Origin of the sequence: Propionimicrobium lymphophilum DSM 4903 (assembly GCF_000423485.1) — a bacterium.
GTDB lineage: Bacteria > Actinomycetota > Actinomycetes > Propionibacteriales > Propionibacteriaceae > Propionimicrobium > Propionimicrobium lymphophilum.
On record NZ_AUIB01000004.1, the window covers coordinates 21,492 to 79,162 of the forward strand.

At 59.0% G+C, this 57,671-nt stretch carries 50 protein-coding genes, 1 pseudogene and 2 riboswitches (1 of these 53 only partly in view); of the genes and pseudogenes, 18 read left to right on the forward strand and 33 right to left on the reverse strand.

Annotation, left to right across the window (positions count from 1 at the left end; all coding sequences use genetic code 11):
* Positions 1-416: 416 nt before the first annotated feature.
* Complete coding sequence (gene serC / locus G556_RS0102730; protein ID WP_028821668.1) at positions 417-1,517, reverse strand: phosphoserine transaminase; 1,101 nt, start codon at positions 1,515-1,517, stop codon at positions 417-419.
* 4 nt (positions 1,518-1,521) lie between these two features.
* The gene (locus G556_RS0102735) at positions 1,522-1,743 is read right to left on the reverse strand and encodes a hypothetical protein (protein WP_028821669.1); all 222 of its coding nucleotides are present in this window, start codon (positions 1,741-1,743) and stop codon (positions 1,522-1,524) included.
* 198 nt (positions 1,744-1,941) lie between these two features.
* On the opposite strand from G556_RS0102735, the gene G556_RS0102740 reads away from it, so the two are divergent.
* A complete protein-coding gene (locus G556_RS0102740; RefSeq protein WP_036915762.1) occupies positions 1,942-3,369 on the forward strand; it encodes an amino acid permease in 1,428 nt (475 codons plus the stop codon).
* A 71-nt stretch (positions 3,370-3,440) separates the two neighbouring features.
* On the opposite strand, the gene cysE is transcribed toward G556_RS0102740, so the two are convergent.
* Positions 3,441-4,223 carry a serine O-acetyltransferase gene (cysE, locus tag G556_RS0102745; protein WP_028821671.1) on the reverse strand — a complete coding sequence of 261 codons (783 nt, stop codon included), beginning with the start codon at positions 4,221-4,223 and terminating at the stop codon, positions 3,441-3,443.
* Between the two features lie 92 nt (positions 4,224-4,315).
* Here cysE and G556_RS10960 point away from each other — a divergent pair, with 92 nt between their 5' ends.
* Positions 4,316-5,266, forward strand: coding sequence for a nucleoside hydrolase (locus G556_RS10960; protein WP_051176594.1), 951 nt, complete (start codon positions 4,316-4,318; stop codon positions 5,264-5,266).
* Here the strand turns inward: G556_RS10960 and G556_RS0102760 are convergent.
* The 11 genes and pseudogenes from G556_RS0102760 to G556_RS0102815 all read right to left on the reverse strand — a co-directional run bounded on the left by G556_RS0102760 (position 5,249) and on the right by G556_RS0102815 (position 17,173).
* Positions 5,249-5,974: an ABC transporter ATP-binding protein gene (locus tag G556_RS0102760; protein ID WP_028821673.1), complete on the reverse strand. Its 726-nt coding sequence runs from the start codon at positions 5,972-5,974 to the stop codon at positions 5,249-5,251. The two genes, G556_RS10960 and G556_RS0102760, sit on opposite strands and share 18 nt — an antisense overlap.
* Positions 5,956-6,885, reverse strand: coding sequence for an ABC transporter ATP-binding protein (locus G556_RS10010; RefSeq protein ID WP_051176595.1), 930 nt, complete (start codon positions 6,883-6,885; stop codon positions 5,956-5,958). The genes G556_RS0102760 and G556_RS10010 overlap by 19 nt, the downstream gene beginning before the upstream one ends.
* The gene (locus tag G556_RS0102770) at positions 6,882-7,709 is read right to left on the reverse strand and encodes an ABC transporter permease (protein WP_028821674.1); all 828 of its coding nucleotides are present in this window, start codon (positions 7,707-7,709) and stop codon (positions 6,882-6,884) included. Before G556_RS0102770 ends, G556_RS10010 begins: the two co-directional genes overlap by 4 nt.
* Positions 7,706-8,650, reverse strand: a complete 945-nt coding sequence (locus G556_RS0102775) for an ABC transporter permease (protein WP_051176597.1) — start codon at positions 8,648-8,650, stop codon at positions 7,706-7,708. Before G556_RS0102775 ends, G556_RS0102770 begins: the two co-directional genes overlap by 4 nt.
* Complete coding sequence (locus tag G556_RS0102780) at positions 8,650-10,194, reverse strand: ABC transporter substrate-binding protein (protein WP_028821676.1); 1,545 nt, start codon at positions 10,192-10,194, stop codon at positions 8,650-8,652. Before G556_RS0102780 ends, G556_RS0102775 begins: the two co-directional genes overlap by 1 nt.
* Positions 10,195-10,273: 79 nt before the next feature.
* Positions 10,274-10,399, reverse strand: a riboswitch (cobalamin riboswitch).
* 269 nt (positions 10,400-10,668) lie between these two features.
* Positions 10,669-10,911: pseudogene (locus G556_RS10015) on the reverse strand (serine acetyltransferase domain-containing protein); the annotation flags it as partial.
* Between the two features lie 236 nt (positions 10,912-11,147).
* Positions 11,148-12,728: a coiled-coil domain-containing protein gene (locus G556_RS0102790; protein ID WP_028821678.1), complete on the reverse strand. Its 1,581-nt coding sequence runs from the start codon at positions 12,726-12,728 to the stop codon at positions 11,148-11,150.
* A gap of 85 nt (positions 12,729-12,813) precedes the next feature.
* Positions 12,814-13,266 (reverse strand): hypothetical protein, encoded by a 453-nt coding sequence (locus tag G556_RS11500; protein ID WP_162139743.1) that lies wholly within the window; start codon positions 13,264-13,266, stop codon positions 12,814-12,816.
* A gap of 33 nt (positions 13,267-13,299) precedes the next feature.
* The gene (locus G556_RS0102805; protein WP_028821680.1) at positions 13,300-14,304 is read right to left on the reverse strand and encodes an ABC transporter ATP-binding protein; all 1,005 of its coding nucleotides are present in this window, start codon (positions 14,302-14,304) and stop codon (positions 13,300-13,302) included.
* 6 nt (positions 14,305-14,310) lie between these two features.
* The gene (locus G556_RS0102810; RefSeq protein WP_028821681.1) at positions 14,311-15,993 is read right to left on the reverse strand and encodes an ABC transporter permease; all 1,683 of its coding nucleotides are present in this window, start codon (positions 15,991-15,993) and stop codon (positions 14,311-14,313) included.
* 43 nt (positions 15,994-16,036) lie between these two features.
* Entirely contained in the window at positions 16,037-17,173 is a 1,137-nt protein-coding gene (locus G556_RS0102815) for a thiamine ABC transporter substrate-binding protein (RefSeq protein ID WP_155941723.1), read from the reverse strand.
* Positions 17,142-17,244: riboswitch (TPP riboswitch) on the reverse strand. It overlaps the preceding gene by 32 nt.
* A 108-nt stretch (positions 17,245-17,352) precedes the next feature.
* On the opposite strand from G556_RS0102815, the gene G556_RS0102820 reads away from it, so the two are divergent.
* From G556_RS0102820 to G556_RS0102830, 3 genes are all read left to right on the forward strand, one after another.
* Positions 17,353-19,029 (forward strand): DNA repair helicase XPB, encoded by a 1,677-nt coding sequence (locus G556_RS0102820; RefSeq protein WP_028821683.1) that lies wholly within the window; start codon positions 17,353-17,355, stop codon positions 19,027-19,029.
* A gap of 143 nt (positions 19,030-19,172) precedes the next feature.
* A complete protein-coding gene (locus G556_RS0102825) occupies positions 19,173-21,359 on the forward strand; it encodes a cytidylate kinase family protein (RefSeq protein ID WP_028821684.1) in 2,187 nt (728 codons plus the stop codon).
* A gap of 78 nt (positions 21,360-21,437) precedes the next feature.
* Positions 21,438-21,971, forward strand: a complete 534-nt coding sequence (locus G556_RS0102830; RefSeq protein WP_028821685.1) for an NUDIX hydrolase — start codon at positions 21,438-21,440, stop codon at positions 21,969-21,971.
* Between the two features lie 666 nt (positions 21,972-22,637).
* Here G556_RS0102830 and G556_RS0102835 read toward each other — a convergent pair.
* Positions 22,638-24,353, reverse strand: a complete 1,716-nt coding sequence (locus G556_RS0102835; RefSeq protein WP_162139744.1) for a DUF2207 domain-containing protein — start codon at positions 24,351-24,353, stop codon at positions 22,638-22,640.
* Positions 24,354-24,444: 91 nt separating this feature from the next.
* Between G556_RS0102835 and G556_RS0102840 the strand changes: the two genes are divergently transcribed.
* On the forward strand, positions 24,445-25,494 hold the full coding sequence (locus G556_RS0102840) for a neutral zinc metallopeptidase (protein ID WP_155941724.1): 1,050 nt from the start codon (positions 24,445-24,447) through the stop codon (positions 25,492-25,494).
* A gap of 553 nt (positions 25,495-26,047) precedes the next feature.
* Here G556_RS0102840 and ispF read toward each other — a convergent pair.
* Genes ispF through G556_RS0102860 form a run of 4 tightly spaced genes read right to left on the reverse strand, consistent with a single transcriptional unit; the run spans position 26,048 to position 29,099 of the window.
* Positions 26,048-26,518: a 2-C-methyl-D-erythritol 2,4-cyclodiphosphate synthase gene (gene ispF / locus G556_RS0102845; RefSeq protein WP_028821688.1), complete on the reverse strand. Its 471-nt coding sequence runs from the start codon at positions 26,516-26,518 to the stop codon at positions 26,048-26,050.
* Between the two features lie 6 nt (positions 26,519-26,524).
* Complete coding sequence (gene ispD, locus G556_RS0102850) at positions 26,525-27,229, reverse strand: 2-C-methyl-D-erythritol 4-phosphate cytidylyltransferase (protein WP_028821689.1); 705 nt, start codon at positions 27,227-27,229, stop codon at positions 26,525-26,527.
* Positions 27,229-27,906, reverse strand: a complete 678-nt coding sequence (locus G556_RS0102855; protein ID WP_016454974.1) for a response regulator — start codon at positions 27,904-27,906, stop codon at positions 27,229-27,231. The genes ispD and G556_RS0102855 overlap by 1 nt, the downstream gene beginning before the upstream one ends.
* Before the next feature lie 32 nt (positions 27,907-27,938).
* Positions 27,939-29,099, reverse strand: coding sequence for a sensor histidine kinase (locus G556_RS0102860; RefSeq protein ID WP_028821690.1), 1,161 nt, complete (start codon positions 29,097-29,099; stop codon positions 27,939-27,941).
* An 83-nt stretch (positions 29,100-29,182) separates the two neighbouring features.
* On the opposite strand from G556_RS0102860, the gene phoU reads away from it, so the two are divergent.
* Both phoU and G556_RS0102870 read left to right on the forward strand, forming a co-directional pair.
* On the forward strand, positions 29,183-29,848 hold the full coding sequence (gene phoU / locus G556_RS0102865) for a phosphate signaling complex protein PhoU (RefSeq protein ID WP_016454976.1): 666 nt from the start codon (positions 29,183-29,185) through the stop codon (positions 29,846-29,848).
* 16 nt (positions 29,849-29,864) lie between these two features.
* Entirely contained in the window at positions 29,865-30,116 is a 252-nt protein-coding gene (locus G556_RS0102870; RefSeq protein ID WP_028821691.1) for a hypothetical protein, read from the forward strand.
* A 499-nt stretch (positions 30,117-30,615) separates the two neighbouring features.
* Here G556_RS0102870 and G556_RS0102875 read toward each other — a convergent pair whose 3' ends face one another.
* The 6 genes from G556_RS0102875 to G556_RS10965 form a co-directional block, all read right to left on the reverse strand.
* Complete coding sequence (locus tag G556_RS0102875; protein WP_028821692.1) at positions 30,616-31,362, reverse strand: phosphoglyceromutase; 747 nt, start codon at positions 31,360-31,362, stop codon at positions 30,616-30,618.
* A gap of 82 nt (positions 31,363-31,444) precedes the next feature.
* The gene (locus G556_RS0102880) at positions 31,445-31,972 is read right to left on the reverse strand and encodes a DciA family protein (protein WP_028821693.1); all 528 of its coding nucleotides are present in this window, start codon (positions 31,970-31,972) and stop codon (positions 31,445-31,447) included.
* Positions 31,969-33,216: a DNA replication/repair protein RecF gene (recF, locus tag G556_RS0102885; protein ID WP_028821694.1), complete on the reverse strand. Its 1,248-nt coding sequence runs from the start codon at positions 33,214-33,216 to the stop codon at positions 31,969-31,971. The genes G556_RS0102880 and recF overlap by 4 nt, the downstream gene beginning before the upstream one ends.
* Before the next feature lie 34 nt (positions 33,217-33,250).
* Positions 33,251-34,678 (reverse strand): sensor histidine kinase, encoded by a 1,428-nt coding sequence (locus G556_RS0102890; protein ID WP_051176599.1) that lies wholly within the window; start codon positions 34,676-34,678, stop codon positions 33,251-33,253.
* The gene (locus tag G556_RS0102895) at positions 34,675-35,361 is read right to left on the reverse strand and encodes a response regulator transcription factor (RefSeq protein WP_016454981.1); all 687 of its coding nucleotides are present in this window, start codon (positions 35,359-35,361) and stop codon (positions 34,675-34,677) included. The genes G556_RS0102890 and G556_RS0102895 overlap by 4 nt, the downstream gene beginning before the upstream one ends.
* Positions 35,362-35,364: 3 nt before the next feature.
* A complete protein-coding gene (locus G556_RS10965; protein WP_155941725.1) occupies positions 35,365-36,120 on the reverse strand; it encodes a type 1 glutamine amidotransferase family protein in 756 nt (251 codons plus the stop codon).
* Positions 36,121-36,195: 75 nt separating this feature from the next.
* Here G556_RS10965 and argF point away from each other — a divergent pair, with 75 nt between their 5' ends.
* Complete coding sequence (gene argF / locus G556_RS0102905; protein WP_028821696.1) at positions 36,196-37,185, forward strand: ornithine carbamoyltransferase; 990 nt, start codon at positions 36,196-36,198, stop codon at positions 37,183-37,185.
* Here the strand turns inward: argF and pheA are convergent.
* Entirely contained in the window at positions 37,182-38,090 is a 909-nt protein-coding gene (pheA, locus tag G556_RS0102910) for a prephenate dehydratase (protein WP_028821697.1), read from the reverse strand. The two genes, argF and pheA, sit on opposite strands and share 4 nt — an antisense overlap.
* A gap of 41 nt (positions 38,091-38,131) precedes the next feature.
* Complete coding sequence (locus G556_RS0102915) at positions 38,132-39,424, reverse strand: citrate synthase (protein ID WP_016454985.1); 1,293 nt, start codon at positions 39,422-39,424, stop codon at positions 38,132-38,134.
* A 197-nt stretch (positions 39,425-39,621) separates the two neighbouring features.
* Here G556_RS0102915 and G556_RS0102920 point away from each other — a divergent pair, with 197 nt between their 5' ends.
* Positions 39,622-40,314, forward strand: coding sequence for a hypothetical protein (locus G556_RS0102920; protein WP_016454986.1), 693 nt, complete (start codon positions 39,622-39,624; stop codon positions 40,312-40,314).
* 57 nt (positions 40,315-40,371) lie between these two features.
* Here the strand turns inward: G556_RS0102920 and dnaN are convergent, their stop codons facing one another.
* Complete coding sequence (gene dnaN / locus G556_RS0102925; protein ID WP_016454987.1) at positions 40,372-41,535, reverse strand: DNA polymerase III subunit beta; 1,164 nt, start codon at positions 41,533-41,535, stop codon at positions 40,372-40,374.
* Between the two features lie 562 nt (positions 41,536-42,097).
* Here dnaN and alr point away from each other — a divergent pair.
* Entirely contained in the window at positions 42,098-43,219 is a 1,122-nt protein-coding gene (alr, locus tag G556_RS0102930) for an alanine racemase (protein ID WP_028821698.1), read from the forward strand.
* Positions 43,220-43,646: 427 nt separating this feature from the next.
* Here alr and bluB read toward each other — a convergent pair whose 3' ends face one another.
* Entirely contained in the window at positions 43,647-45,428 is a 1,782-nt protein-coding gene (bluB, locus tag G556_RS0102935) for a 5,6-dimethylbenzimidazole synthase (protein ID WP_028821699.1), read from the reverse strand.
* A gap of 127 nt (positions 45,429-45,555) precedes the next feature.
* Positions 45,556-45,900, reverse strand: coding sequence for a hypothetical protein (locus G556_RS0102940; RefSeq protein WP_162139745.1), 345 nt, complete (start codon positions 45,898-45,900; stop codon positions 45,556-45,558).
* A 190-nt stretch (positions 45,901-46,090) separates the two neighbouring features.
* Here G556_RS0102940 and G556_RS0102945 point away from each other — a divergent pair, with 190 nt between their 5' ends.
* The 3 genes from G556_RS0102945 to G556_RS0102955 all read left to right on the forward strand — a co-directional run bounded on the left by G556_RS0102945 (position 46,091) and on the right by G556_RS0102955 (position 49,554).
* Positions 46,091-46,708, forward strand: coding sequence for a hypothetical protein (locus G556_RS0102945; protein ID WP_162139746.1), 618 nt, complete (start codon positions 46,091-46,093; stop codon positions 46,706-46,708).
* Positions 46,708-47,763, forward strand: a complete 1,056-nt coding sequence (locus G556_RS0102950) for an alpha/beta hydrolase family protein (protein ID WP_028821702.1) — start codon at positions 46,708-46,710, stop codon at positions 47,761-47,763. The genes G556_RS0102945 and G556_RS0102950 overlap by 1 nt, the downstream gene beginning before the upstream one ends.
* Positions 47,764-47,847: 84 nt before the next feature.
* Complete coding sequence (locus G556_RS0102955) at positions 47,848-49,554, forward strand: glutamine--tRNA ligase/YqeY domain fusion protein (protein WP_028821703.1); 1,707 nt, start codon at positions 47,848-47,850, stop codon at positions 49,552-49,554.
* Positions 49,555-49,887: 333 nt separating this feature from the next.
* Here G556_RS0102955 and G556_RS0102960 read toward each other — a convergent pair whose 3' ends face one another.
* Entirely contained in the window at positions 49,888-50,589 is a 702-nt protein-coding gene (locus tag G556_RS0102960) for an NUDIX hydrolase (protein ID WP_028821704.1), read from the reverse strand.
* Between the two features lie 69 nt (positions 50,590-50,658).
* Here G556_RS0102960 and nadA point away from each other — a divergent pair, with 69 nt between their 5' ends.
* From nadA to G556_RS10970, 4 genes are all read left to right on the forward strand, one after another.
* The gene (gene nadA / locus G556_RS0102965; RefSeq protein WP_016454994.1) at positions 50,659-51,660 is read left to right on the forward strand and encodes a quinolinate synthase NadA; all 1,002 of its coding nucleotides are present in this window, start codon (positions 50,659-50,661) and stop codon (positions 51,658-51,660) included.
* Complete coding sequence (gene nadB / locus G556_RS0102970; protein WP_028821705.1) at positions 51,660-53,255, forward strand: L-aspartate oxidase; 1,596 nt, start codon at positions 51,660-51,662, stop codon at positions 53,253-53,255. The genes nadA and nadB overlap by 1 nt, the downstream gene beginning before the upstream one ends.
* Positions 53,252-54,106: a carboxylating nicotinate-nucleotide diphosphorylase gene (gene nadC, locus G556_RS0102975; RefSeq protein WP_028821706.1), complete on the forward strand. Its 855-nt coding sequence runs from the start codon at positions 53,252-53,254 to the stop codon at positions 54,104-54,106. The genes nadB and nadC overlap by 4 nt, the downstream gene beginning before the upstream one ends.
* Positions 54,107-54,212: 106 nt before the next feature.
* Positions 54,213-54,821, forward strand: a complete 609-nt coding sequence (locus G556_RS10970) for a TM2 domain-containing protein (RefSeq protein ID WP_051176602.1) — start codon at positions 54,213-54,215, stop codon at positions 54,819-54,821.
* Here G556_RS10970 and G556_RS0102985 read toward each other — a convergent pair.
* Together G556_RS0102985 and rplI are read right to left on the reverse strand one after the other, a co-directional pair.
* Positions 54,818-57,292, reverse strand: coding sequence for a PEP/pyruvate-binding domain-containing protein (locus tag G556_RS0102985; protein ID WP_028821707.1), 2,475 nt, complete (start codon positions 57,290-57,292; stop codon positions 54,818-54,820). The two genes, G556_RS10970 and G556_RS0102985, sit on opposite strands and share 4 nt — an antisense overlap.
* A gap of 38 nt (positions 57,293-57,330) precedes the next feature.
* Positions 57,331-57,671 carry the 3' portion of a 50S ribosomal protein L9 gene (gene rplI, locus G556_RS0102990; RefSeq protein ID WP_016454999.1) on the reverse strand. 106 nt of this gene lie beyond the right edge of the window, so only the last 341 of its 447 coding nucleotides appear in the window; its start codon lies off the right edge, out of view; its stop codon occupies positions 57,331-57,333.

Below are 57,671 nucleotides of genomic sequence, written 5' to 3' on the forward strand. Positions count from 1 at the left end.
CGCCACGCCTTGATGTTTCTTCAAAGACCCGAACTCCCACAACCTCATGCCTTTAGGTGGTCATCCGAATTATTGCGTCAAAAAAGGCTCGTCTACGAGCCAAATCTGCCGCAATAATGTCGCGACCACTTAATAAGCAAGGCTGGTGGAGCTGGGTTGGCGAGCATTGGAGGCGTGGCGAAAGCCATACGCATGCGAAGCATACGTCGCGAAGACACGGCGACTCGCTCGACAACCCAACCTAGACCAGAAACCGACGATCGCCGTCCCAACCAGCCAAAAAACGTCACCAGAAAACAGCAAGAAAGAAAAGGTCCGTAGACGAGCCTTTTCTTCCGCGTCAATCAGACAAAAATAGCGGGAACCAAAAAGTTCGTAGTCGAGCCTTTTGGTTCCCGTTATTCGTCAAGCTGGAGTTACATCCGCTCTAACACCCAGTCGAGGCAGTTGATTAGAGCTTCGACATCGGACGGGTCCACCGCGGCGAACGTGCCGACTCGGATCTGGTTGCGGCCAAGCGAACGGTAAGAGTTGATGTCTACGATGCCGTTGTCGCGCATGATGGCCAGCAGATCATCGGCCTTGATGCGCTCGTCCAAATCTAGGGTGACGGTCACCTGTGAACGGATCAACGGGTCGGAAACAAACGGTGTGACCAGCTCATGCTTCTCCGCCCAGTCGTAGAGCAGCTGGCTGGACTTGGCAGTGCGGTCTGTGGCGAACTTCAACCCGCCATTCTCCAGCATCCACTCCAACTGTCCCTCAATTAGCAGAAGGTTAGCGATGGACGGGGTGTTCAGCGTCTGGTGCTTTTCGGAATTGTTGATGGCCTTGACCATGTCTAGGCTGGCCGGCACCCATTCGCGGGTCTCCTGCACCTTCCGGGCGCGCTCGATGGCCGCCGGCGAACAGATCGCGAACCACAGGCCGCCGTCACCGCCCAGGTTCTTCTGCGGGCTGAAATAGTAGACGTCGGTCTGAGAAACGTCGACGGGGATGCCACCGGCAGCGCTGGTCGCGTCGGTCAGGTAAAGGACGTCCTCGAAACCGCCGATCCGCTGAACCGGAGCGGCGACACCAGTGGAGGTCTCGTTCTGGGCCCAGGCGACGACGTCAACATCGTCACGCCTAGGCAGCGCGAGCTCACCGTTCTCTGCCTTGTTGATGGATGGCTCTTCGAGGAAGGGGGCGCCAGCGGCCTCCTTGGCGAACTTGGCGCCGAACTCGCCGAAGACGCCGTGCGCGGAGCGCTGAATGATCAGGGAAAAGACCGCAACGTCCCAGAACGTCGTGGCACCACCGTTGCCCAAAACGACCTGATAGCCGTTCGGTGCGTCAAATAGTTCGGTGAACATTTCCTGCACGTGGGCGACGAGATCCCGAACCGGCTTCGCGCGGTGAGACGTGCCCATGATGTCGTTGCGGGTGCCGAGCTTGGCGAGCACATCCGGGTGTATGCGTGCCGGGCCGGAGCCGAAGCGTCCGTCGACAGGTAAAAGTTCCTTGGGGATCTGCATGTCTTTACCTTTCGGTTGCCTGGGTCGGGTTGAAGGTGAGCCAGTCCGACGAAGTCTCGAACATTGCCGCCTGGGTGGGCTTCTCTTCCACGAGCTGCACGGGCTCATCGTAGTCGCGCTCAACCCGTTTGCTGGGTTCCACTTTTTTCGGTGCCGCGTCGAACGCCTGCATCACGAACTGTTCCAGAGCCGTGTTACCCGATTTGTGTTTGCGAACCTCTGCCATGCTTTCACCTGCTCTTAAGACTTTTGTCCTATTCAACCAGTTCGCGACAGGAATTAACATCTTCCGGCTCCTCAGGTTTCTGGTTTGACCGCGGTCGGAAGATCAGTTTTGAGTGGGATTTTGGTCACCAATTGGGACAGCTTTGGCGGCAGCGTCGTCGGGCGGCAAAATATGCTAGGTCAGGATTTTGGAGGGCACATGAGTAAAAAAGAACACACCACGCTCGAGCGTCGGTTGACCAGCGGCCAAGTGGCCATGATTGGCCTTTCGGGCGCGCTCGGCACCGGTCTTTTCTTGGGGTCCGGCTCGGTTATCGCGCTGGGCGGCCCGGCCACCGTCATCAGCTACGTTCTGGCTGGCCTCTGCGCACTGTCGATCGTCTGGGCGCTAGCGGAGATGGTGACGGTTCACCCCGTCCCGGGTGGCGTTGGACGAGTTGCTGGCAGCTATCTTGGGCCCTTCGGCGGTTATCTCACGCACTGGAATTTCGCGATTGAAATGCTGATCGCAGTCGGGGCCGAGGTGACGGCGTCGGCGACGTACCTGCACTTCTGGTTCCCCAACCTGCACCTGGGCATCGGCACAATCCTCTGTTCGCTTTTCGTGATTGGCCTGAACATGGCCACTGTGCGCCTCTACGGAACGAGCGAATACTGGTTCTCGATGATTAAGGTTACCGCGATCGTCGTGTTCATCCTTCTCGGTCTTTATCTAATCTTCTTCGGTTCCTCCGCCGATCACGCCACCGGATTCGGTAACCTGACTACAGACGGGGGCTTCTTCGCCACCGGTTTCGGCGGTGTGCTCGCGGCCGCCTGCATGGCCGTGTTCTCCTTCGGCGGTATAGAGAATGTTTCGATCGGTGCGGCCGAGTCCGAGCATCCCGAGCGTGACGTGCCCCGCGCGGCCCACACCATGATTTGGCGTCTGCTGATCTTCTACGTGCTTGCAATCCTGGTTGTGCTCGCGCTGCAACCGTGGACAGAAACCGCGCAGGGTGGCGGCACCGTCAATGAATCGCCGTTTGTGCGAGTCCTGGAGATGACGGGTGTGCCCGCCGCCGCGCACATCATGAACGCGATTCTTTTGGTGGCCGCGCTTTCGGCTGCGAACGGCTGCCTGTATGCGTCGAGCCGCATGATTCACTCACTCGGCGAGCAGCGCATGGCTCCCCGCTTCACCGCGCGAACCTCCACCCATGGCGCTCCCCGCGGAGCCGTCCTTATCGCGGCTGCGGGCATGGCGATCGCCTCCATCCTGGCACTGACAAGCCCCGACAAGGCGTTCATGTACCTGTATGGCTGTGCGACCGTTGGCATTCTTGTGACGTGGATCATGGTGATGATTACGCACCTGAAGTTCCGCAGGGACCGCAAGCAGGCGGGCCTCGGCATTCCGAAGGCGCATCTGCTTGGCGCGCCCGTCGTAAACTACCTGATCATCGCAGTCTCCATCGCAATTTTCATCGCACTGCGCTGGCTGCTGCCACCGGTTTGGACGGCCGGCATCCCGTACATCATCCTGCTGTGCCTTTCGTACCTGCTTGTCAGGAACCGTCATTCGGGCATACCGCGCGGAGACCTGCTGGGGCAGTCCGTTCAGCAAGAGAAGAGCCAAAAGGCATAGTCGAAAACCCATATAGATGAAAGGTAGCGTCCCCTGAAATTTTTGGGGGACGCTACCTTTTTCTTGAGTTTTTACAGCAGCATCTGGTTCATCGTCAGCGACGGGAATTCCTCGGCAGGTGCGTCGATCACCTTAGCGGGCACGCCCGTCACCGTGGTGTGAGCCTCGACGTCGCGCAGCACGACGGAACCAGCACCGATCTTCGCGCAGTCGCCCACGGTTATATTGCCCAGCACCTTTGCGCCGGCGCCGATCATCACGCCCTTGCCGATCCTCGGGTGACGGTCGCCGTCCTCCTTGCCGGTGCCGCCGAGAGTCACCTCGTGCAGCATCGAGAAGTTGTCGCCGACGACCGCGGTCTCGCCGATGACGACGCTGGTGGCGTGGTCGAACATGATGCCGCGCCCGATTTTTGCCCCGGGGTGGATGTCGACGGCGAAAACCTCGCTGATGCGCGACTGCAGGAACAACGCCAGCGGCTTGTGGCCAAGCTCCCAATAGTGATGGGCGATTCGGTAACTCTGAATGGACTGGAAACCCTTGAAATACAGGAGCGGCTGCGTGTAGCCGAGAGTGGCCGGGTCGCGGTCTGCCACGGCTTGCAGATCGCAGAGCACGGCGTCGCGAATATCCGGGTCGATCAAGGCATCGTCGATCAAACATTCCAGCGCCGAGGCCGTCATGGCGTGATTGGCAAGCTTGCCAGCAAGCAGAGAACTCAGCGCGGACTCCAAGCTGGGGTGGCGCAAGATAGCCTCGTTCAGGAAACCAGCTAGTGCTGGCTCGGCCTCGGCATCTCGCTTAGCTTCCAGCCTAACCTGAGCCCAGATTTGATCGTTTGGAACAGTCTTCACATTACTAGGCTACCCGCCAACGGAATGAAGTAACTCTCAGCAGGCGCACAGGCACAAAGTTACTTGTCAAGACGCATTTGCGAGCAGGCCAGATGTGCCAGACTGTTTTCATGAAGATCCTCGTCGACACTGACCCAGGAGTTGATGACGCCTTCGCGTTGCTCTTCGCCCTGGCTAACCCAAATCTAGAAGTGATAGGGGTCACGACGGTTGGTGGAAACGCTTTCCTAGACGACGTGACCCGAAACGCATCCGGTCTGCTGGCCCTGGCAAAGCGCTACTACGATTTCACTATTCCGACCCTGCATATGGGGCTGCAATCCCACAGGCGCGGGAACGCCGAATCCGTCCACGGCATCGGCGGCCTGGGCGGGGTTCATCTGCCCGCCAATTTCCCGGTCGGAAATGACGCGATAGGTTTCATCGTAGAAACCTTGAGGGCCAATCCCGGCGAGATCCGCCTGGTCACGCTGGGCCCGCTGACGAATATCGCGGCCGCGCTCGAAGTGGAGCCCGAGCTGCCGAGGCTTGCTGCCGGAATCAGCATCATGGGCGGTGCGGAACGTGGCGGAAACTCCGGTAACGAGGCCGAATTCAACATCTGGCAGGATCCTGCCGCAGCGGAAAAGGTTTTTGACGCCGCTTGGACATCGTTTTCGATGTGTGGGCTGGACGCAACCGCGTGTACGACTTTCACGCCCGAATTGCGCGAGCTGTGCTTCCAGGTTGGCCGCGAGGGCAACGAGATCGGCACGCTGTTGCACGACATCACCCGCGACTACATCAACCGCGACTGGACCGCGAACCAGGTGCTCGGCTGCCGGGTGCACGACCTGCTTCCCGTTGCGCTTCTCGTCGACGAAACCATCGCAAAATCGGTAAAGGCGCGAGTACGGGTGCAAGTTGGCGGCCCGTTCGACGGGCGGACCATCGTCACCCGGGGCACCGGGGACGTGAACGTCTACACGGACAGCACTGACAATAAGAAGCTGATGAACCTGCTGATGCTTACGCTGTTTCCCCGGCTAAAAAGATTTCTCTAGCTTTCGCTGCTTCGGCTCAACCAGGGAAAGCAGACCGTCTTCGAAACGGTAGTAGCGTCCACACATTGCCTTGATCAGATCGAGGTCGTGCGAAATAAGCATTACGGTAAGCCCGTGCTCTTCATTGAGTCGCCTAACCAGGCCCATGATCTGTGCCTGCACCGAAAGATCCAACATGGAACTGGCCTCGTCCAGCAGAAGGCACGATGGTTCCATCAGGAGGCACCTTGCCAGGGCTAGCCGCTGCAACTGGCCGCCGCTGAGCTGGTGCGGATAGCGTTCGAGCAGAGCTGACTCAAGCCCAACCTCGACGAGCTTCTGCTCAATGAGTTCTTTCCTGTCCTCGTAAATATTGAACAGATGCAGCGGCTCGTACATGCTCCGCTCAATCAGCCACCTGGGGTTGAACGCATTTCTGGGATCTTGAAAGACCATCTGGACATCCCGGTGCATTTCACGTCTTGCTCGCGGGCTCAAGCTTTTGATGTCCTGACCCAGATATTTTATTTTGCCCTGCGACCAGTCCGTTAGCTGAAAAAACATCCTGAACAGGGTGGATTTGCCGCAGCCGCTCGGCCCGTAGAGCCCCAGGATTTCGCCCTTGTGTATCTCTAGGTCTAGATCGGTGAAAACGACCCTTGGTTTAGATGTCAATAGAGACGGATAGGACTTCGTGACTCCCTCATAGCTCAGCAATACTTCAGACATAGCACCTGCCGATCGTCTAAATTCACAAATTCGCTCCAATTGACACACTCCGGCCTTGCATGTGGGCAGCGGGGTTCGAATGGGCAGCCCGACGGGCGTGTATAGAAGCTCGGAGACTCACCCGCGATGGCTTTCAATCCTCGGCTCGGTAGAGCGTCTAACAGCCCTTGCGAATAGGGGTGGGCGGGTGCGTCGAAGAAGCTATCCGCATCGGCCATCTCCACGATCTTTGAACCGTAGAAAACCCACACCTGGTCGGCTATTTCTTTAGCAAGTTTGACGTCGTGGGTGATGACCAGCAGGGTCTTACCGGACCTAGCCAGTGCGAGGATCAGGTCCTTGATGCTTTCTGTGTTCACCGGATCTAGGCCCTTGGTGGGCTCGTCAAGAATCAGGAATGACGGGTCCAGACCGATGCCAGTGGCGATTAGAGCGCGCTGAGCCATTCCGCCGCTCAACTCGAAGGAGTAGTTTTCTGCCACCGCCTCGCAAAGGTTGGCTTTGCGCAATTGCTCGTTCGCGAATGCCCGCTTCTGTTTCCACTTGATTCTGCGCTTGTGGAAGGGCGCTTCGGATACGAGTTCTTTGATCTTGAAACTGGGGTTCAGGGCTGAAATCGCGTTTTGGGCGACCCACCCGATTTGCTCGCCGCGCACGGAATCGTATTGCGTATCGGAAAGCCCGATTAGCTCCCGCCCATCGAAGACGATACTTCCCTCGGCCTTAGCATTCACAGGCAACAGACCCACAATCGCAGAACCGAGCACGGATTTGCCACTTCCCGATTCGCCGACGATAGCGGTCACTTTGTTACGTTCAACACTCGCGTTGACGTCTGTGACTGCATAGCCCTTGCCGGTGCGGGTTTTAAAAGTGACGTTCAGATTAGATATTTCTAGCAGCGCGCTCATCGGCCCACCTGCATTTCATCGTTCTGGTAGACATCCCAGCGATCCCGCAAGATTTCGCCGAGACGAATCGCGAAAAATGCAGCCAACAGCATCATCAATGCCGGGGCGATCAAGGCATAAGGCTGCACCCCGAAATACTGCCTGGCGTCCTGCACCATAACGCCCCAATCCGGAGTGGGCGGCTGCAACCCGACTCCGATGAAGCTCAAGGAACTGATGGTCAAAATCATTCTTCCCATCCGGTTCATTGCGAGCACAACCAGAGTCGGAAATGCCAGAGGCAGCACGTGCCTGCTGACCAGATAGAAGGAGCCGGGCAAATAGAGTCGAGCCGCGTCGACGAACTGCCTGTCCTTGTAGCTTCTGACCTGAGAACGGACGAGTCGAGAAACGCCCGACCACCCGGTTAACACCATGGCGATGAAGATCGATAAATTGCTGGCACCCAAAACACCGACGATCGCGATCGCGATGCTCAGACCAGGCAACCCCTGGAAAATACTCATGAGCACCTGGACGCCAGCATCAGCCCACTTACCGAACCAGCCCGCCACTGAACCGAAGAAGACGCCGACGACCATGCTGATCAAGGTGGCTGCGAAGCTGATGCTCAAGGCACCCCTGCCGCCATAAATTACTCGGGAGGCGACGTCTCTTCCCAGACTGTCCGTGCCCAGCCAATGGGCAGCACTAGGCAGTTCATTGCGCAGCGACATCTGCGTCTCGACCGGATCCAAAGGAGCGATCAGTGGAGCCGCGATACTCATCACGGCCAACAAAACCAAGACCGCAATGGAGAAAATTAGTTTCCTGTTGCCTCTCAATTCAGCCTCCTCAGCTGGGGCTGAACGGTCATCTGCAGAATATCGGCTAGCAGGAACACGATCAGGCAGATTATGCCCATCACCAAGACGTAGGCCTGAACCGCTGGATAATCATGAGAATTAATGGACTTGAGCACCCACTGCCCTAACCCTGGAAGAGCGAAAATAGATTCCGCTATGGTGGAGCCGCCCAAAATCCCAACGAAATAGTTACCCCACAAGCTAACGATGCTCGCGAAGGCGTTGGGGATGGCGTGCTTAGCCATCGAAAACTTGTATGAAAAACCCTTCGACCTGGCCATCTCGAAATATTCCTCACCCAACACCGACAGCAGATCAGAGCGAAAAACCCTGGTGATCATCATCGTCGAACTGAGCGATATGGAGACGGCGGGGAGGATTAAAGATGAAAAACCCGAGAAACCGCTAGTCGGCAACAGCCTGAGCCCCTCGGCAAAAATGAGCATCAGGATGATCGCCACCAGGAAGCCAGGAATAGCCGAAAACAGGCTTGTGATGCCCAGAAAAATTCGGTCTAGCAAGCTGTCCTTGTGGAGCGCGAGCAAATAACCCAGCGGCAGGGAGATCAACACCAGAATGGCCATGGCCAGCAGCGAAAGCTGCAGCGTCACGGGAATCCTGAGAAGTAGATCGTGCTCAATAGAGCGGCTCGTCATGAACGAGACACCAATATTCCCCCGCAACAGTTGACCAACCCAAAGGATGTACTGCTCGAAGAACGAACGGTCCAGACCAAGCTCGCGACGAACCATAGCGAGCTGTTCGTCGCTTGGTGCGTCCACTCCGTCCGAAGCCAAGATCGCGTAGGCCGGATCTCCTGGGGCAATATGCCCCAGGAGAAAGCTAAGCAGTGTGATACCGAAAAGCGTGAGCAGTCCGGTCACCGCATAGCGGCCAGCGATTCGAAGAATCTTGGACATTAAGCGAGGTACATCTTCGAGAGCGTAACGCCGTAAGACGTAGCCTCATAGCCCTTAAGATCCTTGCTGTGCACAACCAGGTAACTGTCATGGTACAGCGGGATGGTCGGCAGGGTCTCAATAGCGAGCTCCTGCAGTTCCTTGTAGATTTCGATCCTCTTATTCTCATCCAGCTCCGCAGCCGCCTTGCTCAGCAGCTCGGTGGCCTCCGGATTGTCGTAGCGGCCGCCATTATCAGGACCCATGAAGACCTTGAGCATGGTAATCGGCTCGCCGTCAGGCATGCCCTGGGTGTGGAACGAAAGATCGAAGTTGCCTTCCTTGCGGCGCTTCATCTGCTCGGAGCCCTCGAGAATGGTGATCTCGACGTCGATGCCAAGCTCCTTCAGCACGGACTGAACGTATTCGGCCTGTTCCTTGTAGGGGTAGCGGTCGATGCCGTACTGCGGCACCAACAGTTCGAGTGAGATTCGGTTGTCGCCGAGAACCTCAGCTGCCAGCTTCTTAGCTTCTTCAGGATCGTACTTCGGCTTGTCCTGCTTGTAGCCCAGCTCGCTAGCATTCAGCGGGTTGGAGGTTGCCACCGCGAAGCCGTGGTAGAACTCGTCGACAATCATCTGACGGTCGATAGCCAAAGACATTGCCTTAACCAGACGGGGATCGTTGAGGTATTCCTTCGACTGGTTCACCTGCATGAAGTGGGTGATGGTCGACGGCTTGTACGAAGCCTCGAACTTGCCGGAATCGACGAGTTCCTTAGCCTGCGAGGGCCAGATAGCGCCGATGTCAAGAACGCCCTGGATCTCGCCGGACCTCAGCGCGGCAGCGCGGGTATCGGAGCTAGGCATGGAAAGAACTTTGACGGACTTCGTCTTGGCCTTTTCACCCCAGTAGTCTTCATTGGCCTTGAGAATCGTGTATTGATCCTGCTGGTGCTCGGTGATCTTGAAGGGGCCGGTCCCCTGAACGACGGTGGCGAAATCGCCGTTTTCGTCCAAGCATTTGGGACTAACCATCGGGCTACCGAAGTTCGTCAGACGCTGAATAGCGGTGGGCGAAGGCTCGCTGAAGACCAGCTTGACGGTGTTATCGTCGACCTTTTCGGTGTGGTCGAGGCCAGGGTAGGTCTTCTTGGCGTCAATGGTGTAGAACGGCGATTTCTTGGGGCTGTGCTTCACAACGCGCTCGATATTGGCGATCACAGCGTCAGCATTAAACGGCTCACCATCGTGGAATTTGACGTTCTCACGTAGCTTGATTGTCCATTCTTTACCGTCTGGGGACATTTCCCAGCTGGTTGCAAGGGACGGAGCTGCGTGGCCGTCCTCGCCAAGGAGCACGAGTGGCTCCCAAACCTGCATGATCAGGCTGGTGTAATAGCCGTCCTTTTCACCGGGGGTTAGATCACGGGGAGCAGCGAGGACTACCTGTTTGTCACTCTGACCGGCATCACTTTCAGCGGAGGTTTTGGCACCAGTGCCACATCCGGTAAGAGCCAGCAGAACGGCCATCGCCGCGGCCAGCATCTTTAAGATACGTTTCACCTTTTCTCCTAGTTTTTTAAGATGAGCTTGCGGCTATGCGGCGAAACGCGAATGAAATACAGCCATCCTCGTGGCCGCAAAGCACTTCTTCAGTTAGAGAGGTATCTGACTTAGCTCATCGCATCACAGTTACGGGATAGTTCGGGGTTCTCACCCGATTCCCTCTTGGCAAGGAAGCCTATATTTATTCCACAGGATTTGCCACCGTGTAGGGCATGTTCGGGGCGGATCGAAGTTTGATTTAGCCGACCGGCGCTGTCTTCGATTCGTCCAGGACGATACACACTTCGTCGCCTGGGCACAGGGTGGCGGCACGGTCAATGAATCGCCGTTCGTGCGAGTCCTGGAGCTGACCGGTGTGCCAGCCGCACACATCATGAACGCGATCTTTTTGGTGGCGGCTCTGTCCGCAGCGAACGGCTGCGTGTAGCCGAGAGTGGCCGGGTCACGGGTGACTACCGCCTGCAGATCGCAGAGCACGGCGTCACGAATATCCGGGTCAATCAAGGCATCGTCGATCAAACATTCCAGCGCCGAGGCCGTCATCGCTTGATTGGCAAGCTTGCCAGCAAGCAGAGAACTCAGCGCGGACTCCAAGCTGGGGTGGCGCAAGATGGCCTCGTGCAGGAAACCAGCTAGTGCTGGCTCGGCCTCGGCATCTCGCTTAGCTTCCAGCCTAACCTGAGCCCAGATTTGATCGTTTGGAACAGTCTTCAAACCACCAGGCTACCCGCACATCAAGAAATTTAACGCTGTGTTTTAACCCCAAAATGGTTACGGTCACTTGCCTCTTTTATACCAAACTGATTTTCGCAAAGGCGCTATTCATGGCGCTCATCCTGAACCACTGCTGAGCGGCCGTTTTCAGCTATCCGGTAACTAAAAAACGCAGCCTAGCGGCATCGTCAAAAGAAATTAGATGCCGCTAGGCTGCGTTAATTTAACCAGTTACTTTAGTCTTTACGTCTGCGAGCCACCACATAGCTGGCGCCAGCAGCAGCAATCAGCAAAGCAGCCGCATTAGCATTGCCCTCTGCTCCGGTGCTAGGCACACCACGCTTTGCTTTATGCTTCTTGTCTGCCATCTTCTTGGAAGTCTGGTTAGCAGAATCCTGCTTATCAGTTTCTTTGTTTCCTTCAGATTTTTTGCTTCCTTCAGGTTGTCCAGCATTCTGTGCACCCTTGGCAGCGTTAAGCTGTGCCTCCAACACGCCGAGCTTTACTTGAGCGTCTTTCAACTGCGTCTGCAAAGTGTCGAGGTTTTGCTTAGCCTTTTGGGCTGCTTCAGTCTTCTCGGCAAGAGTTTTTTCAGCTTGCTGCAGTTCTGGTGAAGCTGGCAGAGCGTCCAGCAGCGCCTGGAGCCTGGCTGAAGCATTTTTCACAATAGCTTCAGCATCTTTCAGATCTGCTTCAGCTCCGTCTACCTTAGCGGTGGCAGCAGCCAATTTCTGGGCTGCTTGCGGATCTTTTGCAGCAATACCATCGTATTCCTGCTGGGCGTTGGTAAAGTTCTTTTCAGTTTCTTGCTTTACCTGATTTGCCTTTTCCAGGTTGGCTTTAGCAGCTTTAGATGCCTGATCAGCAGCCTCAACAGCCTTAACAAGTTCGTTAGCCTTAGCTACCTCTTGACGTGCTGTGCTAATCTCACCGTTCTTTTGCGAAACTTCCTGTTTTGCCTTTATCGCAGCGGCATTCGCAGATGTAACCTTTGACTTCAGCTCATCACGCTTTTGCTCTGCCGCGACTAGCTGCTCTCGGACAGCTTCAGTTTCAGTAGTAAGATCTTCCTGAATTTTCTTCGCATCTTCCAAAGCCTGTTCTGCTTGCCTTACCTGCGCAGCGATACTGATTACCTCATTGGCAAACTTGGTGTGCTCAGTATTAACAGTTGCCTCATGCTCTTTAGCTTTGGCAAGTTTCTGGTTGGCGGCTTCCATAGCTGCTTTTGCAGTCTCGGTCTTGCCGGCATCACTACCCTGCTTTGCAGCTTCATATTCCTGCTTACGCTGATTTGCCTCAGCTTCAGCATTCTGAACATCCTGCTTTACCTTGTCCAGCTCAGCATTCTTTTCCTGGACTTTGGGTTTCAGTTGCTGCTGCTTGGCCTTGAGCTCCTGATACTTTTCAGTAGCCTGGATGGTATTTTTGCTTGCTTCTGAAACCTTATCCTTTTTGGTTTCGAATTCAGCATTAAGCTTTCGAGCCTCTTCATTTGCGTCTTCACAGTCTTTCGCAATTTTGTCGGCCGTTTCTTGAGCTTGCTGAGCTTCTTTCTGCTTCTGCGCTAACTCTTTTTCAAGGTCAGTAACCTTTTGTTGTAGCGCAGCAACGTCTGCCTTAGCCGCAGCATCTTTAGCCTTAGTTAAATTAGCGTCAGCTTCATTAGCTAGCTTGGTATTTTCGGTGACGCTATCCTTAGCTGCTTCATCAGCTTTTTGAGCAGCGCTTAGCTTTTCCTGGGCTGCTTTAAGCTGCTGCTCGTTAGCACCAAGCTCATCCTTAATTTTTGCCAGATCAGCCTTAGCCGAAGCCAATTTCTTGGCTGCTTCATCGCGCTGAGTGGTAGCTGCGTTAAGTGCCTCTGCAGCTTCCTTATACTTAGGATCATTCTTTTGGGCATCAATAGCAGCTTTTTTTCTTCGCTTCTAACGCATCCTGCGCATCCTTTTCAGCCTGCTTGGCTTCTTCATAGCTTTGCTCAGCTTGAGCAACTTTCTGCTCCAGCTGAGCAACCTTCGCGCTTTGCTGGTCGCGAGCTGCTTGGGCATTTTCGACAGCGTCGTTTGAAGCCATAGCCAAAGTGTTTGAAGTATTTTGCATGGATTCGACAGCCAAAGCAGTGGGAGCCGACTGGGCAACTAGGGTTAGGGCGGCTGTAACCGAGACAGCGGATGCCAGTGCAGCACGCCTAGACATTGGATTCACTTTTGTCTCCTTAAAAAGATTCAAAATAAATGGGCAAGCAACTGTGGATTGCTGGTAAGAAATTACAGAAAAATAAAAATTACCGTCAACCGAAATTAGCGATATCGGCCATTTTCTAAGGGAACACCCAGAAAAGCTAGGGTCCAAGTAAAAATTAAAACTCAGTCTGTTTTACAGCCGTTAAGGCATCACTGGGGCGGTCTTAGAAAGATCAAAACTTAATGCCACTTGCGCACCGACTTGTAGTGTTTCCGCCTGTCTAGAAAGCGGTGTTAGCGCATCAACAAGTTGGCCATCAGGCAGCATTACTTGCATCCTGATATCGCCACGACGCACATTAACTGCGCAAACTTTGACCCTCATCCCACCATCAGCTAATTGGAAAGCTCCAGGGGCGCACGCTATTAACTGACCAAAATAATCTAGTGAACCCGCCAGACCCCAATCACGTATGTCACTTGGTTTAAGGAATGCCCCGTAACCCAAAAATTCTGCGACCTGTCTAGTACCCGGATTAGTCCAAACTTGAGCTGGTGTGCCAAGGGCTAAAAGCCGTCCGCCGATCAACACGGCGATACGGTCCGCCACCGCGAATGCCTCGTCCTGATCGTGAGTTACGTAAAGGGCAGCGGTCTTCGACGCGGTGAGGATCTCGCGCAAATCACCGCTCAACCGCTCGCGCAAGGAACGATCTAGCGCGGATAACGGCTCGTCCAACCCCAGAAGTTTGGGCTTCGGGGCGAGCGACCTAGCCAAGGCGACTCGCTGAGCCTCGCCGCCAGACAGCTGGGTGATCTGGCGTTCTGCATAGCCCGAAAGGCCAACCAGGTCGAGGAGTTCGGCGACGCGTTTCTCGCGGGTTTGGGCGTCCACACCGGCGGCCCGCAGCCCGTATGCGACGTTTCCGGCGACGTTCTGATAGCCGAACAGCTGTCCCTCCTGGAACATCAAACCAAAACCGCGCTTGTGCGTGGGCACACGGGAAAGATCGACCCCGTCCCAAGAGATCGCACCGTCCGCGATGGGCTCCAGCCCGAGCACAGCGCGCAGCAACGACGACTTGCCCGAACCGCTGGGCCCGAGCAGGGCGACCACTTCGCCGGGGGCGACGCTAATGCTCACCCGGTCGACCGCGATCTTCTCGCCGTACTTCACGACCGCCTGGCTGATATCAAGTCCGCTCATCATCCCTCACATCATCGTCGAACCCGGCGGCCGGAACCGCTCAACAAGAACCATGATCGCCGCGGTAACAACCGCCAACAGTACAGACGCAGCCATCGCCATGCCCTGCTCGGTCGGGCTTGGACGCGACGCCAGCGCAAAAATCGCCACTGGCAGGGTCGCAGTTTGGGGCCTTGCCAAGAACGAGGTGGCGCCGAACTCGCCCATCGAAATGGCCAGCGCGAAACCGGCCGACACCAGACCGCAGCGAAGCAGGTATGGACCGTCGATCGTGGTCAACACTCGCTCGGGGCTGGCACCAAGAGCCCGCGCGGCCTCCCGCTGACGGGGATCTATCGCGCGCAGAGTCGGCAACATCGTGCGGGCAACCATCGGGATCGCCACCACCGCCTGCGCGATCGGAACCAGCCACCAGCTCGTCGCCATCCGGAAAGGCGGCCCAGAGAGCGTAACCAAAAAACCGAAACCGACGGTGACCGCTGAGACGCCCAGCGGCAGCATGAAGATCGCGTCCAATACCTTGCTGCCGAGCCGTCCCATCCGGCTCTTCGGCCGCCTGGAAAGGACGACAGAAAGCGTACCGCCGACGGCCAGCGCGATCAGGGCCGCAACAATCGCCGTCTGCAGCGAGATGCCCAACGACGCGAACACGCTGGTGTGCAAGGCTTTAGTGGCATGGGGGTCCGCCAGGGCGGTGTAGTTTTGCAGCGTCCAACGTCCGGAGCGGCGAAGCGACCTCGCGATCAGCCCCACCATCGGGGTGGCGAGCAGAAAGACTATCGTCGCTGCGGTGACTAGGATTGCCGGCAGATCGATCAGCTTCGGGGCGCGAGTTGTGCCCGCGACAAGCTTCTGCCCTCTTTCAACGCGCCCGCGCAGCCGCTCGGAAATGATCAGTGCAACCACGACGATCGCGATCTGCAGGATGCTCAACACGGCTGCCGCCCGATAATCCATGTAGGCGACCGTTTCGTTGTATATCTCGGCCTCCAGCGTCGTCGCGCCGGGCCCGCCGAGCACCTGAACCAGCGCGTAGCTGGACGCGCAGAACAAAAAGATCAAGCTGGCCGCTGAGCAGATCGCCGGCACCAGCCTGGGCAGCGTCACCGTCAGAAACACCCTAGCGGGACCAGCACCCAGCGCAGCCGCTGCCTGCTCGGCTCGAGGGTCCAGGCCAGCCCACATCGGCCCGACGACGCGCACCACCAGCGAATAGTTGAAGAACGTCATCGCGATGATCACCAGGGTCTTCGTGCCCATCAAGCCCCAGCTCTCCAGCGGCGCGCCCGGCCCAAACAGAGACGTGAACCCCACAGCCACCGCCATCACCGGCAGCACGAACGGGATTGAGACGAAAGCGCGCAGCCCGTTCTGGCCGGGGATCCGCAGCCGATACAAGACGTATGCGCCCGGCAGCCCCAAAAACAGCGAGCCGAGGGTGCCGCCGAACGCCATGCCGACGGTCATTGCCGTGACCTCCCACAACCGTGGGCGGCCAAGGATTTCCCCTAGCCCGTCGCCGGAATCTCCCAAGAAACCCATCGAGACCATCCGTCCCACGGGCCACATGAAAAAGATTCCCAAGAATGCGAGCGGGGCGAGCACCGCCAAGGTGACGACGAGCACCCGCCCAGCGTTGAGTAGACGGTCCGGCCGTGCGCAAGCCGCGATCGAGCGATTAAAACGCACGTTTCTTCTCCACTTATCTACTCACTTTCAGACCGGCTTAGGGCTATCGGCCCATCGTGTCTGCCCAAGTCTTGAGCCATTCGGTGCGGTTGTCGGCGACCTTCTTGGCGTCAAGGCTCAGCGCGTTTTCCACCTCAGGGCCATACTTGGCGAGAGCCTCCGGGAGCTTCGCTGCCGGGTTGACCGGGTACATGTAGTTGGCCTCAGAAATGATCTCCTGAGCCTCGGTGGTCACCAGGTACTCGATCAGCGCCTTAGCGCCGTCAACGTTCTTGGCACCCTTCAGCAAGCCCATATATTCGACGGCATCGTAGCAGCTACCGGCGAGGGTCTTCATGTTGTAGATCTCGTTGCCGGCCTCATCCTCGCCTGTGGGGTAGGCGGAGCTGGACGCGAATCCGGCCATCATCGGCTTCGTGCCGCCCTCGTTGGAAGAGAACTTGGCGAACGCCTCGGTCCAGCCGTCGGCGATCTCAACGCCGTTATCCTTCAACGCACTCCAGTAGCTGGTCCAATCTTCGCCCTGAGCCGCGATCGTGGCGGTCATGAAGCCCATGCCCGGCGTCGACTTGCGCGGGTCCTCGACGATCAACATGTCCTTGTATTCGGGCTTAGTAAGTTCGGCCAGCGACGTAGGCGCAGTGATGTTCTTGTCCTTCAGCCATTTTTCGTCGTAGTTGATGCAGTACTGCGAGCGGTCGAACGGAACCAGATGGTCGGCGTCCGCAAGCGAATACTTTTCTACGCCCTCGGGCAGCTTGACGCCGGAATCGTCGAACACGCCCTTCTCGTACGCGGTCAGCGCGGTGTTGTTGTCCATACCAACGGCCACGTCACCCAGCGGGTTGTCCTTGGAAACCACCAGCTTGTTGGTGAGTTCGGCGGAGTCGCCGCCCTCAATCACGTTCAGCTTGTAACCGGTCGCAGCCTCGAAACCCGGCTGGATGTCCTTAGCCGGGAAAGAATCGTATGCGACAAGCGTCACCTCTTTGGTGGCCTGCGCAGCGGACTGCTCGGCGCCGGTTTCCGAAGCGCCGCAGCCGCTCATGACGAAAGCGGTACACACCGCCAGCCCAGCGGCGGCAAGTTTGAATGATTTTCCTGCTAGAAACAAGACTTCCTCCGTTTCATCGCAGAGGGCCACGAAATTGTGGCAGAGCTCGACTACCTCCGCCGGCATTACCCAGTTCAGGTTCGAGGGTCTGCGGACTTTCCGCACTCTCAGCCTTAACGGCTCCCCTGTCGTACCAATGCATCTTAGCCACATTCGACACACAGTTGCCCACATGGCCTGGCTGCTGTGGCTGTTTCGTGACAATTCGTGCGCAATTTTTTGACGCAGCGCGATACTGGAAGGTGATGAGTTTTATTGAGCCTCAGAATTCGCCAGGGCCGCTGATCGTGCAGTCCGACCGCACGCTGCTGCTCGAAATCAACCACCCCGACGCTCCCGCCTGCCGCGGCGACATCGCCCAGTTCGCGGAGCTCGAAAGAGCACCCGAGTACGTCCACACTTACCGCATCACGCCACTAGGGCTGTGGAATGCGCGCGCCGCTGGTCTAGACGCCGAGCAGGTGGTGCACGCGCTGCTCACCTGGTCGCGCTACCCCGTGCCCGCTCACCTACTCATCGAAATCACCGACACCATGAGCCGCTACGGCGTGCTCACCATTGAACAGCACCCCACCCAAGGCTTGATCCTGGCGTCCAAAAACGCAGGCGTGCTGAAAGAGATCGTGGAAAACCCCAAAACCGACGGGCAGCTGGGCGCGCAGATCGACGACACCACCGTCATCGTGCACCCGTCCGAGCGCGGCGAACTGAAGCACACGCTGCTTAAGCTGGGTTGGCCGGCCGAGGATCTGGCCGGGTACGTGGACGGCGAGGCCCACCCCATTAGCCTTCTGGAGGACGGCTGGCAGGTTCGCGACTACCAACGGGAGGCCGCCGATAGCTTCTGGGCGGGCGGTTCCGGAGTCGTCGTGCTGCCGTGCGGGGCGGGCAAAACCATCGTCGGTGCGGCTGCGATGGACCTGGCCAAAGCCACCACGCTAATTCTTTGCACCAACACCATCGCCGCCAGGCAGTGGCGCGACGAACTGATCGCGCGCACAACACTGACCCCCGACGAGATCGGCGAATACTCCGGCTCGCTCAAGCAGATTCGTCCGGTCACCATCGCCACCTACCAAGTGCTCACCACAAAGCGCGACGGCCTCCACCACCACATGGAGCTTTTCGGCGCCCGCGACTGGGGCCTGATCATCTACGACGAGGTGCACCTGCTGCCCGCGCCCGTTTTCAGGATGGTCGCCGACCTGCAGGCCAGGCGACGTCTCGGGCTCACCGCAACCCTGGTTCGCGAGGACGGCCACGAGGCCGACGTCTTCAGCCTCATCGGGCCGAAACGCTACGCGGCGCCCTGGCGCGAAATCGAGAAACGGGGCTACATCGCCCCCGCCGACTGCGTCGAGGTGCGGGTGGACCTAGACCCCGACGAAAAGATGCTATACGCCACCTCCGAGAAGGACGTGCGCTACCGGCTGGCAGCCAACGCGGACGCTAAAACCCACGCGGTGCAAGACCTGCTCGCGCTGCACGAGGGCGAGCCGACGCTCGTCATCGGGCAATACCTAGACCAGCTCGAGGCGCTGGCGGACAAGATCGGCGCCCCGCTCATCACCGGCAAAACCCCAAACAAGCTGCGCGAGGAATATTACGCACAATTCCGCACCGGCCAGATCAACCTGCTGGTGGTCAGCAAAGTGGCCAACTTCTCCATCGACCTGCCCGCTGCTCAAGTGGCCATCCAAGTATCCGGCACGTTCGGGTCCCGCCAAGAGGAAGCCCAACGGCTGGGCCGGCTGCTTCGTCCAAACCCGGAAGAGCCCGAGAAGGTAGCGCACTTCTACAACGTCGTCACCCGCGACACATCCGACGCCGAATTCGCCGCCCACCGCCAGCGCTTCCTGACAGAACAGGGCTACTCGTACCGCATCGTGATGGCAGATCAGATTCTCCAGCAAAACAACTAGTTGCTGGTTACCCTTTTTCCCTTGGCAACAAAAGGTAACCAGCAGCAGCCGCGCGGCATTTGGATTAGCTTCTATTACATTAGGCGGCGCCGATAACGGCGTCTTCTGGTCTCGACTATGACAGTCGGCAAGGAGTAAGTGCAATGGCGCAAAAATCGGTTGCCGAGGCTAAACCGGCAAATAAAGGCGGCAAGGGCGTCGCAGGCAAAAGACTTTCGGGCGGAACAGTCCTGGCATATTCGCTTGGCGACGTAGCCAACAACCTTTCGTTCCTGATGACGTCAATGTTCCTCATGATCTTCATGACGGACATCGCGGGCATCAGTGCGGGAATCGCGGGAACCATTTACCTGATCACCAAAGTGTGGGCGGGCATCTGCGACCTGACCGCTGGCCAAGTGGTCGACAGGCCGCGAACCAGATGGGGCACGCTGCGGCCGTGGCTGCTCTGGGTGTCCGGACCGCTAGCGCTAGTTTTCGTGCTGCTGTTCAGCGTCCCCTACGGTTGGGCACCTGACGGCAGCGCCCGCGTAGTTGCGTGGGTTCTGCTCTTCGACTGCGCCTTCCAGCTGTGCTACTCGTTTACCAACATTCCCTACGGCTCGCTGTCCGCCGCCATGACGCAGGACCCCGTCGACCGGTCCAGGCTCTCGGGCGCGCGCTCGATCGCCTCCTCAGCCACGGGCGTCATCCTGTCCCTGGTCGTCGCACCGCAGTTCCAGGACACCGCTGCCGACGGCATCCGCCAGAAATTCACGATAATCATGGCGGCGATCGCCGTCGTAGCGATCATCCTCTACCTGATCTGCTTCGCAAAGAGCAAAGAAGTCGTGCCGCGCTCCACCGGCAAGATGTCCATGAAGCGCACCTTCAAGATGGTCGGCCAGAACAAGCCGCTCCTGATTCTGTGTTCTGGCGCGTTCTTCGTCCTCGCCGCAATGTTCACGATGAACGCGGTCGGCATGTACTACGCTCGAGAAATACTTGGCAGCGCCGGCTACTGGGTATTCCTGATGCTCTCGCAGACCGTCGGCACAATCATCGTTGCGTCGATCGTGCCCACCATCACGGTTCGTTTCGGCAAGCGAAACGGCTACCTGTACTGCGCGGTATTGACGGCCATCTCGTTCGTGCTCATCTTCTTCGTGCCCAACGGGGGCCTACCCATCGCGATCATCGCCTGGTTCCTGTTCGGTTTCGCCTCCGGTGGCACCAACGCGCTGATGTTCTCCATGCAGGCCGACACCGTCGACTATGGCGAATGGAAGTCCGGCGTCCGCGCGGAGGGCGGCTCCTACTCCGTGCTGTCGTTCATCCGTAAGTGCGGCCAGGGCCTCGGCGGCTGGGCCGGTGCGTTCGTCATCGGCCTGTTCGGCTACAACAAGGCCGGAGCAGACATTGAGCAAGTGCAGCTGGGCATCAAAGTGGCGATCGGCCTGCTGCCCGCGGCGCTAGCCCTGATCGCGGTGATTATCATGCTGCGCTACCCGCTTTCCGCCGACTTGCACGCGCAGATCGTCAGCGAACTCAACGAGCGACGCACCCAGTCCGCGGTCTCTGAGGCTGCGGGTGTCGAAACCGAGGCCGTCGTCGTCGAAAAAGAGGTTGGTGACGGACGCACCACACTGCTACGCAAGGCAGGCACCGGGGCTCCCCCAATCGTGACGCTCTTCGGGCTGCGTGGTTCGGGCGCCACCGACATCGGCCCGATGGTTGCGAAGGAATTGGGCGTGCCGTTCGTCCAGCAGGCGTTCAGCTCCGAACAGCTCGCCAAGGTGGACGCTTCCGCGCTCATCTCGGACTCCGGCTTCGACCGCTGGCTGCGAAAGATCAGCTACACGGGCACGCAGGATTCGTTGCTTTCTGCGGCCGCAGACCAGGCATACGACCACACCATGGCCAGCAACAACACGCAGACCGTGCTCAAGGCGGTGTCGAACGGCGGTGTCCTGCTGGGACGCAACGGCGCGCTGGTGCTCGGCAAGGTGGTCGGCGCAATGCACATCCGGCTCGTCGCTCCGATCGGCAAACGCATCGAGCGGGTCTCGCAGCAGACCGGACTGCCCGCGTACGAGGCTCAAGAACAGTGCGAGGCTGAAGACCGCATCCGCGCCGAAATGTCCCACAAGCTGTACCAGTGGGACCCGAACTCCGACGAGTACTACGACATGGTGATAAACACCGCAACCGTCACATACGAGCAGGTCGCCCGCATGATCGCCAGGTTCTACCTCAGCAAGTACCCCGACGCGAAGCCGACCGTCGAGGCGGCGACCTCCGGGGTCTCGCCTGCCATTAAAGAGGAGGAAGACTTCGAAGACCGCAAATAACCAATAGCTAGATATCGCCGGTCACATGCCCTAGTGGCCGGCGATATTTTGTGCCCCGATTGTTCTAGACTGCGATGCATGAGAGGCGAAAAAGTAGCGGATCCGAGCCTTCGTCCCATAAAACGACGCAAGGCCGCAAGGGTTCTGGTCGTTGCCGAGGGAACCGTCCTTTTGGAGGCCGATTCCGACCCGGGCATTCCCGGCAGCGACTGGTACGTGACCCCGGGTGGCGGCATCGACGAAGGCGAGGACGCAGTCACCGCCGCCGTTCGCGAGATGAAGGAGGAGACCGGGCTGGACGTCGAGCCGGGCCAGCTGGTCGGGCCCATCGCCAGGCGACTCGTCAAGCACGGGTACTCCGACCGGATCCTTATCCAGGAAGAGTTCTTCTACCGCCTAGACCTCGAGGCGAAATTCACCCCCTCCGACGCCGGCTTCACCGCGGACGAAAAAGAGTCCGTCAAAGGGTTTGCCTGGCTAACCCCCGAGGAGATCGCCCAAAACGAAGTCTGGCCCGCTCGCCTGCTGGAACTCTTCGACGCAGACTCCTCCACCCTCATCAACGACGTCCTAGACCTGGGCGAGGAAGAAGAATCCACCATCCCGGTTTAGATCCGGCTCCCATATCGGACATCAACAGATCAGTGGGAACCAAAATGTCCGTACTCGAGCTTTTCTGCACCCGTTAATAATTCTCTAGTTAGCGGGAGCCAAAACATTCGACTACGAACTTTTCTGTTCCCGTTATTTTCGACGACGTGTTGGTTGGCCTTGGTGCTCTTGGTTGGTGGTTAGCTTGGACATTCTCGGTTGGCGGTAGGCCTTGCTGCTTCTCGGCGGTTGTGGGATTCGGGTCTTTGCGTCACTGGCAACGTGTCTCCGCTCCTAATTCAAGCGCTATTGCGCTTGAATGCCGTTGCTTTCGCCACGCCTTGATGTTTCTTCAAAGACCCGAACTCCCACAACCTCATGCCTTTAGGTGGTCATCCGAATTATTGCGTCAAAAAAGGCTCGTCTACGAGCCAAATCTGCCGCAATAGCGCGGTGAACACTTAACTGAACGAGGCTGGTGGAGCTGGGTTGGGTTGGCGAGCATCGAGGCGTGGCGAGAGCGAAATCTCGTCAATCGCGAAAGCGATGAGAGATAAACGAAGACACGGCGACTCGCTCGACAACCCAACCCAGACCAGAAACCGACCATTAAAGTCCAGGCCAGACACAAACCTCGAGAAATCTGGCAGCCCAATACCGTCACACGAGGGTGTTGGGTATTTGCGGTTAGCCCCTGGAGTACAGGCGTCCTTCAAGGGTGGTGACGAAGTTATCCAGGCTGGCCGGCAGGTCCTGCAGCTGCCAGTTGGCTGGGCCGTGGTACCAGTCGATGTCGTTGGGATCGGCGACTCCGGGGTCGTCGTCGGCTTTGCCGAACGCGTTCACCCAACGGTCCTGAGAACCTAGGACAACGGAGTACGGAAGTACCTTCGAGTATTCCTTCAGCTCGTCGTCGCCGAACATCTGCGTCGACTGGGTCTGAAGCTGGAGAGATAGCAAGTCGAGGCCGCGAAGAATCGCGCTGCCCTTCGCCGAGCGTCTAGGCATCACCTGGGCAAGAAAAAGCAGGCCAATTGCGAAACCAACAAACGCGATTCCTGTTAGGCCATACTTGGTGAACGCAACCAGCAGGCCAAGCGTCACCAACGAAATAATCAGGGTGACGACGCCCACGGTTTGGAATCCGCTCCGCACCCGGTCGGGGCGAGACTTGAACCAGCCCTGCTTGACGACCTCTTCGTAAAGTTTGTCCTGAACCCCCTCGATGGAGTCACCGATTGTTTTCGGCAGAGCAGACAACCTTACGGGCGCAGCGCCAGCCGGAACGATGGCGTCCAGCAGCTCCCGCTCGTAGTCGAGAAGATGATCGGAGCCTTCGAGACGATCCAGGCGCCACTCGGTGCTGGCGAATTCACGCTCGCGTGGCAACTCCGTGATCAGCAGATGCCCGCGCTGTGCCAAATCTAGAATCGTCGCGGTCACGTCCACCGGATCAACCTGCTCGTCGAGCAGCGTACCGATCATGCCCGGACGGACGGCCTCGTGCAGCATGAACGAAACCTGGCCCTCCGCCACTGGAGAAAACTCGGCGATCAGGGCCGGCTCGGTGTCGCGGTTGTTGTCTCTGCCGCGGTGCCAGTGCAGCAACAGCAGAGCGCCCGCGCCAGCCAGAGCAACTGCCAGCGCCACCAGCGAATACGGCATGTTAGCGGAGAAGGCGCGATCTAGCGTCCACTCCTCCTCGAGCACCTCGTTAGGTTTGACGATCGACTCCTTCAGCTTGAACTCCAGCTGAACGACCTGCCCGGCGCCCAAAGCCCTATTGGTGAAGCTCGGGTAGCGCGATTGATAGGTGGAGGCCGCAAAAGTGTCGCAACTGACCAGGGCTGCCGGGGCGCCAGCCTGGCAATCGACGTCAGCAACGAGTGCCCTGCCGGTGCTGACCTCGCCCGTCACCTTCTTAGCACCAACGGACAGGCCCTGGACGACCCGCCAGTTGACTGTCGTCAACGGGTCGGAACCCTCGACGCGCTCACCTTTGAAAGCCGCGCCGCGAACCGAATAGCTGATCTCGATCGGCTTTTTGCCGGCCTTGGAGCCGCTAACCTGGATGACCGTGTAGCCCTCGTCCTCGCTCACCTCGGCACCCAAATCGGTGCCGTCAGCTGTGGCGGAGACATCAAAAATGTCGAAAACGTAGTTCGCGTAGTCGTAGGCAGGCAGCGTGTTTTCGATGCGTTGGGTAATATCTGGAGCCGCGTCCGCGAAAGTCAGTTTCTGATTGACGTGCAGCGTGCCGTCCTCGTCGACGGAACCCGACACCTCTAAAGTTTCTGCAACGCTCGGATCGGCGTGGGCCACCGGCACACAGAAAAGCGCCAGCAGGGCACACAAAAATACGGCCAGCTGCGCGGTGACGCCGCGGCGGTGCTTGAAAGACACGATGGCTCCTAGATAGCACGAGCAATTATCAACCAGATTAACAGCATCGCTCGCCCGGACGATCAATAACTAAGCCGTGTAGTCTGGTTGAGTGAGCAGCAGAAATCCGTGGGCGACTTTCCCGTCTGGTTCGGCAGGTGGGCGGCGTCGGCGAGTCAGCAACCAATCTTGGCCTCTGCCCACACAACAACGCGGACGCAGCCGGAAAGGCATCAACCCGCTCGCCAAACTACTCAGGTGGATCGGCACCGCGCTGTTTATCATCTACACTTTCCTGAACCTGGTGGGCATGCTCACCGACGGGGACGTCTCCAGCGACAGCCGCATCCAAGAGCACTACAACAACGAGAGTTACCAGATTCCACAGGCCGATTCGCGCCCGCCAGCACTGCCGTCCCCCGCTACGTACGAGCAGGCGAAGTCGTTCTTGGTGGACAATCCCATCTATGATCAGCAGGTGCTCAGCCCGGTTCGCTGCGACATAAACCCGATAGATTTATCCCGCGCCTCCGCAAGACAGATCGAACAGCACCTGAACGACTACACCTCATGCCTCATGCGGGTCTTCGGCCCGGCCATCGAGGGGGCCGGCTTCACCGCAGTGCGCCCGCCCGTCACCGTTTACGACGGGACCATCTACACCGCATGCGGCGAGATGCCCGAATACAACGCCGCCTACTGTGCCGCCGACCAGCAGGTGTACTTCGCCAAGCGGCTCGCCGACATTTTCCCCCGCGAATACCTCGACGTGCCGTTCGTCGCGGAAAGCGTCCTGGCCCACGAGTTTGGCCACGCCATCCAGGGACGCACAGGCATTCTTATCTCCGAGCGCGCTTACGAGCAGCAGTTGAGTGAGCTCGACGCCCTCGAATTTTCCCGCCGCACCGAGGTTCAGGCCGACTGTTGGGCGGGCCAGTTCAATTCGTCCGTCAACGATTCCATCGGCATCGGCGCAAGCGACCAGCGACGCCTCGCCAGCTTCTTCTCAACCCTCGGCGACGACGCACTAACCGGCGACCCCAACGCCGTCGGCAACCATGGGCGCGGCGAAAGCCGTCAACGCTGGTACACCACCGGAACCCAAGAGACTTCCATGGGCGCATGCAACACGTTTGTCGCGCCAAGCAACACGGTTAAATAGCCGCTTCTAACTCTGGTTTCGTTGGACGGTTTCCGACGGCTGCTGGCCTGGGTGCTGAAGGTCGCCTGACGGCATGGCTGCTTAAGGTCGGCTGCTGGCCTGGGTTGGGTTGTCGAGCGAGTCGCCGTGTCTTCGTTTATCTCTCATCGCTTTCGCGATTAACGAGCTATCACTCCCGACACGCCTCGATGCTCGCCAACCCAGCTCCACCAGCCTCGCTTATTAAGTGGTCGCGACATTACTGCGGCAGATTTGGCTCGTAGACGAGCCCTTTTTGACGCAATAATTCGGATGACCACCTAAAGGCATGAGGTTGTGGGAGTTCGGGTCTTTGAAGAAACATCAAGGCGTGGCGAAAGCGACGATATCCAAGCGCCAAAGCACTTGGATGAGGAGCGGAGACACGTAGCCAGTGACGCAAAGACCCGAATCCCACAACCGTCGAAAACCGTTCAACGAAACCACAGACGAGTCGCAACCAAACCAGCAACCGACCTGCAGCTACAAAGTAAGCCACAAGCAGCAACCGACGAGAACGTATCGGAAAGAAAAGTTAAATACTCTGCACTAGCGCGGTGGCGATTGCTGCTACACCCTCGCCGCGTCCGGTAAGGCCTAGGCCATCAGTTGTGGTTGCTGACACGGCTACCGGCGCACCGAGTGCGTCGGTTAGGACGTCTTGCGCCTCGACACGTCGGGCAGCCATGCGCGGACGGTTACCAATGACCTGCACCGCGACGTTGACCGGCGCAAAACCGGCTTCGGCGAGACGTCTAACGGTCTCGCGGATGAAGGCTACGCCGCTGGCACCGGACCACTGTGGCTCGGAGGTGCCGAAGTTGGAGCCCATGTCGCCAAGCCCTGCAGCGCTGAGCAGCGCGTCACACATTGCGTGGGCGGCGACGTCGCCGTCAGAATGGCCGGCCAGGCCCTTCGGCTCGTCGGGAAAATGCAGCCCTGCGACGTGCATTTCTACACCGTCCTTCAACTGATGTACGTCGGTGCCGATGCCAACTCGAATCATGCTTTCCTAGCTTTCGAAAGGTTCGCCAATAGCACCGGAGGCGGCGAGCGCCTCGGCGATAGCGAAATCCAGCGGATGGGTGATTTTCATGGCAAGCTGATCGCCCTCGACGAGCTTCACCTCGTAGCCCTCAACCTCGCACACGCCGGCGTCGTCGGTGAGCGTGGAGCCAAGGTTTTTGCCGTGGCAGGCGATGAGCACCTTCGGGTCGAAGCCCTGCGGGGTTTGTACGGCACGCAGATACGAACGGTCGACCACCTCGGAGCCGTCATCGGTGAGACGACGAATAGTGTCGGCAACGGGGATCACGGGGATAACCACGGGGTTGCCAGCTGCGACGGTATGCGTCACGCGCTCCACGACGCTCGGCGGAACCAGCGGACGTGCGGCGTCGTGCACCAACACGACATCGCAGTTTTCGTCGACGTGTTCCAGCCCCGAAATCACGGATTCCTGGCGGGTGTTTCCGCCCTCGCAGAAGACCAGCTCGACGCCAAGATCACGCAGGCAACTCTCGAAGCGCTCGGCGTGCTCCGCCAAGCAAACGATGATGAGCTTCTGCACCCCGCCGGCCACCAGGCGTCGCGCGCTCCAGCGAACCAGCGGATGCCCGGCCAGCAGCCTGAGCGCCTTCGGCCCGCCGCCACCGACCGTCGATTTGCCGAGCCTAGTGCCGGAACCTGCCGCGACGATGATTCCAGTTACGTTCATTAACCCTCGTATTTGTAGCCCAAACCACGAACGGTTACGAGGTTAACCGGATTAGACGGGTCTTCCTCGATCTTGCTGCGCAGCCTCTTGACGTGCACGTCGAGAGTTTTGGTGTCGCCAACGTAGTCCATGCCCCAGACGCGGTCGATCAGCTGGTTCCTGGTCATGACGCGGCCGGCGTTTCGCAGCAGCAACTCAAGCAGCTCGAACTCCTTCAAGGCGAGCTTCACCGGCTTGTTGGCCACGGTTACCTCGTGACGGTCGATGTCCATGCGGACGTCGCCAACCTCCATCACCTCGGGGTTCAGCTCGGCCTCATTTCCGCGGCGAAGAACGGCCCGGATTCGGGCGACGAGCTCGCGGTGGCTGAAGGGTTTCGTCACGTAGTCGTCCGCGCCGATTTCCAGCCCGACGACCTTGTCAATTTCGGAGTCGCGGGCCGTCACCATGATCACCGGCACGTTGGACTGTTGACGGATCTTCTTGCACACCTCGGTGCCGGACATGCCCGGCATCATCAGGTCCAGCAAAACAAGGTCGGCGCCTTCGCGCTCGAACTCGGTCAGCCCGGAAGTGCCGTCAGCGGCCTCGAGAACCTCGTAGCCTTCCCGCTGCAGCATGTAGGAGGTGGCTTCACGATAAGACTCTTCGTCCTCAATGATGAGAATCCGGGTCATTTGGTTTAGCTCCTGATTATTTGGTTTCCAAGTTAACGATAATCGGATTCGGCAACGAAATTGTCGATTACAAGCTCAATATACTTCGGCAGGCGCATCGTGAATGTTGAGCCTTGCCCCGGCTTGCTCCACACGTTCACTGTGCCACCGTGCGCATTCATGACGTGTTTGACGATCGACAGCCCCAGTCCAGTGCCGCCAGTTGCACGCGATCTGGCGTAGTCAACCCGGTAAAAACGCTCGAAGATTCGGTCCATTTCTTCGGCCTCGATGCCGATGCCGTTATCGGCGACGCTGATCTCGACGAACTCGTCGTCGGACTCGTTGACGAACCTCGTGCTGACTGCTATTCGAGACCCCTTGTCCGAATAGTTGATGGCATTTTGGATCAGGTTGGTCAACGCGCTGGTCAGCTGGGTGGCGTCTCCGAGCACCTGCAGGCCGCGTCGGCCGGCCGTCGACATGTGCACCTCGCGGTCGTCAGCCAGCACCTTGCACTGGTCGATTGCCGAGGAAGTGACATCGTCCACCTCCACGATCTCCGCGCGCGCCAGCGGATCGTTCGACTGCAACCTGCTCAGCTCGATGATCTGACGAACCAGCTCGCCGAGCCTGGTTGCCGACTCTGACATTCTGGTGGCGAAGTGACGAACCGCTTCCGGGTCGTCGGCGGCCTCCATGACGGCCTCGGAAAGCACCTGCAGCGCCCCCACCGGCGTTTTGAGCTCGTGGCTGACGTTGGTGGTGAAGTCCCGTTTGATCTCGTCGGCCCTGGCCTGCGCCGTGCGGTCGTCGGCGATGACGATCACCATGCCCTCATCGATCTGCACCGCGCGGATGGCAAGCTCCTGAACCACCTGGCCCAGCCCGCGTCTAATAGTCAGGTTGGTGCCCACCGGATGCGTCTTCTCACGAACCTTACGCACCAGATCCAGCATCTCTTGATCTTTGATCCTGTTGCCGCGAATCAGGCCGCTGGTCTGCGCGGCCGAGGTGGCGTGAATGACCTGATCGCCGGCGTCCACGATTATCGCAGCGCTGCGCAGCAAATCGACCACATTCAGCGTCTGCTCACTGAGCGCCGGCTCTTCAATCGGCTGAGTCTCGTCGGAAGAATTCTTTATGCTGACGACGATCGCGCACGCGACCACCCCCACGAACAGCCCCAACAATGCAGCTACCCAGACATTCACAGTTTCATCATACGGTGCAGATTAACCACTCTCACGCTGGCGGAATGTAGGCTGAATTCGTTAGACCAAAGAAAGGCCTCCATATGCGCGAGCTATACCGCAGCGAACTGCAAGAGATCGTCAACGATCTCGTCGTCATGTCCGACTCTGTTCAGATCGCGGTGCGCGACGCCACTACTGCTCTCTTGGACGTGAATCTGTCCGTCGCCGAACGGGTCATCTCGTCCGACGTCCGTATCGACCAGGTGCACGACCACGTTGAGTATCAAGCGTTCAGCCTGATGGCGACACAGGGCCCGGTGGCCGGCGAGCTGCGCACGCTCGTTGCGTCCATCCAGATGGTCGCCGAGCTAGGCCGCATGGGAGACCTGGCCGCTCACGTCGCCAAGATCGCCCGCCTGCGCTACCCCAACCGAGCGGTTCCGGACGGCCTGGTGGAGAATTTCCGCAACATGAGTTCCATCGCCCAAGACATGGTTGGCATTGCCGGCCGCGTGTTGGCCGAGCGTGACGCGGACGAGGCCGAGAAGCTCGTCACCGAGGACGACCAGATGGACAAATTGCGCAGCGACCAGTTCCGCATGATGGTCGGCAACGACTGGCCATACAGTGTGGAGGAGGCCGTTGACGTCGCACTGCTTGGCCGCTACTACGAGCGCATCGCCGACCACGCCGTCGCCATCGGCAAACGCACCATCTACATCATCACCGGCGAAATGCCTGAGGGTGAAGACTGGCCGACGACGTAACCAGCCGTACTTTTGTTTGGCTGGACGCACATGGTCGGTTGTCGGCCTGGAAGCACAGGGACGTCTGCTGTCTTGGCTGCTCAAGGCCGGCTGCTGCTCTGGAAGCTTAAGGTCGGCTGCTGGCCTGGATTGGGTTGGCCTGTTTATGGTCACCCCGATAGCTTCTTGTCGGTTGTGGGATTCGGGTCTTTGCGTCACTGGCAACGTGTCTCCGCTCCTGATTCAAACGCTTTCGCGTTTGAATGTCGTCGCTCTCGCCACGCCTTGATGTTCCTTCAAAGACCCGAACTCCCACAACCTCAGATATCTAAGTACTCACTTAACACGTCTTCAGAATTGTTGCGTCAAAAAAGGCTCGTCTACGAGCCAAAACTGCCGCGATAATGCCGCGACCACTCAACCGAGTAAGGCTGGTGGAGCTGGGTTGGTTTGGCGAGCATTGAGGCGTGGCGAGAGTGAAATCTCGACATCGCGCAAGCGATAAGAGATAAACGAAGACACGGCGACTCGCTCGACAAACCAACCCAGACCAGCAACCGACCAACACCGTCCAGGCAAGCAGCCGACCACAAGCAACCTGGCCAACCACAAACGTCACCAGAAACAACGAGGATAAAAAAACTCCGTAGACGAACTTTTTCTTCCACGCTAATTAGCCAGAAAACAACGGGGATGAAAAAGCTCGACAACGAACCTTTTCTTCCTCACGAATACGTTTTGGGCATAAAAATATCCCGCGCAGGTTAGCGCGGGATATTTTTGTTGGCTTACTTGCCTTGGTTGGCTACGGCCTTGACGCCGGCCTCTGCTGCCTCGGGGTCGAGGTAGCGGCCACCCTTTGTGACAGGCTTCAGGTCGTCATCGAGCTCGTAGTAAAGCGGAATACCAGTCGGGATATTCAGCTTGCTGATCTCGTCGTCGCCGATGCCATCGAGGTGCTTAACCAGCGCGCGCAGCGAGTTTCCATGTGCGGTGATCAGGACGGTCTTGCCGGCACGAAGATCGGGGACGATCTGGTCGTACCAGTACGGAAGCATGCGCTTAACGACGTCCTTTAGGCACTCGGTCAGCGGACGAATCTCGCTGGGCAGGTCGGCGTAGCGTGGGTCGTCGAACTGGCTCCACTCGCCGTCCTTGTCGATTGCGGGCGGCGGCTGGTCGAAACTACGACGCCAGGCCATGAACTGATCTTCGCCGAACTGGTCGCGGATCTCTGACTTGTCGAGGCCTTGCAGCTTGCCGTAGTGGCGCTCGTTGAGGCGCCAGCTGCGCTTAACGGGGATCCAGTGACGGTCGCAGGCGTCCAGCGCCAGGTATGCGGTGTGAATTGCGCGGCGCAGCACGGAAGTGTGAACGACGTCAGGCAGCAAGTTCTGCTCGGCGAGCAGTTCGCCACCACGAGTGGCTTCGCTGATGCCCTTTTCATTAAGGTCTACGTCAACCCAGCCGGTGAACAGGTTTTTCTTGTTCCATTTGCTTTCGCCGTGGCGAAGCAGAATCAACTTTGCGGTCATGCTCCTAGCATATGCGCACACCCGAATGGAGGTCTTGCCCACAGCCACTTTCACCCAATTTAGGCCCAGGGTTGCACGAATATTAACCGTACGTGTCACGCGGGCCGCGGCCGTCGCGAACGGATCTGGGCCCGTGATTCCAGCTCGGCGCCGCCGGCCCCCTGATGTCGATCCTGGTGACGGATCCTTGACCAAGAGATTCGTTAAGTGACGCGATGACTTTGGGGGCTAGTGTCCGGAGCGCGGTGGCCCATGTGGTTGACTCGGCCTGCACCTGCAGCACGCCCTCTCGGAATCCCACGGGTTTGCAGTGGTCGGCTACGGCCGTGCCGACGAGCTGCGGCCACTGGGAAAGCAGTGTGCGCACCCCGATCTGGGTCTGCCAGCCCTGGCGTTGGACAAATTTGCCGAACGCTTTGCCGAGAGGTTGCGGGTCGCGCGCGTCGGATGCGGAACCCGAATACTGCGGGGAAACGTTTTTGCGGCGCCGAACCTTCTTCTTTACGACGCCTTTGGGCGGGGGCAGGACGCCGGCCACCTCGCGGGAGATTTTCAGCGCCAACTCGATGCCGGTGGGGTCGAATCCGGGGACTGGTTCTTCGTCGCTCATTTTGATGCCTCGCCGGAATCGGAGACGTCTTCGCCAAAGTTAGACGTCATTTCGTCCTCGGGAGAGCTCTGCGTTTCCTCGAACGATTCGTCCCTAACGGTTTCCGGGCCGTCGGCGGGTTCTACGTGGCCGGTTGTGACATTGAAGTATTTTCCGTTCAGCTTCTCGGGCACGTCGGTTCCGACGGCGGCGGTAACCAGAACCTGTTCGGCGTCCTGCACGGCGTCGGCTAGGCGCTGTCTACGCACCTGGTCGAGCTCGGCGAAGACGTCGTCGAGAATCAGCACGGGGTTGATGCCGTCGCAGCTTAGCAGCTGGAACGTGGCGAGGCGCAGGCTCAACGCGAGCGACCACCCCTCGCCGTGACTGGCGTATCCCTTCGCAGGAAGCGGGCCGATACTCAGGGCGATGTCGTCTCGGTGCGGCCCGAGCAGCGTGATTCCCCTGGCCAGTTCCTCGCTGCGTCGGGCAGTCAGCTGGGCGCGCATCGCATCGCGCAGGCTGGCAACGGTGGACTCCTCGGGCAGTTCGAAGGAGCACTTGTACTGGGCGTTTACTGAGTTGTTAGTGGGCGCGATCTGCTCGTAGGCGCCGGAGGCGAACGGGATCATTTCGGTGAGCGAGTCCAGGCGGGCCGCCAGCAGCTCGGCCCCGAATTCGCTCAGCTGCTCGTCCCAGATTGCCAGGGTGTATTCGTCGTCCAGACCCTCGGGGGAGCCGGATCTAGCACCGATCTGCTTCAGCAGAGTGTTGCGTTGGCGAAGCACCCGGTCGTAGTCGGACTTCACGCCGGCCATCCTCGGCCAGCGTGAAACCACCACCTCGTCGAGGAATCTGCGGCGGTCGGAGGGGTCGCCTTTGACGAAGTTGAGGTCGTCGGGGCTGAACAGCACGACGCGGAGCATGCCGAGCATGTCGGAGGCTTTGGTTAGCTGGCCACGGTTAAGTTTCGCGCGGTTTGCTTTGCCCTGGTTGATCTCCAGCTCCAGCAGGATTCGACGCGGGTCGTCCAGGCCTGCGACCACCTGGGCGCGAATGACGGCCTGCTGGCGCCCGAACCGAAGTAGCGGAAGGTCTTGCGAGACGCGGTGGCTGGCGAGCGTGGAAATATATTCCACGGCCTCAACCAGGTTCGTTTTGCCCTGGCCGTTTCGTCCCTGAAACACGGTGACGCCCGGCTCGAGCTCAAGACGGGCAGACTCGTAGCTGCGAAAATCTGCGAGTTCCAGGCGGTCTACGTACACGGTTGCCAGTCTAGTTGAGCTTAAAACTTGCCGGTCACTGGTCCAGTTCGGCCAGTTCTTCCTCGTCGGCGGCGGGCAACACGACGGTGAACTTGGCTCCGCCGGTGGAATTCGAGTTGCTCGCCCACACCGAACCGCCATGCGCCTCGATGGTGTGCTTAACGATAGACAGCCCAAGACCCGTCCCCGGAGTGTTTCTTGCCTTGTCGGAGCGGTAGAAACGGTCGAAGATGTTATCGAGGTCCTCCTCGGCGATGCCGGGGCCCTCGTCCTCGATGGTAAGGGTCTCGTCATGCAGCCGGACGAAAATGTGGCCTTCCCTGGGCGAGAATTTCACGGCGTTGTCCAGCAGATTGGTGACAGCTCGGCCGAGAGTATCTTGTTCGCCGACGATGAACAGCGGCTCCAGTTTGACGTCGAAAGTGATGTGCGGGCCACGACGCTTCGCCCTTGTGACGGCGTCGGTGACCACCTCCGCGAAATCGAGCACCTTTCGGCTGACATTGACCGAATCGTCGCGGCTTAGCTGAACCAGATCGCCAACCAGCGAGGTGAACTCGGCGAGCTGGGCGGAGACGTCGGCGAGGATCTCGTCCTTTGCTCCAGGAGGCAGCATTCCGGACTTCTGATCAGCCACCAACAGTTCGATGTTGGTGCGCATGGAGGTCAGTGGCGTGCGCAGCTCGTGGCCGGCGTCCGCGATCAGCCGTTTTTGCCGTTCGCGCGAGCTGGAAAGCGAGTGGATCATCGTGTCGAAGTTCCTGCTGAGCATGCCGATCTCGTCGTCGCTGTGGATGCCGATGGGCACCAGCTCGTCGGTCTCGGTCACGCGCGAAACCGCCTTCGCCATGGTGTTCAGCGGAACCATCAGGGAGCGGGAGGCGAAGTATCCGACAACAATGCTGCCCACCAACACGAGCGCCGAAACCCAGAAGATGTTGAAGCTCATGTCGCCGATCACCGCTTTCGCGTGCGAAAGTGGGCGGGCGATTACGACCGCCAGCTTGTCGTTGCTTGTCGTCATCGGAACGGCCACCTGGCGGTACTTCTGACCGTCGACGCCGAGCACCGTCCTGGCGGAAATCCCCATCTGGGTGCGGGCGATGGCCAGCTCTGCAGCCCCCGTCTTCACGGGCACGGATGCACCGGAAATACTCCGCAGCGTGCCGTCGGAACGAACCAAAACCATCGATAGATTGGCGGCGTCCAAGGCGGTCGAGTTGATGCCCGCCATGCCGTCCAGGTCAAACTGCAGATAGATCGACGCGTCAATTGCCGCGTCGGCGAGCTCGCCGTCCATCTGGTCGTAGATGGACGACTTAGCCGTGAAAAAGCTGGTCGCCCCAACCAGAAGCAAACCGACCACGATCGAAAGGGCAATAATCTGCGTGATTCGTCCAGGCAGCGACCTGCACTGCGCCAGCAGATCGGCCACCCAACCGCGGATTTTGTTGCCTATCACGGCGCTGTTTCACGCAACACGTAGCCCACGCCGCGGACGGTGTGGATGAGCCTCGGTTCACCTTCCTGCTCTGTCTTGCGCCTCAGATAGCCGATGTAAACCTCAAGCGAGTTAGCGGTGGTGGGGAAATCGAAGCCCCACACCTCGTTGAGCAGCCAACCACGCTCAAGAACATGATTCGGGTGCTCCATGAACACCTGAAGCAGCGCGAATTCCGTGCGGGTGAGGCTGATGCGTCGCCCGCCCCTGCTGACGCCGCGCGTGGCCGTATCGAGCTCGAGATCACCGAAGTGCAGAATCTCGCTGGGCTCCTCGTGCTCGGGTTTGGTGCGACGAGTTAGCGCCCGGATCCGGGCCAGCAGCTCGTCCAGGCTGAACGGCTTAACCATGTAGTCGTCTGCGCCTGCGTCCAAACCATCGACGCGATCACCCACCGCATCGCGGGCGGTGAGGATGAGGATCGGCACGTCGTTGCCGTTCTCGCGAAGCATCTTGGTGGTTTCGAGGCCGTCCAGGCGGGGCATCATGACGTCCATGACGACGGCGTCGACGTTCTCAGACGCGAGCTTGGCCAGCGCGTCCAGGCCGTCGGTTGCCGTGCTGACCTCGTAACCGTTGTACTGCAGCGACCGCGCCAGCGAATCGCGGACGGCCTGATCGTCGTCAACAACTAAAATCTGCATTCTCTAACCCCTGGAAAGCTCTGGTGCCGATTCAAACCGGATGTCGATGTGTGCGCCGGCCCTCGACAACCAGGCTACCCTGCCCTCGCCTGCCAGCTGCGTGCGCCCATTAGGAGTTACGGTCAGGCAGGTGGCCTCGTCAATTGCGGCTACGTTGGCCATTTTACCAACGAGCATGGCCTCAATGGCCCTGCCCATTGCAGAACGCGCATCGACGTGTGTCTCGACGCTCGGACCGATCAGCCCAAGGCCGTCGGTGATTGTCAACTCGTCGAACCCGTAGGCGCATTCGGGTGTGGTGATTTGGCGTCCGTTGCTCTTCCAGCCGCCCACGATGGCGTACTTTCCGACGATCGCGGCACCGGCTGAAAAGCCCAGGTACGGCACTCCTGCGCTGACCAGCCTGCCAATGGTGGACTTGTTTCCAGCCAGATAGCTGAGCACCGACGACGGCATTCCCGGCCCGACGATCATCGCGCAGATGGATTTTTCGTCGGGGAACTCGAACGTCTCCGTATCGCCGTTCAGCCAGAAAGTTTCGATCTGCGCCTCCGGCCAGCGTTCACGCAGCACCTCTTCGTACTGGGCGCGCTCCTTGACGTTGCGGTCCTGCTCGTCGGCCGGATCGCCCACCAGAAACAGGGCTACTTTTTCCTCAGCTGTGAAAAAATCCTTGGCCTGGGTGACGAACGCGTCGAAAACAGGGGCGAGCGAAGGCTGATTCGGAAACGGCCTGCCACCCACTAGAAATAAGCTCATGTCTATAAGGTTAGACGCAGCAGCTGACAATTCTCACCTGCAAACTCTTCTCGAGGCGCAACGAAAGGCAAACACATGGATTTGCGGGGACGCAGTTTCCTAAAAGAAACGGACTTTTCGATCGAAGAATGGGCTCACCTTCTAGATGTCGCGGCCAAGTTGAAGGCCGATAAGAAGAATGGGCGGGAATGTCAGCAGCTGGTCGGCAAGAATGTCGCACTGATCTTCGAGAAGACCTCCACCCGCACTCGTTGCGCGTTCGAGGTTGCAATTCACGACCAGGGCGGCCACTGCACCTATCTAGATTCGGTTGCCTCGCAGATCGGCCACAAGGAATCGATCACCGACACGGCACGGGTGCTTGGGCGCATGTTCGACGGCATCGAATACCGCGGCTTCGGGCAAGGGCGCGTCGAAACTTTGGCCGAAGCCGCTGGTGTGCCAGTGTTCAACGGCCTGACCGACGAATGGCACCCCACCCAGATGCTCGCTGACCAGCTCACCATGCTCGAACACACCGGCAGGGACTTGTCGGAGGTCTGCCTGGCATACCTGGGTGACGCCAGAAATAATGTCGCTAATTCTCTGCTGGTTTCTGGCGCGATGATGGGTATGGACATTCGGCTACTGGCCCCCAAGATCCTGCAGCCGGCAGCCGACGTGCAGCGAACAGCCGCAGAAATAGCAGCTAAGTCGGGTGCGCGGATCACGATAACCGACGACATCGACGCGGTAGAGGGCGCGGACTTCGTCTACACCGACGTGTGGGTTTCCATGGGTGAGCCCGACGAAATCTGGACGCAGCGCGTCGACGAGCTGCTGCCCTACCAAATCAACCAGAAGCTGCTGAACAGAGCCGGCGAAAACGTGCGCGTTTTGCACTGCCTGCCCGCATACCACGACTCCAACACAAAGATCGGGCGCAAAATCACCCAGCTAACCGGCATCACCGGTGGCCTGGAGATCACCCACGACGTCTTCGAGGCCCACCCGGAAATCTTCGATCAGGCCGAAAACCGGATGCACTCAATCAAGGCGGTTCTGGTGGAGATGCTGCGCGCCTAGATCCGTCCGCCGATGGAACGCACCCAGTTCATCGCGTCGGTGTATTCGGGGTCGGTTCCGCCGCGCTGATTCATCGGTTCGACGCCATTCGCCCGTTCATAGCTGCCCAGGAAAATCACGTCCTGGCAGATCCGCTTCAGGCCGATCAGGGTGTCGGCCAGGCGCAGATCCTCGATATGGCCCTCGGCGTCGATGCTGAAGCAGTAGTTACCCAAAGATGTCTTGGTGGGACGCGACTCGATGCGACACATATTGACCCCGCGCACGGCGAACTGCTGCAAAATGTTGAGCAGAGCGCCAGGTTCATCGCGGTGCATGTAGGCCACCAGGGTGGTCTTGTCGTGGCCGGTGCGCGCCGGGGACTTCTGCCTCTTAGTAACCAAAACGAAACGGGTGGTGGCCGACGGGTTATCGGCGACGTCGCTGACTTGTGCTTCTAGCCCGTTTAGATCGCCGGCGATGGCCGAGCAGACGGTGGCGTCCACCTTGCCCTCGGCGACGAAGTTGGCGCCCTGAGCCGTGGACCCGACCCGCATGATCTCGGCCTCGGGGAAGTTCTCGTCAAGCCAGTTGCGCACCTGCGCAAGAGCGTGCGGATGGCTGGCGATCGTCTTAATTTCGGACAGCTGCACACCCGGCCTTGTGCACAGGTTGAAGCGTATGTTCAGCACCGTCTCGCGGACGATCTGCAGCGGATTAGCCGGGTCACCGATGTCGTCAAGCGTTGCCGTCACGCCGCCCTCGACGGAATTCTCAATTGGCACCAAGGCGGCCTCGACAGAGCCATCTCGCACCGCCTCCAGCGCCAAACCGACGCTGGCGTACGGCCTCATGTCGTCACCGGAAACTAGCTGCAGCAACGCCTGATGAGTGAAAGTTCCTTCGGGGCCAAGGTATCCAAGCATGGGAACTAGACTAACCCGGCCATCGGCCGGGCCAACTATTTCTACCCGCGCTTGTTGCGCTGCACCCAGTGATTCTGCGGCTTGCCGATGTAGAGCTGACGCGGGCGGTAGATGCGCTGGGAGGTGTTGTCGTTGATTTCCTTCCAGTTGGCGATCCAGCCGGGCATGCGCCCGATCGCGAACATGACGGTGAACATGTTCAGCGGGATACCGACTGCGCGCAGGATGATGCCCGAGTAGAAGTCCACGTTCGGGTACAGGCTACGCTCGATGAAGTAGTCGTCGGCCAGCGCCTCGGCGGCGACCTCCTCGGCCAGCTCCAGCAGCGGATCGCTGCTTTCCATCGTGTTCAGCAGCTTGCCGGCGGCCTTGCGCAGGATTTTCGCGCGCGGATCCATGTTTTTGTAGACGCGGTGGCCGAAGCCCATCAGGCGGCTACCGTTCTCGCGCTTCTTAACCTCTTCGAGGAACTGCTTCGGCGTGATGTGTTCGCGAAGCATCCGCTGCAGCATCTGCACCACGGCGACGTTGGCGCCACCGTGACGCTGACCCCAGAGGGCCACGACGCCCGCAGAACAAGCCGCGTACATGTTCGCCTGGCCGGATGCCACCATGCGCACTGTGGACGTGGAACAGTTCTGCTCGTGGTCTGCGTGTAGTACCAGGAACTGGTTGATTGCCTGGCTCACCTCGGGCAGTGGCTCGTAGAGATCGTAGGTCTTCGAGAACATCATGTGCAGGAAGTTATCGACGTACTTCAGCGAGTCCTTAGGCTGAATGATCGGCTCGCCGCGGCTCGACTTGTATGCGGCGGCCGCGATCGTGCGAACCTTGGAAATCAGGCGGGCGGCATAGTCAATCAAGGCTTCCTCGTCGCCGTGGACGATCAACGGACGCTCGTGCATCGAAAGCGAGTTGATCATCGCCGACATGATCGCCATCGGGTTCGAGTTAGCCGGGAAGGCGTCGAAATGCTTCAACATCGCCGTAGGCAGCGCAGAGTATTTCGTGAGCAGCGAACGGAAATGTTCGCGCTGCTCGGTGTTGGGCAGCTCGCCGAAAATCAGCAGCCAGGCGGTCTCGACGAAGCTGGCGCGCTCGGCAAGCTCCTCGATCGGGATGCCGCGGTAACGAAGCGTGCCTTCCTCACCGTCGATGAAAGTGATCTTTGATTTGCAGGAGCCGGTATTTGCGTAGCCGTCGTCAAGCGTGATGCAGCCAGTCTTTGCACGCAGCTGGCTGATGTCGATGGCCTTCTCGCCCTCGGTCCCCACAACTATTGGGAGCTCGTAGGTGGTACCGTCGATCTCTATCTTTGCGGTATTAGCGCTCATCTGTACTCCTATTCGTCTAGGCAATTGTAGGCAATATGAATGCACTGATGAGCACCCGCCCAAATGCGTGCGCGTTAATCTTGAATGAAGGGGCTAGCCGTGCACACAACAGAGCGGCTAATTGGTCACATAACGGAAGTTTTTGACGCCCAACGGCGTTAAAGCTGCAGAGGCCATGAAAGTTTAGGAGGCCGACAATGTCCAGATCCGCAAGCGAAATTGGAAAATCTATCATCGCCGTGCTGCCCAGCGCCGCCCCGAACTCTGTGGGAAAAATGTTCCATTGGCTAATCGACCAGGCCATAAACGGAAACAAAGTACTGCCCGGCGCTAAAAAAACGGCCGGGCATCACCTGCGCAAACGACGCGGCGACGTCGAGAAGGCAATCGACAGGCTGGTTAACCTGCACGTCTCGCTTGCTGGGACGCAGGGTTTCGTGACGAGTCTTGGCGGTGCGGTGGCTAGCGTCGTCGGAATGCCGGCTGGAATGGTCGCAATTTCCATAATTCAGGGACGAATGGTGGGCGCAATCGCGCACCTGCGCGGCTACGACATCGAATCGGGCCAGGTGCAGCAGGCCATCATGATGTCTCTGCTGGGCGAAAAGATCGTCAACGAGCTGGTGGCTTCCGGGGATCTTCCCGGTTCGCCGCTCGTCATCGCGACGGCCCCCGTTTTGGACGACGAACTGTCTGAATCCATTTCGCGCAGGGTCGCCACCTCGCTGCTCAGCCAATCCGGCGGCAAGCAGATGGCCAGCATGGCCGGCAAGAGGGTGCCGATCGTGGGCGGCGGCATCGGCCTGGTGACGGATTCATACAACACGCTCGCGATCAGCCGCTACGCACGCGCACAATTCGTCAGCAGGCGTCCCGCGCTCGACGATTAAGCCAACTAAGCAAAAATGCCCGAGATTATCTCGGGCATTTTTTATGTCTTGAATTCTTTAATTCGGCAATCTCATCAGCATGATGACGTGCTTGTAATCGGGCTCCGGTGTGCCGTCGAGCGACTCGAGGCCCTGAACAAGACACGGCTTGCCGGCCGCGGTGAATGCGAAGTAGACGTACGGCGTGGTCAGCACCGAAAGCGCATCCTGCAGGTAGTGCGGGTTGAAGCCGGCCGCGGACAGGCTCAGCTCGCCACCGATCATGTTCTCGACGACGGCCTCCACGGCTTCTGAACCGCGAGCCTGGTCGCCAGTCGCGGCCTCCAGCGCGATCTGGTCGTCGGCAATCAGCATCCGCAATGGAGTGTTGCGCTCGGCCACCAGCGAGACGCGTTTAACCGCCGAAATCAGGTCGGAAGTCTTCGCCTTAACCGTCACCTTCGGGGTGATGTCCATCAGGTGACGAACCTTCGGGAACTCACCGCCCAGCAGACGGGTGGTGAGCTCACGCTTGCAGCCGGAACTTTCGCCGGTCAGACCAATGATTCCGTCGCCGGTGCCCTCGCTGTGGGAGATAGCCACGGAAACCTGTTCACCGCCGGTCAGGGAACGCGAAACCTCGCTCAGCACCCTGGCCGGAACCAACGCAGACCCCTCGATCTGAGTCTTCGACGGGTTCCAGGTCATTTCCTTTAGCGCCATGCGGTAGCGGTCGGTGGCCAGCATGGAAAGCTTGTCGTCCTCGATCTCGATACGCACGCCCGTGAACACCGGCAGCAGCTCGTCGCGACCCGCGGCGACCGCAACCTGGTTGATGGCCTGGGAGAACTTGCTGGACTCTACAGCGCCGCTGGCCGAAGGCATCTCGGGAAGCGACGGATAATCCTCCACCGGAAGCATCTGCAGCGTGAAACGCGCAGAGCCACAAACCAGCTGAACGGTGGATTCGTCGCTGGAAATCTCCACCGGCTTCTTCGGCAGGCTGTGAGAAATATCGGCCAGCAGCTTACCGCTGACCAACACTAGCCCCTCATCGATGACCTCAGCCGGGACGGAAACCTTAGCGCTGGTCTCGTAATCGAAGCAGCTCATTTCGACGCCGTCAGCGTCCGCCTTGATCAGCAGACCCGCCAGAATCGGAACGGACGGGCGGCTGGGAAGACTGCGCGCTGCCCAAGCTACGGCTTCGGCCATCGCGTCGCTTTCGATGCGAATTTTCATCAGTTCTCCCTCGCTTCATTTAAAAACTGGTTAGACATAACGCCTATCACTACGAGCATACCCGCTTGATCTCAGCTCTTCACCTAACAGCATTGAGTTGATCTTGAGGGTCTTGCTTTGTTGATTTAAAGAATTCTATTTGGTCCGGTTACGGCCATTTTCCAGATTTCCACACCGGTTACTTTTATTAACTAAGAGATTTATAAATCTAGTAGTAGTAATAACTTCTGTGAATTAGTGGATAACCACCCATAAAACCTAGTCAACTGTGTTTTTATACTTGTTATTCGCAGTGTTAATAACCTGTGGAAAACTTCTGGTGAATGTGGATACCGAAAACTCTTAACAGCTGTACACAAGCTACGCACAGGAAAGTAACAAGGTTTTCACACCCGCTGTGGACGTATTTCGTGACCAAACAATTATCTCAATCCACAGAGCAAACCAACAAGTCGATTTTGAGCGTGGAAAAACGTCACCAGCTTGTGGATAACTCTGTGGAATTTAGCCCCAGAGAGCAATTCTGAAGCCCTTTGTCACCCACAAGTGCCATTATGGTTTCATGCTTTATGCCACGCACGCCATCATCGACCTGCAGCAGCTGGGGGCTAATGTCTCCGCCGTGCGGTCAAAAATAGGTGACCGTGCGCTGCTTGTGCCCGTCAAAGCTAACGGTTACGGTCACGGAGCCATCGAGGTTTCGCGTTACCTGCAAGATAACCGGTTGGCTAATCACTTAGCCGTCGCGAACACGCCCGAGGCGCTGGAATTGCGCGAGGCGGGCATCACGCTGCCGATACTTAGGCTTTCCCCGGCGTTCCCCGAAGAACTATCGGCATTGTCCGACGCCAACGTGTCCATCACTATCGTCGACGAAGACGGCGTACGCCAGGCAGCCGAAGTCGGGTTCCGAGCCCCTGTACACATCGCCCTCGACACAGGTATGCACCGAATCGGAGTCGATCCGTCCGGCGCCCTCGATCTCGCGACGAAAGCGCAGCAGGCCGGCCTCAATGTTGAAGGCCTGTTCACTCACCTGCCCGTATCCGACGTCGAAGACGGGCGGGAATTCACCGTCGCCCAACTCAAAGCGTTCAACTCCGCAGCGACCCTAATCCAGCAGAATCGCCAGGACGCAGGTCTGCCGCCAATCAAATACGTGCACGCGGCGAATTCCGGTGCTGTCCTCGGCCACGACCTGAGCGGCATTAACATGGTGCGTCCCGGAATAATCATCTACGGCTACTATCCCGATCCTGCCAGCGGCAAGAACCTTGACATCAAACCCGTCCTGACCTGGAAGACGAAAGTTTCCGCGCTCCGCAAAATCGGGCCCGGTGAGACTGTCGGCTATGGACGCACCTGGCGCGCAGATACCGACCGCTGGATCGCCACAGTCCCCGTCGGTTACGCCGATGGCTATTCCAGGCTGCTCAGTAACCATGGCAGGATGCTTTCGGGCGGGGTTTCGTATCCCATCGCCGGACGGGTCTGCATGGACCAAACCATGCTCGATCTCGGAGATTGTGAAAATTCTCCGCTCAAAGTTGGCGACGAGGTGACCCTCCTCGGCCGCGATGGCGACGAACAGATCACCGCCGACGAACTCGCCGACGAAATGGGCACCATCAACTACGAGGTTCTCTGCCTAATCGCCAAGCGAGTCCCCCGGGTCTACAAATAGGGTCATTACCCATCCTTGAGGCCTCTAGCTACCGCTTCGCGTGACGCGGGGGCCTGGGTGCCTTCCTCTGGTGGCTTTTCTTGGTGCTCTTGATTGGTGGTTAGTTTGGACATTCCTGGTTGGCGGTTGCCTGGTTGCTTTTGACGGTTGTGGGATTCGGGTCTTTGCGTCACTGGCTACGTGTCTCCGCTCCTCATCCAAGCGCTTTGGCGCTTGGATATCGTCGCTTTCGCCACGCCTTGATGTTTCTTCAAAGACCCGAACTCCCACAACCTCATGCCTTTAGGTGGTCATACGAATTATTGCGTCAAAAAAGGCTCGTCTACGAGCCAAATCTGCCGCAATAATGTCGCGACCACTTAATAAGCAAGGCTGGTTACCAACTGATAGAGCTAGGTTGGCGTCCACGTAAAGGTAGCCAACTGGGCTAGCAGGTTGGCGTCCACCGGGCGGCGGCCTCACGAACGCGCATCCCCGTCAGAAGCATTTGGGCTCCGTAGCAGGCACCGACGCCTTCGCCCGCGCGCATCCGCAGCTCGAGGAGTGGTTCGAGGCCGAGCTCGTCGAGAACTTTCTGGTGGGCGTGTTCGCGACTGACGTGGGACGCGATCAGCCAGCCTTGCACTCCGGCGCTGATCTGGACGGCAGCCAGCGCGGCGACGCTCGTCGCGAGGCCATCTAAAACTATGACGCTGCCGGCCTTGGCTGCGCCTAAGACGACGCCCGTCAGCACGGCGAATTCCGGGCCACCGACGGCGGCGAGAGCCTCGATCGGGTCGCGCAGGTCGCGTCCCTGAAGGCGCTCGAATGCGCCTGTCAGAACCTTGATTTTGCGTTCAACCATCGAGGAGTCGCTGCTGGCACCCAGGCCGACGGCATCCTCGGGGCTCAGGCCGGCGAGCGCGCACGCCAGCGCGGAGGCCACGGTGGTGTTTCCGATTCCGATTTCGCCCAGGCATACCAGGCCATCGCCGGATAGCTTCTCGCCCAGCTCGATGCCGCGCTCTACCAGCAATTTAGTTTGTTCGAGGCTCATTGCGTCAGTGGTGACGATGTCGCCGCGCTGGCCGGGCAGCCGCAGGTCTATTGCGCCCTCGATAGGCCCCTCGTTCACGCCTGCGTCTACTGTCACCGAGGTCAAGCCGATAGTTTTTGCGGTGGCTGCACCCAGCGAAGAGCCGGCCGCCGAAGCACGCATAACCTCGTATGTGACGGATGAATCGAACGCTGAAATCCTGTGCGAGGTGATCGGGTGATCTGCGCCAACGATGACCAGCGTGCCGGAATCAACCTTGTCCATCGCGGCACCCAGCCTGTCGAGCGCCTGGTCGAGCTTGCCCAATGATCCCGGAGGCGTCAACAGCTGATCGGCCTCGTCGCGGGCACCGACCACGTCCAACCTGCCGGGCGCGCTGACCTGCATGTTCGCGTACTTTTCGGCCAGATCCTCGCGTAGCCCAGAAACGGGTGCGGACGGCTCGTCGGACTGTGGCCAACGGTTTCTCAGCACGACTTCTTCCAGCGGCAGGCGTTTCGACCATCCGCGGCGCTCCAAGCCGGGCGACGGCGGGCGCTCGTCCGGCCAGCCCAGGCACATCCAACCTAGCGTCTCCACGCCCTCGGGTAGCCCGAGCATTTCGGCTAACTCTGCCGGGTCGAACAGCGTCACCCAGCCCATGCCAAGCCCGCGCGCCCGGGCGGCAAGCCACATGTTCTCGATCGCGGCCGCGCAGCTCCACATGTCCGCGTCGGTGAAAGTGTTCCTTCCTAGCACTCCCGATGATGGGGTTCGCCTATCGCATGCCACCACAATTCCAAGCGGGGCCTCGCGAATGCCCTCCAGTTGAAGGTCCAGCAGTCGCGCCGCGCGGTCTTGAGTCAGCAGCTTCGCCTGACGTAGCCTCTCGCGGTCTGCCATCACTGCTGCCCGGTCGCGGATGTCTTGGTCGCTGACCACAATGAAGCGCCAGGGTTGCGAATGTCCAACCGAAGGGCCCCTATGCCCCGCAGTCAAAACCTGTTCGACCTGTTCCTGCGGCACCTCGTCGGCGCGATACCTTCTGATATCTCGCCTTGCAGAAATAACCTCATCCAGAGCGGCGGTAACTGCCTCACCCATGCTCCACGCTTCCGGATCCTGCTGGCGGTCTACATGGCTCGTCGCGTCGCCGATGTTCGGCACCGGACGTTCGTACTTATCATTGCTCATGGCTAAAGACTATCTTCACCCATTTTTGATTTTTCCGGCACTCCATTGGAGCTGGTTGATCTTTTAGCTTCTGGTCGATTTCTGACCTGGCAGCTCCCTCTTGTGGCTGGTTTGTACGTCGACGGGATTAGCGTTGAGGAAATTGTTCGATGTCGATCGTTTTGGTTCCCGCTAAATCTTTACGAATCAGCGTGGAAGAAATTGTTCGACGTCGAACTTTTTCCTCCTCGTTTTTTGCACTTGGGCCCGGGTGGCCACTTTTCAGGTTGAGGTTGTGGGAGTTCGGGTCTTTGAAGGAACGTAAAGGCGTGGCGGGAACGAAGTGATTCATCGCTTGCGATGAGAACGCAGCGGAGACACGTGCCCAGTGACGAAAAGACCCGAACTCCCACAACCGTCGAGATGTTCCCAGGTCAACCACCACGTCACCAGGATCAGCCGGATAAAAAAACCGGCATAAATCGACAGTCACGCGTAAATACACAGAGTTATCCACAGGATTATCCCCAGAATGGGGATAATTACAGGCATGTAATTACAGCGATGTTGGTAACCCTGTGGATAACTGTGGATAAGTGGTTATTTCCCACACGAGTGTTTGAGGGGTTCCTGCCGCAATGGGCGGCATCGTGGGCTTGTCGGGGACGTGCGAAGATGAAGATATGAACGATTACCTGGGCGCGCTTTTTGCCACGCTTGGCGCTTCCCTGAGCCTGAACGGGGATGGCGGCAGTGTGCGCGGCTGGGCGGTGTCGGTTGGCATTGGATTGGTTGCGGGCGTCTCCACCATGCTCGGGCAGTGGGCGGTGCTGGCTATTAATAGGGTGCGTGGGCTGCGCATGGCCATGACGTTGTTGACGTCGGCTGCGGGGATGCTCCTGAAAGGCGCCATCCAGTCAGCGCTGTTCATCTTGCTCGGAAACCTGTTTTTGGGTGTCGATCTGTCGCTGAGTCAGGTGCTGCCCCTGGTGCTCGCGTCGTACGGTCCGTTCTGGTTCGGTTTCTTAGTCGTGCTGCCCTACACGGGCCCGGGTATCGCGCGAATTTTGAACGTCTGGGTGCTGCTGGCGATGTGGTCGTTTGCCATAGTCAGTCTAGGTTTGACCAGGCCAAATGCGTTGCTTTTGACGCTGGGCGCTTGGCTCGGCGCGCAGATCATCGACTGGTCCTTCGAGCTGGCCCCGATAAGGCTCGCCACCCGCGTTTTCAGGTGGGTCAGCGGGAGCGAAGGCGTAACGTCCGACGATCTGATGAGGGCTGCAGAGGATAGGCGAGTCTGATGATCGTTTTGCAGATTATTTTGGTCATGGTTTTGGGCCTGGTGATCGCCGGCCTATTCGCCCCCGGCGAGGCCCTGTCTTGGTGGCAGCGCAACTATGCTCATCTGGATTCTTCGCCTGACGCCCCAATTATCGACTGGCCTAGACTCGAGCAGGCAAAGCAGGCCCCGCTCGAGCAAGAAATAGAGCTACCGGCCGAGGTGGCGGATAACGTTGCCCGGCCGAAACCGGTGGTTGCGGAGGATGGCGACGAGCACTATCTGGTTTACCTTTCCGGCATCGGCACTAGCGGGCCCGACCAGCTGCCCGTTTTTGAGGTTCCAGTCGTCGATGAGTTGGCCAAGCGCCTCGGAAAGACCACCGTTATTTGGGATATCTACCCATATTCTGTGGAAAACCAGGCGTTGACCACCGGCAGACGCTTCTCGGGGCTTTGGCAGAGGCTGAGAATCTGGAAATTCGAGAAAAAACCGGGGCGCTTTTTGGCGGTCATGATCAACGTGCGTAACGCCTTCCAGATGCTTGTCAGTTCCGACCGCAGGTATGGGCCGGTGTTCAACCTGGCGGTCGCCGAACAGATCTCGGCGGCGTTGCTTCGTCACGGCTACAAGCCCGAGGAGAAGAAGCCGGTCACTTTGCTCGGTTGGAGCGGTGGCGCGCAAATAGCTCTCGGCGCCACCTGGTATCTGTCCGCGCTCGGTGTGCCGGTTCGGGTCATTTCGATGGCCGGCATCACAAGCTCCGACCCCGGAATCGATCGTGCAGTGAAAATCTGGCACCTGCGCGGGCACAAGGATAACGTCACCAAGGCAGGGCTGCTGTTGTTTCCGCGGCGCTGGCGGATTTTTAAGAACACGTCGTGGAATCGTGCTATCAGGGACGGCCGGATTCAGCTCGTCGACCTGGGCGCGCTCACCCACACCGGCAAGTTCGGCTACTACTCGGCCAAAACAACCCTGCCCGACGGGCGCCAACCCCGACAGGCCAGCATCGACCATATCGTTAAGGTGCTCGTCGACGAGGGCCTGGCCACGGACACCGACGGCAAGTTTTAGCCAACGGCTCCGGGGCTAGCGGCTTTGGGTTAATGCGGCGAGCGTATTGGGTAAGTTGTGGGTAACGCTGATAGTTTTGCCTGCATGAGCGAGTCGAAATCTAGTAATGGCGCAGGCGACTTCATCGCCGACATGGTTGCTGCTGACATCGAGGCGGGCACCTACGGCGGCAGGGTGCAGACGCGCTTCCCACCCGAGCCTAACGGCTACCTGCACATCGGTCACGCGAAGGCCGTGACGGTTGACTTCGGCATCGCCGAGCAGTTCGGCGGCATCTGCAAGCTGCGTTTCGACGACACTAACCCGGACACGGAGGACGTGGAATACGTCGACTCCATCATCGAGGACATCGAGTGGCTCGGCTACGAACCCGACGAGGTGATTTACGCCTCCGACTACTTCGAGGACTTGTACGAATGGGCGGTGCTGCTCATCAAGAACGGCCTGGCATACGTTGACGATCAGGACGGCGAAACCATCTCCGCCCAGCGCGGCCGCTTCGGTAAGCCGGGAGTGAATTCCCCCTACCGGGACCGTTCGGTGGAGGAAAATCTTGACCTGTTTAAGCGGATGCGTGATGGCGAATTCGCTGACGGCGAACGAGTGCTGCGCGCAAAAATAGACATGTCTGCGGACGAGATGAGCCTGCGCGACCCGGTCATGTACCGCATCCGTCACGTGCCACACCACCGCACCGGCACCAAGTGGTGCATCTACCCCAACTACGACTGGGCGCACGGCCAGTCGGACGCGCTCGAGCACGTCACCCATTCGCTTTGCACGCTCGAATTCGTTTCACACCGCCCGCTTTACGACTGGTTCCTGTCCCACCTGCCACTGCCCGCGGAGCAGCCCCGCCAGACGGAGTTCGCCCGCTTGGAGTTGACGCACACCGTCACCAGTAAGCGCAGGCTGCGCAAGCTGATCGAGGATGGCATCGTTGATGGCTGGGACGACCCCCGCATGCCTACCCTTTCGGGTCTGCGCAGGCGAGGCTACCCGCCGGCGGCGATCAAGAATTTCTGCCGCGACATCGGAGTTTCTCGCACCAACTCGCGCCAGTCCATTGAGGAGTTGGAGAGCTACGTGCGTCGCGAACTCAACAAGACGGCGCAGCGGCGCATGGGTGTTCTGCACCCGTTGAAGTTAACGCTCACCAACTGGCCCAAGGACGAGGCCGGCAACCCTGTGGTCGAGTATTTCGAGGTGGTTAATAACCCGGAGAACCCCGACGACGGCAAGCGCAAGGTTGCTTTTACCGGTGATCTGTATATCGAGAATGACGACTTCGCCGAGGTTCCCCCGCCCAAGTTCTTCAGGCTGTCGCCGGGTCGCGAGGTGCGTCTGCGTGGCGCATACTTCGTCACTGCCACCGACGTGGTTAAGGACGCCGACGGTAACGTCGTCGAGGTTATTGCCACTTATGACCCCGAGACTAAGGGTGGCGATGCACCCGACGGCCGTCGCGTGAAGTCCACGATGCACTGGGTGTCTGCCCCGCACGCCGTGGATGCCACCGTGAACCTCTACGACAAGCTGTTCACCGCCGATCTTCCTGGAGCTGAAACCGGGGAGCCGCTGGATGATCTGAACCCGAACTCCCGCGAGATTCTGACCGGCTGCAAGGTCGAGGCATCTCTGAGTGACGTCCCCGGCGGCGAGGTAGTGCAGTTCGAGCGCCTCGGCTATTTCGCCAAGGACAAGTTGGCCGAGATGACCTTCCACCGCACGGTCGGTCTGCGCGACGAGTGGGCCGCAATTCAGCGGCGCGCCCAGAAGGCGAAAAAGTAGAATCCAAAACTAGAAACTAAAAATGGCTGGTCTTTTTTCGAAGGCTAGCCATTTTTATTGAACTGGTTTTCAAAAGCAATGCAGCTCTGTTTTTAATCTGGCTGCTCAAGGTCGGCTGCTGCCATGGTTAGGTTTTTCGAGTTCTTTCGCCTGTGTCTCCGTTTCGCTCTCATTGCTTGCGCAATATCGAGCTTCACTCCCGCCACGCCTTCAATGCTCTAAAACCTAACCCTGCCAACAGCCTTGCCTGGAAGATCGGAAACGAAACGAGCCAATCATCGTTAGCCTTCCATACCAGGTTTCGGATTCTAGAAGCTGATGGTTTTGTGTAGCTCAACTCTCCGGCCGAAGAACTGCGAACGGGTCTGTCACCACGAGTTCTTGCACGGCGAAGCGGTACAGCTGCGCGGGGCGTCCACCCTTGGAGCCGGCCGTCGTCTTTTTCGGGAGCTTCTCCAGCTGGCCGCGACGGGTTAGTACTCTTTGTAGGTTCGTCGGGGCGACGTCGTGGCCGAGCGCCGCGGTGTAGATTGCCCGCAGCCCGGCGATGGTGAATTCGTCGGGTGCCAGCGCGAAGGCGATGTTGGTGTAGCTGAGTTTTCCGCGCAGCCGTTCGACGGCGTAGTTGACGATTTCCGCGTGGTCGAAGGCCATGTCTTTCAGCTTCGAAACTGGCAGCCAGTAGGCATTGTCGGGAAGGTCGATTTCTTGCTCGGCCGGAATCAGGCCGAGGTAGCTGGTGCCGATTGTGCGCTGGGCCGGGTCACGGAATGGGTCGGATCTGGTGTCTAGCTGCTCCAGGTATGCGACGTTTTTCAAATTTGTGCGCCGGTTCAAGTGGCGCAGCACCGAATCGCCGATCTGTTCGTCGATCTCCACCGGCCCGCTCGGCAGCGCGGGGTGGCCGGAAAATGGTTCGCGTGGGCGCTCTGAAACCAGCACGCTGAGGTTTTCGCGCACTTGCAGAACCGCCGCGATCGCCTCGTGGCGATACAGGGCAACGCCGCTGTTGTCTCTGGCAGGTTGTCTCGTCACAACAAGGATGATAACCTAAAATTCGGTTTTAGCCTATAAGGCGAAAACCCAAGGATTGGAGTTTCGATTATGACGCAGACACTGAGCGAAAACCGTCTCGCCACCTCTTGGCAGGACGAAGTGCGACGACTAGCCCGTGAGCGCGATGCCGTTATTCTTGCGCACAACTATCAGGCGCCGGAGATTCAGGATGTGGCCGACCACGTCGGCGATTCCCTGGCGCTGTCCCGCATAGCTGCCAGCTCGGATGCGTCGACGATCGTCTTTGCCGGCGTCCACTTCATGGCCGAGACAGCGAAGCTGCTCAGCCCTCAGAAGCGCGTGTTGATTCCGGAACAGCAGGCCGGCTGTTCGCTTGCCGACTGCATCACCGCAGACCAGCTTCGCGCCTGGAAGGCAGAGCATCCGGGCGCGGTTGTGGTTTCTTACGTCAACACCACCGCCGAGGTTAAGGCAGAGACCGACATCTGCTGCACCAGCTCCAACGCTCTCGAGGTGGTCCGCTCGATTCCCGAGGACAAGGAGATCCTCTTCTGCCCCGACCAGTTCCTGGGCGCGCACGTTCGTCGTCGCACCGGCCGCGACAACATCCACATCTGGATGGGCGAGTGCCACGTGCACGCGGACATCTCCCCCAACAGCCTCATCGACGCCGTCCACTCCAACGACGGCGCGAAGCTCTACATTCACCCCGAGTGTGGTTGCACAACCAGCGCGCTTTGGCTTGCCGGTAAGGGCGATCTGCCGGAGGAAGACACGAAGGTTCTTTCCACCGGCGGAATGCTCACCGCGGCCCGCAACGAGACCGCAAAGAAGGTGCTCGTCGCCACCGAGGTCGGCATGTTGCATCAGCTGCGTGCGGTCAACAAGAACACCGACTTCCAGCCGGTGAACGCCGGCGCGGTCTGCCCGTTCATGAAGATGATCACTCCCGAAAAGCTGCTCGCCTGTTTGGGTGAACCCAGCGAAACGAGAGTCTTTGAGGTGGACGTCCCGGAGGACGTCGCCGTCAAGGCGCGGGCCGCCGTGGAGCGCATGATTCAGATTGGAAACCCCGGAAGCGCGGAGTGATGCTCAAGCTAACTGCCAACGCAACAAAAAACTGTGACGTCGTCGTAGTTGGCACCGGTGCCGCTGGCCTTTCGGTCCTGCTGCACCTGGCCCGGGCGGGTGTGGAGACAATAGCGGTTACCCGTGGCTCGCTGCGGGACTCGTCGACGGATTGGGCTCAGGGTGGTCTGGCTGCGGTTTTCGACCGGAACGACGACTTTGAATCGCACATCGCCGACACGCTGGAGGCCGGAGCCGGGCTGTGCGACCCTGTGGCGGTTCGCGAGTTGGTGACGGCTGCCCCTGGAGCCATCAACAGGCTCGTCGAGTTGGGTGCGGTATTCGACTGTGAACCCGACGGCAGTTTCGATTTGCACCTGGAGGGTGGCCACAGCGCCAACCGAATAGTGCACGCCTACGGTGACGCGTCCGGCGCGGAGGTCGAGCGAACCCTAGCCGCCTCTCTCGCCGGTGTGTTGAAGGATTCGCGCGCCCAGGTGTGGGAAAACACCAGGGTCGCTGATATTTTGACTGACGATTCGGGCGTCGCCTGTGGAGTGCGAGTAATAAACGACGACGGCGTCACGGACGTCCTGGCCGAGGTCGTCGTGTTGGCAAGCGGGGGCATCGGTCAGCTTTGGCCGGTGACGAGCAACCCGCAGGTGGCCACGGCAGACGGAATCGCGGCCGCTTTCCGTGCCGGCGCCCGCGTTCGCGACCTGGAGTTCACCCAGTTTCACCCCACCGTTCTGTTTGATTCGCAGTCCACAAAGCGCGGAATGCTGATCTCCGAGGCCGTGCGTGGGCATGGCGCAAAGCTGATCAATTCCGCCGGTGAGCGGTTCATGGCTGGCAAGCATCCGCTGGCTGAGCTGGCGCCCCGAGACGTCGTATCTGCGGAGATCATGGCCGAGCTGGAACGCAGCGGCGAGGCCTGCGTCTACCTAGACGCCACCGAATTCGGCGACGATTGGCGAACTACTTTCCCGCTCATCCTGCAGCTTTGTAACAGCCGAGGCGTCGATCCGATCTCCTCCCCCATCCCGATTCATCCCGCAGCGCACTATTCCTGCGGGGGTGTCGAGGCGGATCTGGACGGGCGCACCAGCGTCGACGGGCTCTACGCGGTTGGCGAAGTGGCATCAACCGGAGTGCAGGGTGCCAACAGGTTGGCTTCTAATTCATTGACGGAAGCTCTCGTGGCCGGCGATCGGCTGGGCGCGGCTCTAGCGTCTGGGGCTTTCCCCTCTCCTGGCACGCCGGTTGCTCGCCAGCCAGAAGATTTCGTCTCGGCGGAATCGATCGAAAAGATAAAGTCGAATATGCAGAGCCATGCATTCGTCACCCGCGACGAAGAGGGTCTGCTGCGCCTGAGCGAAGAGCTCGGCAGGCTGGGCACCGGTTGCTACAGCGATCGCGCGCTGACCGCGACGAATCTGGCTACCGCCGCCGAAATAATCGGCTTCGCTGGTTTAGGTCGGGAGGAATCGAGGGGCTGCCACAGGCGCAGCGACTTCCCCGACAGGCGGGACGAGTTCCGCTATCGGCAGGCCGTCGTGCGCGGAGTGCATGGCATGGAAATCATCAAACAACCGATCACCGGAGGCCTCAAATGAGCGACTATTTTGCAAGCGACGTTGAGCGGGCTGTCGACGCCGCTCTGGACGAGGATTTACGGCTCGGCCCCGACGTCACGACACAGACCACCGTGCCAGCCGACGCAACCGGCGTCGCGTTGGTGGTGGCCCGCGAGCCGGGCGTGATCTCAGGCGTTACTCCCGCACTGCTGGCGGCCAAAAAGGTCTCCGAGCGGCTGGGGACGCCCATCGAGGTAGAGAAGGTTTTGGACGACGGTGCCCGCGTTAAAGAGGGCGACATCGTGCTGAAGGTCAGCGGCCCGATTCAGGCGATCCTGACAGCCGAACGCACGATGCTCAACTTTTTGGGCCAGCTTTCTGGCGTCGCCACGGCAACCGCGCGCTGGGTGGACGCCGTCGCTGACACCGGCGCAAAGATCCGCGATACCCGAAAGACCGTGCCTGGCCTGCGCCTGCTGCAGAAGAAGGCAGTCGTAGATGGCGGAGGCGTTAATCACCGAATGGCTTTAGGCGACGTCGCGCTCATCAAGGACAACCATGTTGCGGCGGCCGGCGGCGTGAAGCAGGCGTTCGATGCCGTGCGGGCCAAGGCTCCTGATGTGCCCATTGAGGTCGAGGTGGACACGCTCGAGCAGATGCGCGAGGCCATCGACGCCGGCGCAGATCTGATTCTGCTGGACAATTTTACCCCCGAGCGGATGCGCGAGGCCGTCGAGATTTGCCGTGCTGCCAACGTGAAGACCGAAGCCAGCGGCGGTTTGCATTTCGATGTAGCGAAGGCGGTTGCCGCCAGCGGGGTGGACTACATCTCCATCGGTGCCCTGACCCATTCCTCCAAGGTACTAGATCTGGGCCTGGACTTGCAGTAGCAGAGTTGGAAGACTGTTCGCGCCGCAGAAAATTTAGTTGGTAACATGATTTTTGGGCCGGCAAACCGGCTCAGATTCTAGCCCTTTCTAACTAACTGGAGAATCGATGAGCCAGGACAATTTTCCTTACGGCCAGGACAACAACCGGGCCCAAAACAACGAGAATTATCTGTACGACAGCTACCAGCCGAACCCGCAAGATAACGACCTAGACCTAAACCTGCGCAACGAGCAGCCCAGCCAACCAGATTTTCAGCAGTCGGGAGCCTCTCAGCAGAATTTCTCCAACCCTGCGCCTACGGATGCTTACCGTCAGCCCGGATACCAGACGGCGGTGAATCAGCCTGCGCAAAGTCAGCCCGGCTATCAGCAGCCGCCCGCCTATAACCAGCAGCCGAGCTACGGCAATTTCCAGCCCAACTACGCCGTCTCGCCGGCTCAGCAGTACCCGCCGGCCCAACAAAAGTCGAAGGTTGCTGCCGGCCTTCTCGGAATTTTCTTCGGCTCGCTGGGCATCCACAATTTTTATACCGGGCGCACCAATATTGCTCTGATCCAGCTGATTGGTTTTCTCGGCAGCTTTATCCTCTACATAATTTTCATCGGCCCGCTCATTCAGATGGCCATCGGCCTTTGGGCATTCATTGAGGGCATCCTCTACCTGTGCGGCTCGGGCTCCTACGCCTACGACGCCAAGGGCATCCCACTAAATTAACTGCAGCAGATGACCTGCTGGGTGGCGATGTCGCTGTAGAGCACCTGACCATCCAGCTTCGCCACGTGGAGGACGTCGGCCAGGCTAGCTAGGCCCGGTTCGACGTCCACCAAATGATTTGGCAGGTCAGTTATCTTTTCGATGTCGAAGACGACGTCCCTAGATTCGGTGAACAGGGCCAGGTAGAACATTCCCTGCTCGACGATCTCCTGGAAGAAGTGGCTGCCTTGGCTCAGCTCCGGGCGGAAATTGCCCTTCGGGTAAGTGAATTCGGCAAGCACCCCGGCGTTGTTCAGCTCCGTGAAGTGGCTCGGCACGCCCAGCGAGGGAGTTGTCGTCCCCCAGCGCCCAGGCCCGGCGATCATGAACGACGTGTCCGAAAGCGCGCGGTTCAACCGCCCGATTCCGCGGGCAACCGAGTAGCGCTGCTGGGTGGAAAGCTGCAGATAGGCTTCCGGACGCACGATAACCGCGTATTCGATGGGCATCCGCACATTGCCGCCCATGAAGTTGCCGCGCTGCTTGATCAGCACATCTTTCGGGTCCTTCGGCATCTGGACGCGGCTGCCCAGGCCTTTTGTCTGTAAAGGACGGCACTGAACCAGGTTGATTAACGGGACTCCTTCGGCGTCGATGTTCACCGTGAATTCGGTGTCGACCGGGTAGTCGTACGCATTCGCCAGGGTGGCAAGCATCTCGCGGATGGTTTCGGCGAAGTCCGTGCCCTCCAACAGGCCCTTGAAATCCAGCACCTTCGGGGTCTGATTCAGCTTGCGTCCGGCGTGGCGAAGCCGCATGACGGTTGGGTGGTCGACGGACGCGAACAGCCTCCAATCGGCGTCGATCGGGGTATCGATCAACGTGTTGAGCGCGATCGTCGAAAGTTTAGAGTTCTGCAGGTCGAGCACGTCCACGTATCGCTGGCTGTGGCTGCTCGGGTCTCGGACGTCGACGGGCAGTTCGGGTTTGTCGAGCGCCACCAGCTTCGGGTAGTCGCTGAGAGTGCGGTCCACCGCCCTAGTGCCGAGCCCGAACACCAGCCGCATCAACCCGGCCTGCGGGTCTAGCGTGGCGTCCCACACGTAGATGTTCGACGAGTTTCCGACACCCGCCGCGTGCGGAAAGAAGAGGTCGCCGTGGCGTGCTCCTGATACGCGCTGGACGAGGATCGACATCTGTTCTGGCGACTGATCCAGGCCCCTGTTTAAACGGTAGACGAGCGCCTCGTCGCCCATGACCGACGCATAGACGGTTCGGATGGCGTCCTCAAGTTCCTTCAGCTGGTTTTCTCGGCTGCCCTGATTGGTGCAGAATACGGACTCGTATTTGCCCGCGAACGCGTTTCCGAAGTTGTCCTCGAGCAGTGAACTGGAGCGAACGATGATCGGTGCCCCATCGAAATATTCCAGCATCTGCGAGAATTTTGCTCGCACACTAGGCGGAAACGTGCCGTTTTTTAGGGCTGCGTTCAACTGGGCTCCAACTGGAAAATAGCTGGTGGGAGTCTTCTGCTCGCTCCACAGCTGCCACAGATCGTTGGCGATTATGTACTCGAAGAACAGGTCCGAGCCGAGGAAATAAGAATCGTGGGCCTCCATTTTGCCCTCGAAGTGCCCCGTGTGCTCCAGAATCGAGCGTGCCACTAGCACGCCGACGGACTTTCCGCCGATCGGCCCAGAGCCGATCTCGCGTTCCGCTATTTTGACGGCGTCGCCCAGCGTCATGTTGCGTTTCGCCAGCTCGACGAGGTCGCCCTCGGAACCCATCGTCGTTTCGATTAGCAAGTCGCGGTTCGCCTCCCCGGTTTCTCCGGCGGCAAGCAATCGTTTGGATTCTTCAATCAGCGAATTCCAGCCGTCCAAGCCAGCTGGGTCGACGACCGTAGGGGTTTCGACGGCCTCGCCCGCTAGATTTACCGGCCCAGGACTCTTCCGTAGCCAGAGCTTCAGCGGGTTGATTCGGCACTCGTCGCCGAAGCCGAAGACGTCGCAAACCACCTGAGCGCTGTCCAAAATCTTGTTCAGAGCAGGGTTTGTGTGGGCGCTCTTTTCCAGACCGAACGCGCTGACCGCGTTCAGCTCAAAAAGCCGCTGGGAGGTCACGTGGAAGAAGTTCGCGATGGAAAGATCGGAAAGCCAGCTCGATTTAAGTTCGCTCAGCGGATCGAAGACGTATGCTCCGCCGGTGCCATTGCCCAGCAACAAACGATTTATCTGGGATGTAAACGACTCGAAATTGTTAGCTTCCAGCTCAAAAACCCGGACCTCGGAATCCAGCAGAACAGGGTTGGAACCGAACCGCACGTAACTGACCTCGACGCCATCGTCGAGAGCGGCACCGGCGAATGCCCTTACCAGGGCTAAGTATTCGGAAAAATCCGAGTACTGCCAGACGACGTTATCGCCTGGCAGGAAACGTCCCAAGACGTGATCGAGCCCAGCAAAACCGGTACTTAACCGTTCGTAGCTCATGGCTAGAACATACCGCGCTTTGCTGGGCTCAGATAAATTTACGCAGCCACGACCTCTACGGTTACGTGGGCAATAACAGCGTCGGTCAGTTCGATCTCGATGGTGTGCTTGCCAACCTGCTTAACCGGCTTGGCGGTGGAGATGATGCGACGATCCAGATCCGGGCCGCCGGCCTTCTTGATGGCCTGAGCCAGGTTTTTGGTGGTCACAGCGCCGTACAGGCTGCCAGACTCGTCAGCGCGAGCCGGGACGGTGACGTCCAGGTCCTCGAGCTGAGTGCGAATGGCCAGAGCGTGCTCATTGTCGCGAATGGTCTTCGCGGCGCGGGCGCGCTTGATGCCCTCAATCTGCTTTGCGGTGCCGCGGTTGTACGCAATAG

What these genes read in the sequence shown, in the direction of transcription:
- serC (WP_028821668.1), bottom strand. Translation starts at nt 1,517, where the DNA reads ATGCAGATCCCCAAGGAACTTTTACCTGTCGACGGACGCTTCGGCTCC.
- G556_RS0102735 (WP_028821669.1), bottom strand. Translation starts at nt 1,743, where the DNA reads ATGGCAGAGGTTCGCAAACACAAATCGGGTAACACGGCTCTGGAACAG.
- G556_RS0102740 (WP_036915762.1), top strand. Translation starts at nt 1,942, where the DNA reads ATGAGTAAAAAAGAACACACCACGCTCGAGCGTCGGTTGACCAGCGGC.
- G556_RS10960 (WP_051176594.1), top strand. Translation starts at nt 4,316, where the DNA reads ATGTGCCAGACTGTTTTCATGAAGATCCTCGTCGACACTGACCCAGGA.
- G556_RS0102760 (WP_028821673.1), bottom strand. Translation starts at nt 5,974, where the DNA reads ATGTCTGAAGTATTGCTGAGCTATGAGGGAGTCACGAAGTCCTATCCG.
- G556_RS10010 (WP_051176595.1), bottom strand. Translation starts at nt 6,885, where the DNA reads ATGAGCGCGCTGCTAGAAATATCTAATCTGAACGTCACTTTTAAAACC.
- G556_RS0102775 (WP_051176597.1), bottom strand. Translation starts at nt 8,650, where the DNA reads ATGTCCAAGATTCTTCGAATCGCTGGCCGCTATGCGGTGACCGGACTG.
- G556_RS0102805 (WP_028821680.1), bottom strand. Translation starts at nt 14,304, where the DNA reads ATGAGCGGACTTGATATCAGCCAGGCGGTCGTGAAGTACGGCGAGAAG.
- G556_RS0102815 (WP_155941723.1), bottom strand. Translation starts at nt 17,173, where the DNA reads ATGCCGGCGGAGGTAGTCGAGCTCTGCCACAATTTCGTGGCCCTCTGC.
- G556_RS0102820 (WP_028821683.1), top strand. Translation starts at nt 17,353, where the DNA reads ATGAGTTTTATTGAGCCTCAGAATTCGCCAGGGCCGCTGATCGTGCAG.
- G556_RS0102825 (WP_028821684.1), top strand. Translation starts at nt 19,173, where the DNA reads ATGGCGCAAAAATCGGTTGCCGAGGCTAAACCGGCAAATAAAGGCGGC.
- G556_RS0102830 (WP_028821685.1), top strand. Translation starts at nt 21,438, where the DNA reads ATGAGAGGCGAAAAAGTAGCGGATCCGAGCCTTCGTCCCATAAAACGA.
- ispF (WP_028821688.1), bottom strand. Translation starts at nt 26,518, where the DNA reads ATGATTCGAGTTGGCATCGGCACCGACGTACATCAGTTGAAGGACGGT.
- ispD (WP_028821689.1), bottom strand. Translation starts at nt 27,229, where the DNA reads ATGAACGTAACTGGAATCATCGTCGCGGCAGGTTCCGGCACTAGGCTC.
- G556_RS0102855 (WP_016454974.1), bottom strand. Translation starts at nt 27,906, where the DNA reads ATGACCCGGATTCTCATCATTGAGGACGAAGAGTCTTATCGTGAAGCC.
- phoU (WP_016454976.1), top strand. Translation starts at nt 29,183, where the DNA reads ATGCGCGAGCTATACCGCAGCGAACTGCAAGAGATCGTCAACGATCTC.
- G556_RS0102875 (WP_028821692.1), bottom strand. Translation starts at nt 31,362, where the DNA reads ATGACCGCAAAGTTGATTCTGCTTCGCCACGGCGAAAGCAAATGGAAC.
- G556_RS0102880 (WP_028821693.1), bottom strand. Translation starts at nt 31,972, where the DNA reads ATGAGCGACGAAGAACCAGTCCCCGGATTCGACCCCACCGGCATCGAG.
- G556_RS0102895 (WP_016454981.1), bottom strand. Translation starts at nt 35,361, where the DNA reads ATGCAGATTTTAGTTGTTGACGACGATCAGGCCGTCCGCGATTCGCTG.
- G556_RS10965 (WP_155941725.1), bottom strand. Translation starts at nt 36,120, where the DNA reads ATGAGCTTATTTCTAGTGGGTGGCAGGCCGTTTCCGAATCAGCCTTCG.
- argF (WP_028821696.1), top strand. Translation starts at nt 36,196, where the DNA reads ATGGATTTGCGGGGACGCAGTTTCCTAAAAGAAACGGACTTTTCGATC.
- pheA (WP_028821697.1), bottom strand. Translation starts at nt 38,090, where the DNA reads ATGCTTGGATACCTTGGCCCCGAAGGAACTTTCACTCATCAGGCGTTG.
- G556_RS0102915 (WP_016454985.1), bottom strand. Translation starts at nt 39,424, where the DNA reads ATGAGCGCTAATACCGCAAAGATAGAGATCGACGGTACCACCTACGAG.
- G556_RS0102920 (WP_016454986.1), top strand. Translation starts at nt 39,622, where the DNA reads ATGTCCAGATCCGCAAGCGAAATTGGAAAATCTATCATCGCCGTGCTG.
- dnaN (WP_016454987.1), bottom strand. Translation starts at nt 41,535, where the DNA reads ATGAAAATTCGCATCGAAAGCGACGCGATGGCCGAAGCCGTAGCTTGG.
- alr (WP_028821698.1), top strand. Translation starts at nt 42,098, where the DNA reads ATGCTTTATGCCACGCACGCCATCATCGACCTGCAGCAGCTGGGGGCT.
- bluB (WP_028821699.1), bottom strand. Translation starts at nt 45,428, where the DNA reads ATGAGCAATGATAAGTACGAACGTCCGGTGCCGAACATCGGCGACGCG.
- G556_RS0102945 (WP_162139746.1), top strand. Translation starts at nt 46,091, where the DNA reads ATGAACGATTACCTGGGCGCGCTTTTTGCCACGCTTGGCGCTTCCCTG.
- G556_RS0102950 (WP_028821702.1), top strand. Translation starts at nt 46,708, where the DNA reads ATGATCGTTTTGCAGATTATTTTGGTCATGGTTTTGGGCCTGGTGATC.
- G556_RS0102955 (WP_028821703.1), top strand. Translation starts at nt 47,848, where the DNA reads ATGAGCGAGTCGAAATCTAGTAATGGCGCAGGCGACTTCATCGCCGAC.
- nadA (WP_016454994.1), top strand. Translation starts at nt 50,659, where the DNA reads ATGACGCAGACACTGAGCGAAAACCGTCTCGCCACCTCTTGGCAGGAC.
- nadB (WP_028821705.1), top strand. Translation starts at nt 51,660, where the DNA reads ATGCTCAAGCTAACTGCCAACGCAACAAAAAACTGTGACGTCGTCGTA.
- nadC (WP_028821706.1), top strand. Translation starts at nt 53,252, where the DNA reads ATGAGCGACTATTTTGCAAGCGACGTTGAGCGGGCTGTCGACGCCGCT.
- G556_RS10970 (WP_051176602.1), top strand. Translation starts at nt 54,213, where the DNA reads ATGAGCCAGGACAATTTTCCTTACGGCCAGGACAACAACCGGGCCCAA.
- G556_RS0102985 (WP_028821707.1), bottom strand. Translation starts at nt 57,292, where the DNA reads ATGAGCTACGAACGGTTAAGTACCGGTTTTGCTGGGCTCGATCACGTC.